The sequence below is a fragment of the Achromobacter spanius genome (assembly GCF_003994415.1).
In the GTDB taxonomy this organism is placed as follows: domain Bacteria; phylum Pseudomonadota; class Gammaproteobacteria; order Burkholderiales; family Burkholderiaceae_B; genus Achromobacter; species Achromobacter spanius_C.
Map to the genome: position 1 here is coordinate 3,353,586 of NZ_CP034689.1, position 55,396 is coordinate 3,408,981.

The window sequence follows — 55,396 nt, forward strand, 5'->3', positions numbered from 1 at the left end:
CCAGCACGCTCTCGGACTCCCCGCGGCGCAAGCGAGCCGTGCGTACGTTGGCGCCAAGGCGAATCAGTGCTTCGGCGGCGTCAAAACTGGGCGCAAGCTTCTTTTTCATGACGCAATAATAGATCCATCGTGACGGACGTGCACGATTAATGAATCATGTCGCTTTTTTGTATTGACTCATTAATAAGTCAATCATTGCGCCGATGAACTATAAATAGGCCAAATAGCGTGTATGTGGATGATGCATTAGATCACCACGGCCTGATCCAGCCGCAAGCCGCCCCGCCTGGTGTCCAAAGTGACTTGCGCACCCAGCGGCAGCGTCAAATTCGGGTCGCCATGGCCGCTGGGCCAGCCTGCCAATATCGGGACGCCGCGCACCCGAAACTGGTCGAGTATCAGCGGATACAGCAGGCCTTGGGCTTCCGCGTCGTCCATCTGACCACGCAGCCGCGTAAAGTTGCCCACCAGCACCCCCCTTACCCCGTCGAACTTGCCCGCGGCCGCCAGTTGGCCCAGCAAGCGGTCGACTCGGGGAACGGCTTCGTTCACGTCTTCCAGGAACAGGATGGCGTCGCGCGTGTCGATCTCGTTGGGCGTGCCGACCAATGCGGCGACCAGCGCCAGGTTGCCGCCCACCAGCCGCCCGCTGGCCACGCCAGGCACCAATTCGGTGGCCAGGGCATCCAGCGGAGGCGCAATCCAGGCGCCCGGGCCCAACTGCCCGCTGATCATCGCCAGCACGCTGGATTCCGTGGGTTCGCGCTTGCCGGCTAGCAGATCCTGGGCAAGCATCGGGCCGTGGAACGTCACAAACCCCACATGCCGCTGCATGGCCAGGTGCAGGGCCGTAATGTCGCTATAGCCGATGAAAGGCTTGGGGTGTCGGCGCAGCAAGGCGTAGTCAAGCTGATCCAACAAACGCCAAGAGCCAAAACCGCCTTGCAGGCACCACACTGCCCCGACGTCGGGGTCGGCAAACGCGGCGTGCAAGTCCGCCAGGCGGTCGGCATCGCTGCCGGCCAGATAGTCGTAGGGGGGGGTCAGGCGGGTGCGGCTGGCGGGCATGACCTGGGCGACGTAGCCCCGCGCTTCCAGCCATTGCGCCGCGTCGTCGCTGGCGTTGAGCGCGGCCGAAGCCGGTGCCACGATCGCGATCCTGGCGCCCGGACGCAAGGCAGGCACTGGCGCGGCGCCTTTGCCATTTGGGGGCGGCGGCGGCGTGGGTTGATGAGTCTGGCCTGTCGTCGGCCGGGCCGCCGCGCCAGGGCCGCTACCCGGCGCGCGGCTGGCGCACCCGCCCAGCGCCAGCGCAGACAGGCACAACGCCCCGCCCTGCTTCAGGAAGCCTCTGCGGCCAGTCTGAAGAGCCAGGGCGTGTTGGGAAGGCGGGATCATGGGGCGTGGGGTTGCGTGATTGCGGGTCGATTTGCGTTCTCAGAGCCGGGCTTAGAAGCGCTCGTAGTCCAGCCGGTACCGCCATTGGCCCACGGCCAGCCCCGCCATGGGCAGCCGCCCGATGCGAATGCGGCGCAGGGCCTGAAGCTGCAGGCCGGCGGTGTCGCACACATATTCAATGAAGCCCGGCAGTGGGGTTTTCAGGGCAAAGCGCAGATGGGTTTCGTTCTGCCAACTGACCTTCATGGGGGTCGCTGCGCGCCCTTCAAACGCCATGCCGCGTTGCAGGCGCGCCAGATCGCCTTCGCTGAGCTTGCCGGTGACCTGGGCCACGTACTCTTGCTCAACCAACTTCCCTTCTTCCATCAGCTTGCGCGATATGGCGAATTCTTGCGTGTACACCACCAGTCCGCTGGCCGCGCGCTCCAGCGGGGTAACCAGCTTCAAGCCATGGAACATACGCTTCAGATAGCGCCGGCCCGAGCGGTCGCCAGGCATCAGGTTCTTGGGAATGATCAGGTCCAGGGCGGAACCCGGCTCGTTGTCGGCGTAGGTGCCCGCGGGTTTGTGCACCAGCACCGTTACAGGCTTGATGTCTTCCAGCTTGGCGCCGGGCAGCAACGCCACGGTTTGCCGGGGGGCAACCCGGGCGCCGGGCTCTTCCACGGTCTTGCCGTCCACGGCGACCCAGCCGCCTTCTATATAGCGTTCGGCATCGCCGCGCGAGCAAGAAAGGTCTTCGGCCAGTCGTTTGGCCAGGCGTACGCTGTCGTTCATTGGGCCTCCGCCTGTGCGACGGGCGTAGCCGGGGCAAATTGAAATTCGGGCGCGCTGTTTGCCAGCGCAATCGGGTGCATCGTCATGGGGAGTTGCCGGGGTGTTGCAAAAAAGCGGGCTGTGCGCCCGCGGTCTCAGGCAGATGTTACGCCTTTTCAACGGGGGAGCCCGGCGGCGTGTCAAGGGTGGATGCGATCGGCGCGTCGTTGGCCGCGTCGGCAATCCGTGGCGTCGTCGCGGGCGGCGGCACCTCGTCGATCCAGGCTTTCAGCAAGGTGGAGGTCACGGCCAGGATCACCGGGCCGATGAACAGGCCAACGATGCCGAAGGCAAACATGCCGCCCAGCACGCCCGACAAAATCAGCAGCAGCGACAGGTTGACGCCACGCTTGATCAGCATGGGGCGCAGCAGGTTGTCCAGCGTGGCCACCACCAGTGCCCAGACCAGCAGCACAATGGCCGCCAGTTTCATGTCGTTCTGAAACAGCCAGATCACCCCGCCCAGCATGGGCAGGAACGGACCCAGTTGCGCCAGGCACAGCATCACCATCAGGGCCGTCAAAATGCCCGCGGCCGGCACTCCGGCAATCCACAGGCCGACACCGCCCAGCACGGACTGCACCACCGCCGTCACCACAATGCCCAGGGCCACGGCGCGCACGGCGGCCCCCGCCAGCCGAACAGCCGCCACGCCGCGTTCGCCCGCCAGCCGGTTTGAGAAGCGCTTCACGAAATCCGCCGCCGCGTCGCCCTGGCTATACAGGATGCCGGCGATGATGATGGTGATCAGCATGTGCATGACGAACACGCCCACGATGGCGGCGTGGCTCAGCAACCAACGGGCAGCCATGGTCAGGTAGGGTTCCAGACGGGCCAGCAGCCCGCCCGCGCCCGCGTCCGACAGCGTCTGCCATTCCTGCGCAACACGGGGCCCCGCCACGGGAATGCTGCTGATCCAGCTGGGCGGCGCCAGCAAGGTGTAGTCGGGCAAACTCTTGACCGCCGCCATGATGGCGCCGCTATGCAGCGCCAGGGTCGAAATCACCTGGTAAAGCGGCAAGACAATCACGAACAGCAGAATCAGCAGCATGACGATGGTGGCCGCCCAGCGGCGTTCACCGCAGCGCCGCTGCACCGCCAGCAGCACCGGCCAGGTCGCCACCACGATGGTGGTCGCCCAGATCAGCCCGGGCAGAAATGGACGCAGCACGTAAAGGCTGCCGACCATCAGCGCGGCAAGAATGACGATCAGAAGCAGAATGCGGGCCAGATCAACCGTGGTACGTGGATTCACCCGCAGCTCCCGGCAAGGGCAAAGCGCCCTGCATGATGGCGCATCGCGGCCAAGGGGCGGTTGCCCGTATAGGCATCGAGGATGCGATCAATTCGAAATTTATACGAAATTTGCTGGCGCTTATAGAGAAAACGATACCGGGAAGACCGGCGTGTGCAGGCCTACGGGGCAGCGGGCGGCGGGCTTTGCGTGGCGGCCTGCGCCGCCGCCATCAGGTGTCGCGTCAGCGCGGCCAATTGTTCGTCTTTCTGCTGCAATTGGGCCAACAGTGCGGAAGACTGCGTGTCGGTCGCGGCCAGGCGGGCCAGTAACGCCTGCTCGTTGCCACGCGCCGCCGCCAGCGCATTCTGGGCTGACGCCACCGCCTCTTGCGCGGCGTTCAGCGCAGCGTCGTGCCGTGCTTGAGCCGCCACGTTGTCAGCGCGTGCGGCCTGCGCGGCAATATCGGCTTCGCGTTTGGCGTCCTGAGCCTGGGCCAGGGCGGTCTGTAGTTGGCTTATCTGCTGTTGGCTGGCCGTGTGCGCCTGGTCCAGCCGCGTTTGCAATTTTTTGACCGAGCCGCGTTCGGCGTCCAGTTCGTTCAGCCAACGCCTTTCGTGCGCCCCGTGGCGGACTTCCAGTGCCCCCAGCGCTTGTGCGTGCAGGCCGCGCATTTTTTCTGCCTCGGTCAGCAGGGTCTGCACGGCGGCCTGGGCGTCTTCCAACTGGCCTTGGCTTTGCTTGAGTTGTTCGTCGCGCTGGCGCAGTTGCCGTTCCGCCGCTTGCAGCCGTTCTTCCGTGGCCGCCAGTTGCGCCGTGGCAACCCGCAGACTCTCCTGCAGGTCCTGTTCCCGCTTCGCCAACTGTATTTCCCGCTGCTGAAGCTGCTCGGCCTGCTCGGCCAACTGTTCACCCTCTTCCGCCAGTTCTTCCCAGCGCTGCCGATAGCCCTCTGCCTGTTCGGCGCGCGCTTCGGTCAGCGCGGCTTCCCAAAAGTGCGTGGCAGCTTGGGTAATTGGGTCGGGAATGGCGGGTGGCGCGGCGAACGCGCCCGGATCCTTGATGCGTCCGCCCAGCGCCCGAAACCACGTTTCCAGGTGCGGGCTGACCGTGTTGGGCGACCCTCGCCCTATCTTCTGGCGGACCCGCTCGATGGTGGGGCGCGCGCCTTCCAGCAGCAAGGCGTCGGCGGCGGTCCAAACGTCGTTTTCGGTAATTCCCGTGGCCATCACCCGCTTCCTTTTTTTTGACTGGATAAAATGCTGAATTAGTCACGATAATGGAACCTTATCGTGACTTAACAGAAATATATGTTAGATATCATACAGCATACGTATGTTTATTTATTAAACACACAGGATCCGCCTTCGACTGCCGCTGTTCGGTCGAACCCGCGGAATTTGCACCGTTCTCAGTCACTCCCTGCCCAATGCCATTGAAATTGCTGGATGCCCTGCCCCTGCTGGACCCGAATGCCCTGGATACGCAGGCGGATGCCGCCGTGCGCGGCTTGATGCGCGAAGGCAGTTCGGCCAATACCGCGGCCAGCTACCGCGCCGCCATCCGCTACTGGACGGCCTGGTTTGAATTGCGCTACGGCCAGCGTTTCGCCCTGCCCTTGCCCGAAGCCGCCGTCATTCAGTTCGTGGTCGACCATGCGCAGCGCGCGACCGATCAGGGCCTGAAATGGGAGCTTCCGCTGGCCCTGGACCAGGAACTGGTCCGCCTGAAGGCCAAGGGCCGGCTGGGGCCGCCCAGCCTGAACACGCTGCTGCAACGCTTATCCGTGCTGTCCAAGGCGCACGAGCTGCACGGCTATCCCAACCCTTGCCGCGCGGCGCCGGTACGAGAACTGCTGGCCAAGACGCGCCGCGCCTACGCCCGGCGCGGCATGGCGCCGGCCAAGAAGGAAGCGCTGACCCGTGAACCCCTGCAAGCCCTGCTGGCCACCTGCGACGATACGCTGCGCGGCGTCCGCGACCGCGCGCTGCTGCTGTTTGCCTGGGCCAGCGGTGGCCGCCGCCGCTCCGAGGTGGTGCGTGCCACGCTTGAAAACACCCGCCGCACGGCCGACGGCTTTCTCTATGCGCTGACCCAGTCCAAGACGAACCAGGCGGGCGCCCAACGCCCAGGCGACCAGAAGCCCATCGTGGGCTTGGCGGCCCAGGCGCTTGCGGCCTGGCTTGCGGCGAGCGGTATCCGCCAAGGCCCGATCTTTCGCCGGGTGCGGCGCGGCGATGTCGTCGGCGAGCCGCTGGCCCCCGCCGCCGTGCGCGCCATCGTGCTCGAGCGCTGCAAACTGGCGGGCCTGGAAGGCGAGTTTTCGGCGCACAGCCTGCGTTCCGGGTTCGTCACGGAAGCCGGCCGTCAAAACGTGCCCTTGGGCGACACCATGGCCATGACCGGGCACGCAAGCGTGGCCACGGTCATGGGCTACTTCCGCGCCGGCGCGGCCGTGCAGTCGCCAGCCGCCCACCTGCTGGACGACCCTGACACCAAACCCCTATAGATACGCGCCGCATTTGCCGTTAACCTCGCGTCGCTTTGTCGTCCTTTCCAGATAGCCCGCCGTCCATACCCCATGCGAATCAACTTACGCGGGCTTGTGCTTGCGCTTACCGTCCTTAGCGCCATTGCCGCCACGGCCAACGCGCTCTACGCCAGCTACCTGGTGCAACGCGACCAGCTCATTGCCAATACGCTGGAATCCAACCGGGTCTACGCGGCCAAGTTGGCGGAAAGCACCGGCCATTTCCTGAAGTCCGCGCAGCAGCAACTGGCCTACAGCGCTCGCCATCTTGCCAGCCAGGTCAACGCGCCCGCCGTGCTGGCCGCCGAGGTCGCGCGCTTGCGGGAACAGGCAAATGACTTCAATTCGGTGGGCGTCATCAGCGCCGACGGAGTCATCCTGGCCACCACACAAACCTTCGCCAGTTTCGTGGGCACGCGGGTGGATAGCCCGGGCAGCCGCGCAGCGTTGCAGGCGCGTCAACCGCTGATCAGCAAACCCTATGTGTCGATCGCGGGCAACATGCTCGTCAATTTGTCGCACCCGATCCACTCAAACGACGGCCGCTACCTGGGTTATATCGCCGGCACCATCTATTTGCGCCACGAAAGCGCGCTGCAGGAACTGTTGGGCAAGCACCATTATCAGGACGGTTCTTCCCTGTACGTGGTCGACCGCGATGGCCAATTGATCTATCACGTGGAAACCGCCCGCATTGGCGAAAATGTCATGCACAACCCAGTCGTGGCAGCCGTGACGCGCGGTCAGTCCGGCGCGCAGCGCGTGGCCAACACGCGGGGCGTGGACATGTTGGCGGGCTACGCGGCCGAACCGCTAAGCGGGTGGGGCATCATCGCGCAACGTCCGGCGCACATCACCCTGGAACCGATCTATGAATTGACCTGGGCGTTGATCCGCTACGCGGCGCCGTTGGCGCTGGCGTTTCTGTTGGCCATCTGGTGGTGCGCGCGCCTGATTTCATTGCCACTATCGCAATTGGCCACCAATGTTGAACACCATGACGTGGCCGTCGCCATGCAGCGGGTGCAGTCGGTCAAGGCCTGGTACTTCGAGGCTGAACGCTTGAAGCGCGCGGTGATGAGCAGCTTTTCCACCCTGCAGGACAAGATCGGCAAACTGAACCAGGCCAACATGACCGACCCGCTCACGGGCTTGCGCAATCGGCGTGGCACGCAGGAGGCCGTGGAGCAATGGCAAACCGGTGGCACGCCGTTTGCCGTCGTGGCGCTGGACATTGACCACTTCAAGCGCGTGAATGACACGCACGGTCATCCCAAGGGCGATGACGTGATCCGGGGCATGGCGGAGCTGATGCAGGAATGCTCGCGCCCGTCCGACGTGCTGTGCCGCAGTGGCGGCGAAGAGTTTCTGATGCTTCTGCCCAACGTTGGCATGAAGGAAGCCGCCCAGGTTGCCGAACGCTTGCGCCTGCACACCGCTGACCGGCCCCTGCATGGAGTGGCCGGCATCACCGTGTCGGCGGGCGTTGCGCAGTGGCCATCTTGCGGCGCCGAGATCGATGGGGTCTTCCAGGCGGCCGACGCGGCCCTGTATGCCGCCAAGGAGCAAGGGCGCAATCGGGTTGTGATGCACATCGCATAGCCCTTTCGGGGCTGGCGCCGCGCCGCTATCTTGCCGGCTACGCCGCTCCCACGGGGTTAATCCGTCCTATAGCGGCGGATTAGCGCCGGACTGGTGTTTACCACCACTCATATTCGTAGTCGTCTCATTTGATTAGGCGGCAACACTCACCATAATGCGCCCATGTTGATTGCGATGTTAATTACTAATCGCCAACAGGCCCGGCCGGCCGTCGCTCTTTAGAGGTGGTTCCTTAGACGTCGCTCCTTGGCGGTCCGCTTAAATCGGCTTGCCTCGAGCGGTCCGCTTTGGCTGTCCCACTTTGGGTGCCCCACTTCGGACGCCTCGTTCGCTCGCCGTTCTTTCCACCGCTTCAATCGCGGTCCTTTTCGCCGTTATCCATCCTCCTTTTCCACCCTCCTTTGCGACCCGCCTTCTGGCTGGCCGCCGGGGACCCTTTTGTCCAACGCAACACAACCATCACATGGGGTAATCATGAAAGCAGCTAGCATCAAGCGCGGCGCGCTGGTCATCGCCTTGGCGGCCTTGTCCGGCGGCGCCGTTCATGCGGCCACCAACAGCGTCACGCTGTATGGCGTCCTCGACACGGGGCTGGCCTTCGAGCGGCGGCACAACAACGCAGACGACTCGTCCCATTCGCAGGTTGGCATGCGCGATGGCACGCAGTCCGGCTCACGTTGGGGCCTGCGCGGCGTCGAAGATCTGGGCAACGGCTACAGCGCGGTGTTCCGCCTGGAAAGCGGCTTTCATCCGTCGAACGGCACGCAGGGCCAGGGCCGTCTGTTCGGGCGCTGGGCCTATCTTGGGCTGGTTGGCGGTTTTGGTGAACTGCGCGCCGGACGCCAACAGCTGTTGAGCGATAGCTGGGGCGACATTTCATCCCCCTTCGGCGCCTCTTGGGGCGGCGCCGCGTCTTCAGTCACATCCGGCTATAACGATGGTGACTTCGGCAAAGGCGGTCGCGTCAACAATGCCTTTATCTATCGCACGCCGGTCTGGAACGGATGGCAGGCGGGGCTGGGCTACAGCTTCGAGGCCCACGACAACGATCAATTCGCCACCGCCGACCACGACCGTGTGTGGACGGCCGGTTTGCGTTACCGCGCCGGACCGCTATCCACCGCCCTGACTTATGAACGCCTGAACCCGGACGCCAGCGTGCCGGGCAAGTTGAACTCCCGCAACCTTCAACTGGGCGCGGCCTATGACTTTGAATGGATCAAAGTGCATGGGGGTTACGGCAATTTGCGCAATCCCAACGAAGGGCCGTCGGCCGGCGTCAGGCGTGTGAACTCGTTCGTGGGTGGCGTCAGCGTGCCGCTCAATGGCAGCAGCAAAGTGTTGGCCGCCTATCAACGCGCCACCAGTTCGCACATCAAGGGATGGGGCCTGGGCTATGAATACGACCTGTCCAAGCGCACCAACTTTTACGCCCTGCTCGACCGCGTAGACGAGCGCCAGGCGCACACGCTGCAATCCGTGGTGGGCGTGCGCCACCGCTTCTAACGCTTCTAGCGCTTTTAACGTCATGCCCCGGCTGCGATGGCGGCTGGGGCATGGCGCCGTGTATTGCTCTACACCAGCATGGGCCAATAGGTGGGCGCCAGGCACAACCACATCTCGGCGCTCATGGCGTCGGGCTTGCGCTTGGGCAGGCGGGTGCGGCGCTTGAGCGTTTCGCCCCGGCAAGCAAACACAATGCTGTGCGCGCAAGACGTGTCGCTGACTTCAATGACCGAACCGCAAAACTGCTTTTTGATACGGCCCAGGTAGGTGCTGAACTGAAAGTTGGACGCGTGAAAGTTGCACACCATCATGCCGCCTGGCGCCAGGGCATTGAAGCAACTGTCGTAGAACCCCTCGCTGGCCAATTGTTCGGGCAGCCCGTTGATGTCGTAACCATCTACCAGAACCGCGTCATAGTGGTCTTGATATTGCTTGATCAGCACCGCGCCGTCGCCTTCCAATACACGGAAACGGTGATCGTCCCTGGGCACATGAAAGGAATCGCGCAGGGCAATAACGTGTGGGTTGATTTCATACACATCGATGCATGTGGATGGCAGATGCTGGTAGCAGAATTTGGCCAGCGACCCCCCGCCCAAGCCCACCATGGCGATGCGCCGCGGCGTCGGATTGAACATCAGAAACGCCATCATGATGCGGGTGTATTCCAGATTCAGCGCCGACGGGTCTTTCGTCCACATGCGGCTCTGGATTTCTGCGTGCGAGAACATCAACGACCTAGACGTTGTCGTGGCGTAGACGAAAGGCCTAACTTGGTGATTGCTTGCTGTGTTTTCAGGCATTCCAAAAGCTCACTGGCTAAAGCATGGCGATGCGCGCAAAAATGGCGCGCAAAAAAAACGGCGCGCACAAGGCGCGCCATTCGAGCAGCTAAGAAGCAGATCCGGGGTGACGCCCGGATCTGCCAGCAGCGTGATTCATGCCCGCGAAGGCGGGGCCGCTGCCAGGGTTATTTGGATGACCGCGATTTGTCGCTGTCTTTAGAAGCGTCGGAATCTGCGGCGACGGCGTCGATGTCAGAGTCCTGATTCGCGTCAGGGGCTTTCCAGTCAAGGGGCGGAACTTCGAAGCGCCACTTTTTACCGACCAGTTGATGCGACATGAGCGTTCTCCTATGCGTGGTGCTTGGCTACCCCCGCCAAAGCGATGCACCGCCGGTTCAAGCGTGCCAGAAATGCCCGATGCATTGCGGGGGGCGGGCATTCCAAGAAGTCAGGCGGCAGATCAAATAGTTGTTTTAATTTTGCCGTCAATTAAAAGATCTTAACATATTTATGACTGAAATAGCAAGCAGATGCCTCTGACCCAAGCAGATTCTTGACGCGGGAGAATGATCGTTCTATCATTCGGCCATCTCATGAAGAACGATCGTTCTCCCGCTATGAACACTGCAACGCCAGATGCCCTGACCCCCACGCAGGAACGCCTGCTTCGGGCCACCGAAAACCTGATCTATCAGGGCGGCATCCATGCCACCGGCATGGACCTGATTGTGAAGACCTCGGGCGTGGCGCGCAAAAGCCTGTACAAGCACTATCCGAACAAAGACGCACTGGTGGCGGCCGCCTTGCAAGCGCGCGACGAACGGTGGATGCAATGGTTCATCGCCGCCACCACGCGGGCCGCCACGCCCCGCGAGCGCTTGCTGTCCGTCTTTGACGCCTTGCAGGAATGGTTTGAGTCCGACGGTTTTCGCGGGTGCGCGTTCATCAACGCGGCAGGCGAAATCAGCGACCCGGCGCACCCCATCCGCGCGGTGTCCCGCCTGCACAAGGCCCGCTTGCTGGAACACATACTGCATTTGGCGCAAGAGGCCAGGCTGCCCGATCCTGACGAGGCCGCGCGCCAGTTGCTGGTGCTGATCGACGGCGCGATCGCGGTGGCGCTGGTCTCGGGCGATGTGTCCATCACCGCCAGCGCGCAACGCGCCGCCGCCGCGCTCTTTCCAGCCAACCCCTGACTTCCCTCCCCTCGACAAGGCCCTGACGATGACACAGCAACCCGAAACCCGCCCCCCGCTGCCGCCCTTCACCCTCCAGAGCGCCGTGCAGAAAGTCCGCCTGGCCGAAGACGGCTGGAACAGCCGCGATCCCGACAAGGTGGCGTTGGCCTACAGTCTGGATACGCAGTGGCGCAACCGCGCCGAATTCGTCAAGAATCGCGAAGAAGCGCGTGCTTTTCTGGCGCGCAAATGGGCCAAGGAGCTGGACTACCGGCTGATCAAGGAACTGTGGGCATACACCGACAACCGCATCGCCGTGCGTTATGCCTATGAATGGCGTGACGATTCCGGCAATTGGTTCCGTTCCTACGGCAACGAAAACTGGGAGTTCAGCGAAGATGGTCTGATGGTCAATCGCTACGCCTGCATCAACGACCTGCCCATCAAGGAAGCCGACCGAAAATTCCGCTGGCCGCTGGGCCGTCGCCCCGATGAGCACCCGGGCTTGTCGGAATTGGGCTTGTGAAGGCCGGCCTGACAATGCGTCAGGCCTCGTTATCCATGAGCCTCGTTATCCATGAGCCTCGTTATCCATGAGCCTCGTTATTCATAGGCCTTCAACAATTTTCCAAGCAGGCGGCTCAATTGTTCTTGCTCGGCCGCGGTCAACGGCGACAGCACTTCTGCTTGATTGCGCAGGTGCGCCACCACAGCCTCGTCGATCAGCCGGATGCCCGCCTTGGTTAGCATCACCAGCGTGGCCCGGCCGTCGTCGGGGCTGGGCGTTCGCACGACCCACCCCGCTTTTTCCAGGCGGTCGATCCGGTTGGTCATGCTGCCCGACGAAATCATGGCGTCTTCGTACAGCGCCGTGGGCGTCAACGCATAAGGTTTGCCGCTGCGGCGCAAGGTAGCCAGCACGTCGAATTCACCAGGCTGCAAGCCGAATTCCGCAAAAAGCGGATTGATGCGGTCGCGGGTAATGACCAAGGCACATTCGCCCAAACGCCCCAACACACGCATCGTTGATACGTCCAGCTCGGGGCGTTCGCGGTTCCATTGCGCTACGGCGCGACTTGCTCTGTCCACGGGGCTTTCTCCTTTTATCTTGACGTCAAGATAAATTCAAAATATCTTGACGCCAAGATAGTCTACCGGAACGCTTCGCATGGCGAGACGCGTCCGGCTTTGGAGCCACCGTGTCACCTTCTTGTTTGAACGCCTGGCGCATTGCCGCCATCATCCTGGTGGGGCTGAACCTGCGCCCCGTCCTGGCGTCCGTGCCCCCCTTGCTGGACGCGCTGCAAGCCGCCACCCGCATGTCAGACACTGCAGCGGGGTTGTTGACCGCCCTGCCCGTTTTCGTGATGGGCCTGGGCGCCCTGAGCGTGGCGCCCCTGCGCCGCATGGCCGCTGAGCACCATGGCATTGCGGCCGGCGTTGCCTTGATCGTGGCTGCCACCGCGTGCCGCTTGTGGGCCGACAACACCATCTTGATGCTGCTGACGGGCGTGATTGCCGGACTGGGTATCGCCGTCACGCAGGCACTGCTTCCGCTGTATATCAAAACCCGGTTTTCATCGGGCATCAGCCCCATCATGGGCATCTATTCGACCGCCATCATGGGCGGTGCGGCCGTCGCCAGCGTGGCCTCGCCCGTGCTGGCGCAACGCTTCGGTGGCTTCGAAGCGTTGGCGATCTGGGCCTTGCCCGCGGCCCTGGCGCTGCTTTGCTGGGGGTTGGTCAACCGGGGCGACGCGGCGCGCGGCGCCGGAGCGACGATAGCGCACAGCCTGTCCACCGCACGCGCGCGACGCTGGTTGCTGGCCGGATTCTTTGGTCTGGGCACGGGCGCCTACACCTTGGTACTGGCATGGCTTCCCCCCTACTACACGGCGCTGGGCTGGACCCCGGTGGCATCAGGGCAATTGCTGGGCGCAGTGACGGTGGCCGAGATTGCGGCGGGGCTGTTGGTGTCCTTGGTGATTGGCCGGATGCCAGATCGCCGGCCCGCGTTGCTAGCCGCGATCGGCGCGCTCTTGCTGGGCTTGGTGGGCCTGATTGCGTCGCCCGTCGCGCTGGCTTGGCCTGCCGCCGTGCTGGCCGGCCTGGGCATCGGCGCCTTGTTCCCGCTGTCCTTGATCGTAACGATGGACCACGCAACAACGCCGGTCGAGGCCGGCCGCCTGGCGTCGTTCGTGCAGGGCGTGGGTTACCTGATCGCCGCGCTCTTCCCTTTTGCGGCCGGGCTGATCCGCCAGCATCTGGCCGACCTGAAGCCCGCCTGGATGATGATGGCGGCGCTTTGCGTACTGTTATTTGCCATGGCGGCCCGGTTTCGTCCCACACCCATGCGCGGCGCGGCTTGACCGCATGGGGCACGGCGCAAGCCGTGCCAGGTTCGGGCCTACGCGTTCAGATGTCGGGCGCGGCCAGCGGACCAGCCACGTGGCCATCGATATGGCCCAGCGACCGGCTAGGGTCCAAGCGGTCGCGCACGCGCTGTTTCAGGACTTTGGCTTCCGGAAAACCGCCGTCGCTCTTGCGGTCCCAGATCAGGTCGCCGTTGTAGGTGATCTGGAATATGCCGCCCGTGCCAGGTTGCAACACCACTTCACCCAGGTCGGTGGAAAACGTGGACAGCAGCTCTTGCGCCATCCAGCCGGCGCGCAGCAACCACTGGCACTGCGTGCAGTAGAGGATGACGATGCGGGGACGAAAGGTTGGTGTATTCATGGGGAAAGATTCTACTGTGCGTGTCGATTCTGTCACGACGCCTGTCACGACGCTCATGCTGGCGCGTTGCTGCGTTCGTGGATAATGTCGGGTTTTCCCGGATGCGAATCGCACCCAAAGCCTGCCATGACGTCTGCCGCTTCTCCCTCTTACCAACGTTGGCTGATCGGTCTCTTGATGGGGCTGGTCACGCTGACGCCGATGGGTATCGATATCTACCTGCCGTCGTTGCCCGCCATGGCGGCGGGGTTTGGCGAACCCGTCACCGCGCTGCAGGCCAGCATCACGCTGTTTATCTTCGCGGTGGGTTTGGGACAGATGTTGATCGGCCCCTTGGCAGACCGTTACGGACGTCGGCCGGTGGCCCTGGGCGGGGCCATGGCGTATCTGGCGGGTTCGGCGCTGGGCGCCGCCGCGTCCACGCTTGAGGTGTTTTATGTCGCGCGTGTCATACAGGGCTTGGGCGCGTGTTCGGCGTCGCTGGTGGCGTTTGCCGCCGTGCGCGACAAGTTCAGCCCCGCCGTGGGTGCGCGGGTCTACAGCTATTTGAATGGCGCCTTGTGCTCCGTGCCCGCGTTGGCGCCCATGCTCGGTGGCGCGCTGGCCGTACATGCCGGCTGGCGCGCCACCTTTGTCTTCATGGTGGTGTTCGCCTTAGCCTTGATAGTGTTGTTGGCGCGGCGTTTTGAAGAAACCCGCGCGGCGCCAACCGCGCCAACCGCGCCTCGAACCCCGCTCTACAGCCTGCCTCGGTATCTGCCCATCGTGGCCAGCGGGCGTTTTTTGTACTTCGCCCTGTTTGGCATGGCAGGCATGGCGATGATTCTGGTGTTCGTGTCGGCGGCGCCTGTGGTGCTGGTGCAGCAACTCGGCTACAACGAGCTGGGCTTTTCGGCTTGGTTCGGCGGCAACGCCGCCATCAACATTGCGGCTTTCTTTCTGGCGCCCGCGTTCATTGCCCGGTTCGGGCGCCACACGATGGTACGGGTCGGCATGGCCGCATTGCTGCTGGCGTCGGCCATGCATGCTGCCGCGTGGTGGTGGATGCCGCTGTCGGCCTGGATATTCATGCTGCCCGTTGCCGTGCTGACAGTAGGGTTTTCGCTGGCCTTGGGTTCCGGCCTGAGCCTGGCGCTGGAGCCCTTCGCCGATCGCGCCGGCACGGCCGCCGCGGTGTACGGCTTGTTCCAGATGAGCGGTTCGGCCGTGGTGGCAACGGTGTTGCTCGACAGTGGCATGGCGCCCCAAGCCGCGATGGCGCTGATCGGCCTGGTGATCGTGGCGCCGCTCTTGTGCCTGTCGCCTGGCATGGCGCGGCGGCTCCGCGGCTGAACTGCGCGGATCCGCTTGCGCTAGTATCCAGGAAACCCTTTTCTGGAGACAACATGGCCCCGGATTCCGATTCCTTGAATAACAAAGCGCCGCTGGAGCCGTTGCTGCTGCGCACCTCGGCAGGCGGCGTCGTGACGCTGCGCTTGAACCGGCCCTCGCAGTTCAACGCACTGTCCGAAGGTCTGTTGGCCGCCTTGCAACAAGAAATTGATGCCTTGGCCCGTGACCCCGATGTGCGTTGCGTGGTGCTGGAGTCCACGGGCCGGGCATTTTGCGCGGGCCATGACCTGCGCGAAATGCGCAGCCAGCCTTCCCTGGACTACTACCGCGCCCTGTTCCGCCAATGCGGCAGGGTCATGCAAGGTTTGCAAGCCCTGCCCGTGCCCGTCATCGCCAAGGTCCACGGTATTGCGACGGCGGCGGGCTGCCAACTGGTGGCCAGTTGCGATCTGGCCGTTGCCGCGGACACGGCGCGCTTTGCCGTGTCGGGGATCAACGTGGGCTTGTTTTGCTCGACGCCCGCCGTGGCGCTCAGCCGCAACGTGTCTGCCAAGCGTGCCTTCGAAATGCTGGTCACCGCGCGCTTTATCGACGCGGCGCAGGCGCGGGACTGGGGCCTGATCAACGATGCCGTGCCCGAGGCCGAACTGGATGCGCGGGTCAACGCGTTGGCGGCGGACATCCTGGCCAAGAGCCCTGCCGCCATCCGCTACGGCAAACGCATGTTCTACCAGCAGCGCCAGATGGCGTTGGCGGATGCCTACGACTATGCCGGCGACGTGATGGCCCGCAACATGATGGAAGCCGACGCCTGCGAAGGCATCGACGCCTTCCTGCAAAAGCGCGCGCCGCGCTGGCAGTCCTAGGCGAAGAAGGCCAGCGCCCATCCGCCGGCGGCCGCCAGCAGCACCACCCACACGGCCGACCAGCGGGCATAGACCAGCAAGGCGAACAGCAGCAAGGCAAGGCCGAAATCGGTCTTGTTCAAGATGGCGCTGGTCCAGACCGGGTCGTACAGTGCCGCCAACAAGATGCCGACCACGCTGGCGTTCACGCCCGCGATCATGTTGCGCACGGCAGGACGCCGCCGCAGGCTTTCCCAGAACGGCAAGGCGCCCGCCACCAGCAAGGCGCCGGGCAAGAAAATCACGCCCAACAGCGCCAGCCCGCCCATCCAGCCCGACAGCGGGCCGGACGACAAGGCGCCCAGGAAAGCCGCAAAGGCGAACAGCGGCCCCGGCATCGCTTGCGCCGCGCCGTAACCGGCCAGGAAGTCGGCGCTGGAAACCATGCCGCCCGATACCGCCGTGGCGTCCAGCAAGGGCAGCACCACATGGCCGCCGCCAAACACCAGGGCGCCCGCCCGATAGAAGCCGGCAATCTGGCCGGCCGCCGCCGTGTTCGACACGGCCGCCCAGATGGGCAGGCCCACCAGCAACACCACGAAAAGCACCAGCGCGACATAGGCCGCACCACGCGATACTCCCTGAGTATGGCTGGCCATGATGGGCCGGGGTGGCAGTTGCAGTGCCACGGCCCCCACCACGGTGCCCAGCAAGATGGCGCTTATCTGGCCCCAGGCCGTGGGCAGAACAAGGGTGATCAGGGCGGCCGCCACGGCCAGGCCGGCCCGCGGGTGGTCGGGGCACAGCGTGCGACCCATGCCCCACACGGCCTGGGCCACGATCGCCACGGCGGCGATTTTCAGGCCATGGATAACGGCCGACCCGGATAGCCAGCCGAAGTGGGCCAGGCCCATCGCAAAACCCATCAGCGCCAGGGCCGTGGGCAGCGTGAATGCCAGCCAGGCAGCCAGCATGCCGGCCCATCCGGCGCGGCGCAGACCGATCGCCATGCCGACCTGGCTACTGGCAGGGCCTGGCAAAAACTGGCACAAGGCAACCAGATCTGAATAAGCATAGTCATCCAACCACTGGCGTCGGTCGACGAATTCGGTGCGGAAGTACGCCAGGTGCGCCACCGGACCGCCGAATGAGGTCAGGCCCAGGCGCAGGAATACCAGGAAGACTTCAAGACAGGATCCGCGCGCCGGCTGCGCCTGTTCGTGGGTGGCGGGCTTGCTGGCGACGTGTTCGTCGTGGGAGGGGGGGTGCGGCATGGGGCGTGAGCTTCGTGGTCGGTCGGAGCGCTGGAACTTCGCCCCTGCTCCAAGCTTATAGCCGGGGCGCGCGCCGCTTTCAAGCACCGCTTTGAAGCGCCGTTGCCCGGAGTCATGGCCTAGAACTAAACCATATTCATGGCACTTCTGAACTGGGCCAATCTGCCGCATCCTACGGCTTGCTGATTACTTCGCCCTTTCAACAACAGCGTTTCCAAAAAAGGTAGACCCATGACCCAGCGGTTGGATTACTTCCAGGTGTCGGCGCCCTTGTCCAAGCACTACATGGACTTCAGCGCGGCCATGAAAAACGTACCCGTCATCAAGGAATTCGGCGACCTGGTCGACATCCGCGCCTCGCAGATCAACGGTTGCGGCTTTTGCCTGGACATGCACGTCAAGCAGGCCAGGATGCGTGGCGAACGCGAATTGCGTTTGCATCATGTGGCCATCTGGCGCGAATCGACATTGTTTTCGGCCCGCGAACGCGCCGCATTGGCCTGGACCGAGGCGCTGACCACCCTGCCCGCCCATGGCGTGCCCGACGACGTATATGAAGCCGTGCGCGCGCAATTGTCCGAAGCGGAAATCTCGGACCTGACGTTCCGCGTGGTCGCCATCAACGGCTGGAACCGCTTGAACGTGGCGTTTCGCACGGTGCCCGGTTCCGCCGACGCCGCCTTCGGCCTGGACAAGGCCGGTTTGAACTAAGCGCCAGCCGCTACATCAACGCCCGGATCCGCAAACCGAAATCGTAAGCCTGCTCTTGCGACGCAATGTTGGTGAACCCCAGCAGCAGGCCTGAGGGCGGATCGGGCAACGTCGACCATCGGGACAAGGGATGCGCGTAAAGACCTTGTTCCAGCATGCGCGCCGCCAATGCTTGGTCGCCCGGCTTGCCGTCCATACGCGCCACCAGATGCATGCCGCCTGGTTGCGGGTCGATCCGCAGTTGCGTGCCCAGCGCGGCCTTCAAGCCCGCCGCGGTGGCTTCGCGACGTTCGCTATACAACCGCCGCATCCGTTGGATGTGCCGTCCAAAATGCCCTTCGCTGATGAAGGCGGAGAGGATCGCCTGCGTAATGGCCGGCGCGCCACCCGACAGCAGTCGGCTGATGCGGTCAAAGCGCGCCACTTGCGCGTCGGGCACCACCAGATACGCCAGCCGCATGCCGGGAAACAGCACCTTGCTGAACGAACCCGCATACAGCACGCGCCCCTGCGTATCCAGGCTCTTCAACGCGGGCAGCGGGCGGCTCACATAGCGGTATTCTCCGTCATAGTCGTCTTCCACAATCCAGGCCTGCTTGCGCTCGGCCCAATCCAGCAAGGCCTGCCTGCGCGGTAGCGACAAGGACATCGACAGCGGGCTTTGGTGGGCCGGGGTCACCACCGCTGCCCTGGCCTGCCCCGCGCGCGCCTCGCCTTGCGCCACCATCAAGCCATCCGCATCCACCGGCACCGGCACGGCATCCAGCCGGGCTTGCGCCAGCAGCGCGCGCGTGGGCGGATAGCCGGGGTCTTCCACCCAGACGCGGTCGCCGGGCGCAAGCAAGGCCTGGATGATCAACTGCATCGTGTAGTTGTAGCCAGACGTGATGTAGACCTGCGCGGGCTGGCAATGTATGCCGCGCGCCACCCGCAGATAAGCCGCCACCGCGGTACGCAGGTCTGGCAACCCATCCGACGGCGGATACGACAGGTCGGGCGCCTGCACGCTGCGTAATTGGCGCGCACCCAGGCGGGCCCAAAGCTTGCGCGGAAAAGCGTCCAGGGCCGGTATGCCCATCTGGAACGGCAGAATGCGGGGCGGACGAGGCCAGCCGTGCTCGTCGTCAGCCGCTTCGACAGGCGTGACGACAGCGGGTGCGGCGGCCTGCGGTTGCAGGTCCGGCGCGACGATAGTGCCGGCTTGCCCGCGCGCCTGGATATAGCCTTCGGCGGCCAGCAGGGAATACGCCACTTCGATCGTGCCGCGCGCCACCCCCATGTCCTTGGCCAGCGCGCGGGCTGACGGAATGCGGTCGCCGGGTTTCAGCGTGCCTTCCGCGATGGCGCCGCGAAACCGCTCATAGACCTGGCGGTAAAGCGGGTCGGTGCTGTCCGGGGCAAGCGGTCGCTGGGCCTCGGGGCGGCGGCTGATCATGGCATAGTCCAAAGTTCAATTTATGGCTCTTTAAATTATGGCATGCCAAACCTACGATGACGGCTGAATCAACCCTTATGACATCAGCCCCTATGCAAACCGCCATGGCCGACCCTGCCCTGCGCCACATCGAAACCGAAGACGAATTACGCGCCTGCCTGCCGCTGATGCGTGAGCTTCGGCCCCACCTTGTGGACACCGACGACTTCACCGCCCGCATCCGCCGCATGCGCGATCAACGCTACCACCTGCTGGCGGGCATTGACGGCGATACGCCCGTGGCCCTGGCCGGCTACCGCTACCAGGAAAACCTGCTCTACGGCCGCTTCATGTATGTGGACGACCTGGTGGTGGACGCCTCGCGGCGCGGCGGCCGCTGGGGCGCACGCCTGTTGCAAGCGCTGGACGGCCTTGCACGCCATGCGGGCTGCGCAAAATTGGTGTTGGACACCGGTCTGGCCAATTCGCTGGCCCAACGCTTCTACTTCCGGCAAGGACTCTTGAGCAAGGGCCTGCACTTCAGCAAAAACCTGGACACGACGACCGCATGAACATTCTTCACCTCACCTGCAGCCCGCGCGGCCGCGCCTCCGAAAGCCGGCGCCTGTCGCAACGCATCATTCAAGGCCTGGTCGACGCCGCTGACGGCGCCACGCCCGCCATCGTGGAAATCGACGCCACCCGCCTGCCCCCTGTGGACCACGAGTATGCCCTGGCGTTAAGCGCGCCGGCAGACCCGGCGGACGAGGTCCTGGCCCGGGGCGCGCTGCAACGATCCAGCGAACTGATCCAGGCCCTGCAAGACGCCACGCACATCGTCATCGCCACGCCCATGCATAACTTCACGGTGCCGTCGGCGTTGAAAGTCTGGATTGATCATGTGGTGCGGGTGCGCAGCACGTTTCGCATCACCGCCGAAGGCAAGGTCGGTAATCTGCGGGATCGCCCGGTGTACGTGGCCGTGTCGTCGGGCGGTGAATTCCTGGGCGACGCGGCACGCCAGCCTGATTTCCTGACGCCGTATTTGAAGCATGTGCTGGGCACGATCGGCCTGCACAACGTGACCTTTTTTTCGGTGCAAGGTACGGCTCGCGGCGACGCGGCATTGCAGGCGGCGCGCGCCGTGGCGGAAGCCGATATTGCCGCGCATCCGCTCGCGCTGGCATCCGTCATCTGATCGCGGCCAGGCCTGGTAATTCTTCATAAGTGCTTGTTTACCAGGCCTTTCAGCCACGTCCGCTTATTAAATCGGGTCGCATTGACACCGCGGAAACGCGCACACTACGCTAGGCCGCAAGCAAGAGGCGCCAGACCCTGATCATGGCTTCTTAACGAAGCACCATCACGCATACGGCGTACTTCGCCCGACCGATTCGTTTTATTGGAGACGTGCGATGACCCGGTGCCAGCCACTCCTGTTCATGACCGTCCTGTTTGCGTTAAGCGCTGGGTTTTCGGCGCCGTCGCAGGCCGCTTGCAGCGATCAGAAAATTATGACGATGGCCGACGATGGCAAATCGGTAAAGGCCATCGCCAAAGCCTGCAACATGACGGTGGCCAAGGTGCGCGCCGCCATGCAAAGCAAGGACGACGATGGCGACGGCCTTGCCGCCGCCGCGCCAGCCGCCCCGGTGCCCAAGAAATTGCCGTCCGGCGCCGGTCTGGCCAGTTGCGACTGCCAGGGCACCGTGCCCTATGGCGACAAAGCGCCCGAACAGCGCTGCGAAAGCGGTATGTCGATGGCGACGCCGTGCGCCGGCTATTGCCCGCCGCGCGGCATTGCGCCGTGGCGCCGCGTGTGCAGCTAGGCGGCGGGCCTCTTCCCAGGCCTTGTCCAGCTTGCTTCTTACATCGCAGGCGCCATTTCCGGGCGGGCATGCACTTGATGAATACGCAGGCCATCGCGGCGCGTCACCTCGAAATTCCATTCGTGCAGGCGAATCGTGTCGCCGGCGTCGGGTAGCCGGCCTACCGCGCGCAGCAGGCAGCCCGCCAGCGTGGCGTCCGGGTAATCGTCGACCAGGCCAGGAATGTCCAGCAAGCGTGCGGTCTCGCCCACCGACAAACCGCCTTCCAGCAACCAGGAACCGTCAGACAACGGCAACGCTTCGGGCTGGTCTTCGCTGTGTTCAGGCAATTCGCCCCCCACGGCGGTCAGCACATCCATCGGCGTGACCAGACCTTCGCAGACGCCGTGCTCGTCCACCACAATCAACATGTGGTCGCGCGTGGCGCGCAGTTCTTCCAGCACCTTCAGCACCGGCATCGTCTCCATGACGTAGCGCGGTTCGCGCGCCAGGTCCACCAGGTCGATGGGCCCGGGGTTGCGCAGCAGCGGCAGCACGTCCTTGAAGTGCAGCACTCCCAAGACGTTGGACGCATCGCCCGCGCAAAGCGGCAAGCGCGAATGGCCGCTTGCGAACTTGCGCACAATGGTTTCCGATGAGTCGGCCACATCCAGCCAGACCATGTCGCCGCGCGGCACCATGATGGAACGCACATCGTGCGCACCCACGGAAAGCACGCGCTCGATCATGGAACTTTCTTCGGGCGCGAAAGCGGGTTCATCGCCCGCGCTGTCCACCAGCGCCACCATCTCGTCGGCCTGTTGGCCCGGCTGGCCGGCGCGGCCAGTATGCAGCAGCCGCAACACGGCCTGCGCCGTGCGTTGGCGGCGGCCAAGCGCATGCGTACCCTTGGCGCGGTTACGCCGGGCCAATTGGTTGCACAGCTCGATCAGGATGGAAAAACCAATGGCGGCGTACAGGTAACCCTTGGGCACATGGAAGCCCAGACCTTCGGCCACCAGGCTGAAGCCGATCATCAGCAACAGGCCCAGGCACAGGATCACCACGGTGGGATGGCGGCCCACGAACGCCATCAACGGACGGCTGGCCACCATCATGACGGCCATCGCCAGCACCACGGCAATCATCATGATGCTGAGTTCCTGCACCATGCCGACGGCGGTAATGACCGAATCCAGCGAGAACACGGCGTCCAGCACCACGATCTGCAGGATGACCTGCCAGAAGATCGCGTGCTGCGGCTTCTGCCCGGCCTCGTGGCCGGCGCTGCCTTCCACGCGCTCGTGCAATTCCATCGTTCCCTTGAAGAGCAGGAACAGGCCGCCCAGGATCAGGATCAGGTCGCGTCCGGAAATCTCGCTGCCCCATACGGTGAAGAGCGGCGCCGTCAACGTCACTACCCACGCAATGCTGGCCAGCAGGCCCAGGCGCATCAGCAAGGCCAGGCTCAGGCCGATCAGCCGCGCGCGGTTGCGCTGCTCGGGCGGCAGCTTGTCCGCAAGAATGGCGATGAACACCAGGTTGTCGATGCCCAGAACAATTTCAAGAATCACCAGCGTCGCCAGGCCAAGCCAGGCGGTGGGGTCGTTCATCCAGTCAAAAATCATTGTTGGTCCGCGGGTATCGGGCGTGCGCGCGCAATGGCGCCGCCTTGCTGTAGATGGAAAGCGTGGGTAAGCAGAGAGGAGTTTGGCAGGCCGCGAAGGCGACTGGGGTTTGCACCCGGTGGTGCGCGGCACGCGACGGGCGGCGCGGCGGCAACACGGATTGGTGCGGGGCGCCGTGTCGATACGGCAGCCTGTCGGCGTAGAGAAAGCAAAGGCGGGCGCCGGGGCGCCCTGCCAGGAGGAGGTTCTTGAGTCATTGAAGGCGGTGTTCACGGGGTTGCTTTTGCAAGCAATGGGCGTAACACCGCTGGGCTCTCGTTCTTACTGGAAGCTGAATAATACCTGAAAGGCGTTTCGACTTCTGTTGGTGCAAGCCCGGGCCTCAGCGCCTATCCGCCGAGCCTCGCGATCCGGACGATACGCCAGAACCCGACATGCCCTTGCTATCCGGCGCGCCCGCCTAGCTGCCGCCGCTGGACTGGCGCCCGCCTTGACCGCTGTGTTGGTCACCGCGCTTGCCGCCATCCGGGGCATCCTCGCCGCGCCTGGGCGCCGCGTTTGAATCGTTGGATTTCGGCTGGGGCGTTCCGGTCGTTTCTTCAGGAGTGGGCATTTTCTTCTTGCCCTGGCTTTCCACTCCCGGAACCGGCTCGCGGATGGCGTTGGCGGGCGCCATCTTTTCGTCGGCCGTAGGCATCGGCATGGAGGGCGGCGGCGCGGCCTGTGCCACCAACGTGGTCTGGCTCGTCTGCGCCGTGCCGGCCTGCCAGGGCAATAGCGCCAGCAGGGCGGACACGAATAGCAGTTTGTGGCTTTTCATCGTTGTCTCCCAATTAATGACAGTGACAAACGCAATGCCAACGGATAAGGAGTGGGTGAGGAATTGTTTTCGAGTACGCCGCAAGTCGCGTGCCTGCGCCAACACGGCAGCGTGTCAGGGGCTGAGCATGTCGGACAAGGCGTCGCCCAGTTCCTTGACCGCGCCGGTCACGCCTTGGGCGGCGCCCTCCGCGCCCACGCCGATGGCTCGGCCGAAGCCCTGCGCCACTTGCGCGGCAAAACCGCGCGTGACGGAAAACTTGGGGTTGTCCAGGCTGCCACGCAAGGCGAACTGGAATCGCAAGGCGCCGGTGTTGTCTTTCATGGCGGCCAGAACGGCTTTGCGCGGCAGCGAAAAAATCGATCCGTCGCCGCTGAATTTCATGTCGCGCAGCGCCACGGCGCCCGATGCCCGCAAATTCTGTTTGACGATGGCCGTGGTCATGTCCAGGTCCAGCGCCCCGCCAGTCAAGGTGCCGGCGCCGTTTTCCGCCAGGTACGGCGCGGCGTGGCGGATATCCATATTGCGCACCGCGATTTTCATCTCTGAATCGGTGCCGCCAATGGCCACCCAGCCTTGCGCGCGCACGGTCGATTCGCCATTGCGGTTGTCTTCCACGTCGCCGGCGAATTCGATGTTGCTGTGCGCGCCCTCTCCCGGAATCACCACGGGACTCAGCCGCGCCTGCACATTCTTGAACGCAATACGATGGGCGGGCTTGGCCATGGCGGCGTCCAGGAACTCCAGCCGCCCGTCGCGCAGCACCAGTTGCGTGATTTCGATGGGCATGCGGGCGCGCGTGCGGCCCTCGCCCCCTTGCATTGCCGTCTTCAAGGCAGGCGCAATCTGCATATCGCCATCGGCGGTACGCACGACGGCAAAATCGAAGCCCTCGATGATGACGGCGTCGAACACCGCTTCGTGCCGCAAGAACCCGGACCAACGGGGCTCAAGCACCACCCGCTTGGCGCGCGCCTCAGCCTGCCCTGACGCGCCTGGCACCAAGACGTCGGTCAATACCACCTGCCGGAAACGGACCTGAACATCGCCCACCTGGCTGCGCGGTCCCAGCAAGCTTGAAACGCGCTGTTCGACGATACGTACAGCGGCAAAGGCCAGAATGGCCGCCAGCGCAATCAGCATCAGCAGCACCGCCAGGGTGGTACCCAAGGCGGAGCGCTGGCGCGATGCGGGGGCAAGCGGGTTCATGAGCAATCCTGGATAAAGCCAACGAGAGGATGGTCGAACGAAAGCAGGGTCAGAAAGGCTGGGTCAAAGAGGCTGAGTCAGAAAGACAGGGGCAAACAGGCATGGTCAAAGATAAGGCAACATATTTCAATGGCCGAAAAGGATGATGGCGGCAAACCGTCCCCCCAAGCAAATGGCCCCGGCCACGCCTGTCAGAGGGCGTGGACGAGGCCGTCGGGATACGCGCTGCCGGTATGCGGTCTCAAGGCGCGATCAAAACGCTAGCGTTGCGTCTTGTTTTGCTGACCCGGGTTCTGGCCCTGCTGGCCTTGCCCCTTGTCGATCTGCTGGCCAGGCTGTTGCCCTGACTGCTGACCGGGTTGCTGGCCCGATTGCTGGTTGCGGTCCTTGGGATTTTCCTGGGCCTGTTGTTTTTGCGGCTGCTTTTGCTGGTCGGGCTGGTTCTGATTGGACATTGCAAGTCTCCTAGAGGGCGGAACAGTTCCGCCGGACTTGCTATAGCAACTGGCGTGCCCAAACGCCATGCGCGCCGAGGGATGCGGGAAGCCACGCGCGCAGACACCGATTCCTCGGTAAGAATTACCGCCGTCGCCGACTATTGCGTCGTCACGCGCACGGGGGGGCCGGGCTCGGCATCCGCGCCGTCAAACGCTTCAATCCAGGACGACGCATAACTGGCCGACGCAGACAGCGGCGCCACCCCGTCGCGTTGCGTGCGCAGGCGCAGCATCAGCTCGTCCAGCGTCATGGGCCGGCCCAACGCGAAACCTTGGCCATATCGGCAACCCGCCGCACGCAAGGCAGGAATGTCGGCGACGTTCTCGACCCCTTCGGCCACCACGCGCCAACCCATGCGGGTAGCAAGCTCAGCGGCGCTGCGCAGCACTTCGAACGCTACGGCGCTGCGCCGCATGCGCGTCACGAAATACTGGTCGATCTTGACTTCGGAAAGCGGAATGGCCGACAGCAGCTTCAACGAGGCATACCCGGTACCGAAGTCGTCCAGGCTGACCTCGCAGCCCGCGTCCTCAAGCTTCATGAGCGACGCGCGCAAGACATCAAGGTCCTTGATGGGCTGGTCTTCGGTCAGTTCGACACGCACCAGCGAGGCCGGAAGCTCCGCCGCGCGGATGCGTTCAAGCAGAAAGGCAACCGAGCGATCATCGGCAAGCGTGGTGGCAGGCGCGTTGATCGCGACCGGCACCGCCACGCCCATCCGGCGCATGGTCAGCAGCACATCAATCACGCGCAGGCAAACGCGCTCGAACAACTGCTTGTCCATGCCCATGCGGTTGACGGCAGGAATGAACTCGGCCGGCATGACCAGCCCAAGGCGCGGATGCTGCCATCGCGCCAGCGCCTCGGCCGACACGATCCTGCCTGTCAACAAATCCATCTGGGGCTGCAACAGCACGCGCAGCCCGTCTTTTCCTGTAATCATGGCGGCGATTTCATCATCGCTGACCACCGAGCTCGTGGAAGCCTCGTGATTCGGCGTCATGTCTACGCTCCTGGCGCATCCCTGGATGAAGCCTGCGCTGTCCAGGCGCAGACAGGGACACATTGGGACATGAGTTCACTGTGGGCTTACCGCGATCGCGTGTCACCAAAATTATCGATAACGCGACCGCACTTGTTTTTTTATGCCATTTTGCGCAATTGTTCCAGGCAAATTTGCGTGCTTCAGATGCTGGATTCACATTAATGTAACGGTCCGTATACGCAGACATCCTTGTCGACATGCTAGGGTTTGCGTCCTACGCCTTTCCCCCTGCCTGAAGCTGCCCTGTTCTAGCGTGACAAAACTGCTCTCCCTCTGGCGCGCCTCGCTGCGCAATGTGCTGTGGCTGGACGCCCTGCAAGCCGCCGCGATCAGCGCGGCCCCCGTCATTCTGGCCGTGCTGGCGCACGAACCCCGCCTGGGCTGGACCGCCATCGCCGCCTTCTGGGCCTGCTTCGGCGACCCCGGCGGGCCGTTACGCCAGCGCGCGGGTTCCATGCTGGCGCTGGGGCTGATCGGCGCCTTGTTCTGCTTCCTGGCCAGTGCCAGCGCCGGACATCTGTGGCTGCTGCTGCCGCTGACCTTCGTCTGCTGCACCTTTGGCGGGCTGCTGCGGGTGCTGGGGCCTGCCGCCGCCATCGTCGGCACGCTGCTGTCGGCCGGGTTCGTGGTGGCGGCCGAACTGCCCGCGCCGACCATGGCCGAAAGCCTGTCCTACACGCTGTTCTTTCTGGCCGGCGCGGTCTGGGCCATGTTGATGACCGCGCTGGTGTGGCGCAGGCGGCCCTGGAAAGACGCGACCCACGCGGTCGCCCACTGCTATCGCGGCCTGGCCGACTTTGCCGATGCCCTGGCGCGCATGTATTCCGGCCTGACCCCAACGGGCGGTCCCCAGGCGTGGACGGCCGTCACCAAGCCGCAACGCAGTGCGCAGCGGGCGGCATTGGAAGCGGCCCGGGTGCGTATCCGTGAAGTGCAGGACACCCGCCCCTCGCGGCGCGCCCGCGCGCACCAACTGATGTATCTGCTGGACAGCGCCGAAGACAGCTTCATTGCGCTGGTGGCCGCGGCGGACCTGCTGGAATCCAATGCGCCCCGCTGGCTGGGCCGCAGCGCGGGCGCGCACCTGTCCCATGCGCTGCACCGCTACGCCAGCGTGTGCAACGCCATCGCCAGCACGTCCGACGTTGGTGACGCCAAACAGGCGCAATGCCTGCGCGAGCGGCTGGCGCACTTCAGCGCCGGCCTGCATGATCTGCGTGGCGGTGCAATGGCGTATGCGCCCGATCTGGCCTCGATCGTGCCAGTGCTGGACCGCATGCTACACACCGCCCAGGCCGTCATGCAGGCGCTGTTCGACCAAGGCGACACGCCCACGGCGCCGGTCGCCGTTCCAGGCCTGGCAAGCCGCGCGCGCCAGGCTGCCCGCACCTTGCGCCAGAACCTGGGGGTGGAGTCCGACGCCTTTCGCCATGCCCTGCGCGGGGGGGTGGGCGCCACCATTGCCGTGGCGTTGTCCAAGACCTTTGCCGTCAATCACGGCTATTGGATGTCGCTGACCTTGGTTTTCATCCTGCAGCCCTATTTCGCCACTACCTGGCAGCGCACGCTAGAGCGGGTGATTGGCAGCGTGGCCGGCGCCATCGGCGCGTCATTGCTGGGCCTGTTGTTGAGCACGCCGCTGTCCGTGGCCTTGGCGGTGCTGCCCATTGCGCTGGGCACCTTCGCCGCCCGCACCATCCATTACGCGCTGTTCACCTTCTTCCTGACCTCTCAGTTCGTGCTGGTCAGCCATATCCAGCAACCCGAGATCTACGAACCCATGCTGGCCGCGCTGCGTGCCTTCAACAGCGTGTTGGGTGGCATTCTGGCCTTGTTGGTGGGCTTTCTGGTGTGGCCCGAAAAAGAACCGCGCCAATTGGCCGACGCGTTGACGCGCGCCCTGGATCGCCACGCCGCCTACGCCCTGGCGCTGATCCGCCTGAAAAGCAATTCCCAGGCGGATGCCGGCGCGGTCGACATTGTCGGCCTGCGCCGGCTGGCCTGCCTGTCGGCCGACAACGCCGAAGCGTCCTTGCAGCGGCTGCAGCAAAACCCCGTGCACCGCGACCGCAAGGTCGACACCGCCGTCAACCTGTTGAACGCCATGCGGCGCATTACCGCCGCCGGCACCGTGCTGGAAATCCAGCCGCCCTTGCCGCCCGACGCTCCGGCCGCCGCGCAGGCGCTGCAGGATTACGGCCTGGTCCTGGCGCACGCGCTGCATCCCCAGGACAATGCACCCGCTTTGGCCCCGCGCCAGTTCACGGTCCCGGCCGCCGTGCAGTCCGCCGACCCCGCGCTGGCCGGCCCCTTGGACCGCATCGCCCAACAGGCGCGCCAGGTGCGGCAACTGCGCGACCGCGTGGAAAAGGAAGCGCCGCGCTAGCCGTGGTTGACGCCGTCGGCAAAAAGTAGCGCCAAGTTGACGCGCGTCAATGGCGGGCCAGCCGGATCGCGCAACCATGGATTCATGGGAACGCTTATCAAGGAGGCCCGCCATGTACCGACGCATTTCCGTCCACCTGGACCACGGATTCGACTGCAAACGCCGCACCGCCTTGGCGCTGGCGCTAGCCAAACAGCATCAGGCGGACGTGGTCGGCATTTATGCCAACGCCGCGCCGCCCCAGTATTACTACGGTGAGTCCGTGCTGATGTCGCGCACGCTGGACGTCATGAAGGAACTGCAGGCGCAAAATCGGGGCGCGGTACAGAACGCCTTTCTGGAAGCCGCCGCGGCCGCCGACGTGCCCGCCGTGGTGCGCGCGGGCGATGCCGCGCCCAGCGCCACCGTTGCGCTGCACGCACGCAGCAGCGACCTTGTCATCATCAGCCAGTTCAACCGCGACGATGTCGACGCCGCGCACGAGACAGAATTCGTGGAACAGATGCTGCTGACCACCGGCCGGCCCGTGCTGGTATTGCCATCAAGCGGTGATTTTTCAGGCATAGGCAAACGCGTGCTCTATTGCTGGGACGGCAGCCGGGAAGCGGCCCGCGCCCTGGCCGACGCCGCCCCAGCCCTGCGCCTGGCGTCGCACCTGGTGGTGCTGACCATGGACGAAGGCGAAAATGCCGCCGGGCACGAAGTCGTGCCCTTCAACGACCTGGCCACGTACTGCGTCGCGCACGGCATGCCGGCGCCGGAACACGTGCGCCGCGCCATCAAGGGGGTGGGCGTGGGCAGCACCATCCTGAACGCGGTCGCCGACCACAGCGCCGACCTGATCGTGATGGGCGCTTATGGCCACAGCAAGTTCCGCGAATGGGCCATGGGCGGCGCCACCGCGTTCATCCTGCAAAGCATGACCGTGCCGATCATGTTCTCGCACTAAGCCCGCGACGAGCACGGGCCGCGACTCAGACCCGGGCCTGGCTCAGGCGGCTTGCGCGTGCGCGTCCCGCACCGGAGTCAGCACGGGCTTGCCGTTGACATGCGCCGTGGCGTTCTCCAGAAACAGTGCCACGGTGGCCGCCACCGCCTCCGGTGAGCGTCCCGCGCTGTGCGGGGTCAGCACCACGTTGTCCAACTGCTTGAGCGCGTCAGGAAGGTGGGGTTCGCCATCCACCACATCGAGCCCCGCCCCGGCGATGCCGCCGCTGGCCAGCGCCGCGATCAGCGCGTCGGTATCCACTACGCTGCCGCGCGCAATGTTCACCAGATAGCCCTCGGGGCCCAGGGCACGCAGCACCTCGGCATCCACCAGATGCCGCGTGCTGGCGCCGCCGGGTGTGGCGATGACCAGAAAGTCGGATTCAGCGGCCAGCGCGCGCGGGTTATCGAAATACGTGTAGCCCGTTTCGGGGCGCGCCCGCCGGTTGTAATAGCCGACCCGCATGCCGAACCCGTTCGCCCCACGGCGCGCGATTTCAAGGCCGATGGTGCCCAGCCCCAGAATGCCCAGGCGCTTGCCCGTCACCTGCGGCCCCATGAACCCGCTCCATTTTCCTTGCCGCACCCAGGCATCAGCCTGTGGCAGACGGCGGGCCGCGCCCAGCAACAGCGCCATGGCGTGGTCGGCCACCGACACGGCATTGGCGCCCGGCCCATTGGTGACCACGATGCCGCGCGCGGCCGCCGCAGCCAGGTCAATGTTTTCGTAGCCCACGCCCAGCGAACAGACCAGTTCCAGCTTGGGCATGGCGGCCATTTCATCGGCGCGCAGGCCGGTGGCGCCGCGCGTCAGGACGATGCGGATCTTGTCGGCGTGGTCCTGAATGGCTTGTTCTCGGGCTTGGTCGTCAGGCGCGTACACGGGCTGAAACCCGCGCGCCTGGATCTCGGGCAGATAGTCCTGCACGCTGTCGATCAGAATCAGTAAGGGAATGGGCATGTTGCTGCTGCGGATAGGCGGGTCGATGTAGGCGCCGAAATCTTACGCCTGGGGACCCTCATGCGCTACCCGCCGTCCAGGCAGCGGCCATTCCTCCTGGCAAAACTCGGGTGGCCCAGCCCGCGCGCGGCGCGGCCGGGCCGAGTTAGCAGCCATCAGAACGCTATATGCGCCCCATCAGCAGCATCACGATCAGCACGATCACGACAATGCCAAGCAGGCCGCTGGGGTAATAGCCCCAGCTTTTACTGTGCGGCCACGCCGGCACAGCGCCGATAAGCAGCAGGATCAGAATGATCAGCAGGATGGTCGACATGATGACTCCTCGTCGTTATTGATTCGAATTCTTGGATGGCAAGCGGGCATCAACGCTTTGGCGGCTCAATTTCCTTGACGGGCGGCGATAGCGGCGGCAGGTCCACCTCGGGTTGGTCGGTGTCCGGATCCACCGGCAGGTCTCCCGGCGGCGAACCCGGCGGGATGGGCTCGGGTTTCGGCGGCACGTGTAGATACTGTGTGGCTTGCATGGCACTCTCCTGTAGGGATCATCGCGAACCCCGCAAAACCACAGGGCCCGAAACAATCGATTCGCGGACATTTGTCGCTGAACCCCCCTCAGCAAGCGCCGTGCCCAAACCTTCAGCTTGCCGCAAGCGGCGTCAGGCACGGCGCTTGCTTGCGCTGCGCGCGCCTGTTTCCGGAGACAGCATGGACACCCGCACCCCGCATGCCGACACGGCGCCGAGCGCCATTGACCCCCCTTTGGTCTATGTGGACGACACTCTGCCGGGGTATCGCCGGGTACGGGTCAACGGCAGCACGTTTCATTACCTCGACGCGGATGGCAAACGCATTACCGACGATGCGGAAATTGAACGCATCAACAAGCTTGCAATACCGCCCGCGTATGAAGCCGTCTGGATCTGCCCCCTGGCCCACGGCCATCTTCAAGCCACCGGCCGCGATGCCCGGGGTCGCAAGCAATACCGCTATCACCCGGCTTGGGCCGCGCTGCGTGATGCGGGCAAATATCAAAACCTGCTTGCCTTCGGGCAGGCGCTGCCGCGCATCCGGCGCCGGGTGGCGCTCGACATGCGGGCGCGCGGGCTGACGCAGGACAAGGTGGTGGCCACGCTGGTACGGCTGCTGGAAACGACCTTGATCCGTATCGGCGCGCGCGAGTATGCGCGGTCCAACAAATCGTATGGCTTGACCACGCTGACGCGTCGCCACGCCACGGTGGCGGGCAGCAGCTTTCGTTTCCGGTTCGTGGGAAAAAGCGGCGTGCCCCATGACGTCACCGTCCGAGACCGCCGGGTGGCGCGCATCATCAAACGCTGCATGGAAATTCCAGGCCAGCAGTTGTTCCAGTACCTGGATGAAGACGGCGCCAAACATCCGGTGGATTCAGGCGCGGTAAATGCCTATTTGCGCGCGGCCGGCGATGGTGACTTTACCGCCAAGCATTACCGCACCTGGGCTGGCTCGGTGATGGCCCATGCCGCCCTGCAAGGCCAACCGATCGAGAGCGCCACGCAAGCGCGCCAACAGGTGGCCGACGTGATCAAGCAAGTGTCCAGGCGGCTGGCCAACACCCCCGCCGTGTGCCGCGCCTGCTATGTGCATCCGGCAGTGCTTGAAGCCTATCTGGAAGGCCGCTTGCCGCCAAAGACGCGCGCGCCAGACGGGCCGCGCGGCCTGCATGCCGACGAACGGCGGCTGCTGGCATTTCTGCAAAACCTGCCGTCACTGGACGTGCCCGCGCCGCCCACGCCCTCAGAGCAGATGTGAGCGCGCGTTCTTCGCGCGGGGCTGCGGCGCATCGCCGTCCGCCCAGTTCGATTCGGTCTGGTTGTCGACCACGATGCGTTTGTCGCGCGCGGCTTCGTTGGGCGTGGAGGCGTCTGGTTTGACTGGTTGTTTCGGCACATCGACGGGGCCGCGTGGCGGCAGTATCTTTGCGGTGTCGTCAGTGTCGGCCGCCGGGCGGGCGGCGTTGCCGGGTTTCGAAGCGGATCGGGATTTCATGATGCTGACTCCTGTCTGGTTTCGAGCATTCATCCTACGGCGGCTGACCCGTGCAAACCAAGGTCAGTATCTTCAAATTGCAAGCGGATGTGCCCGGCGCGGGGCGGGCGCGCCTTTGCCAAGCGCCACGGGCACTCACAAGGAGATGCAATGCGAGACCCAAACTTCGAGCAATGTGTGCAAGCCTGCTATGAATGCGCGGTGGCTTGTGACCAGTGCGCCGCGGGCTGCCTTGAAACCAACGCTACGCGGATGAAGCGCTGCATCAGTCTGGCGACGGATTGCGCCAGCGTGTGCCGCCTTTGCGCCGCCATGCTGGCGCGCAACGGCGAATTTTCCACCGCGCTTTGTACGTTGTGCGCCTTGGTCTGCGATGCTTGCGCCCGCGCTTGCGCGCCTTACCAGGACGTGGAACATTGCCAGATATGCGCGGGCGCCTGCCTGGCCTGCACGCTGGCTTGCCAAGATATGCTTGAAGCTTGACGCTTCGACACGCCACGCGGCCGCACGGGCAGGCCAGCGCTGGCGCCTACCCAGCCCGACTGCCAGGAGCTTCTAGATGGCCTCTACGAACACCCCTTTGCCTTCCGACTTTCCCGAGAACGGCCCGGACAATCGTGGGTCGCGCAGCCGCGCGCGCCATCCGGAAAGTTGGATCGATGAAATCGAAGCCACCTTGCGCGACGCCGACCCGGGCGATCTGGATGCGCTCAAGGCACGCCTGGCGGATCAGTTGGCGGCCACGCGGCGCAGCCTGCGCGACGCCTCTGACAACGCGGGCGACCTGATGCGCGAAACGATAGATTGCACCGAGGAATACATCCACGCTCGCCCGTGGCAAGCCATCGGGCTGGTGGCCGGCGCGGCGTTCTTGTTCGGCGTGGTGGTCGGACGCCAGTAAGCCACGGCAAGCGCCACCCCACAAGGTCCGGATCACGTCCGGACCTTGTTGCATTCAGCCTGGGTATTCAGCCTGGGGTTCAGGCCTTGCCCTGAGCCTTGTCCTCGGCCCTTTCCTTCGCATCGCCATAGGCCGCCTGCGTCTTGCCGGCCACTTTCTGGGCCGTGCCCTTGGCTTCGGTCGATGCGCTGCCTGTCGCCTTGCCTGCCACCTCCTTCACCTTGCCGGCGGCTTCGTCAATCTTGCCCTTCACCTGGTCCTTGTTCATGGCTGTCTCACTTTCATCGCGTTGACGGAATGCCGGCGCCAGAGTCGGCGCCGGTAGGGGCACTCTCGCAAGTGACGTGCCCAAACCGCGACAGCATGGCGGCCTGGGAACAGGGTTTGCTCCCCGCCTGCCTTGCCACGGCGCGGTCTTTTGCGCCATGCCACGACAACAGGAGCCCAACCATGAGCAAACCCAAGAGCACCACCGGCACCACCGACACCGGCGCCCGTCCGCACCCCACCCCACCCATGCCCGGCCAGCATCTGGAAAAGCCCGGTAATGAATCCGACATGGTGCTGAAACCGCAATATCAAGCGCCGGGTTACGCCGGCAGCGGCAAGCTGCAAGGCATGGCCGCCATCGTGACGGGCGGCGACTCCGGTATCGGCCGCGCGGTCAGCGTGCTGTACGCCCGCGAAGGGGCCGACGTCGCGGTCGTCTACCTGGACGAGCATGAAGATGCCGAGGAAACCCGCCGCGTCGTCGAAGCCGAAGGCCGGCGTTGCGTGCTCGTCCCGGGTGACGTGCAAGACCCGGCCTTTTGCAAGGATGCCGTGGCGAAGGCTGTCAACGCGTTCGGCAAGCTGGACATTCTGGTGAACAACGCCGCCTATCAGCAGCACTCCGAGTCGCTTGTCGAGATCAGTGACGACAAGTGGGACAAGACCCTGCGTACCAACATCACCGCCTATTTCTACATGGCGCGCGCGGCGCTGCCTCACCTGAAGGCCGGCGCCTCCATCATCAATACGGGTTCGGTGACCGGCCTGCGCGGCAGCGCCAAGCTGTTGGATTACTCGTCGACCAAGGGCGCCATCCATGCGTTCACGCGCTCGTTGGCCGCCAATCTTGCCGCTGACGGCATCCGGGTGAACGCGGTTGCGCCCGGCCCTGTCTGGACACCCTTGAACCCGGCCGACCAAAGCGCCCAGGCCATCAAGGAATTTGGCAAGAAGACGGACCTGGGCCGCCCGGCGCAACCCGAAGAAATTGCGCCGGCCTATGTGTTCCTGGCCGCGCCAGTCTGCGCCAGCTACATCACGGGCATCGTGCTGCCCATCACCGGCAGCGCGGGCGACTGACACACGATCGCGTCGGGGCGAGACCGGGGTTCAGGGCGTGGGCGAAGGCGCTTCAACGGTCTGGGGCGGCGTCAGCGGATCAAAGTCCTGCCATTTTCCGTCGCGCCAACGCCCCTGGGCGCGCTCGATGTCCTGCCCGCCAGACTCGCGCAGTACACGTCGCGCCCGCGCCTCTTGATCCGCCGTCACATGCAGCGCAAGCATGACGCCGGCCATGCGTATGGCCGGATGGGTTTCCTGTACGACGGGCGACACCGAGGTCTTGCGCCGGCCCCGCCCCACCACCCACATGGCGCCAACCAGCGCGCCCAGGTACGCGCCCACGCCCGCGGCCACGATCACGATGAACACGGAGGCCGCCATCTGGGCGGCGATGGCCCCGCCCACCAAGGCAAACAACAGACCCAGCGCGGACGCGCCGGCCACCGCACCCATGTGTCCGCCCTTTGCATCGGGGTCCGCCACGCGGTCGCCCCCGATGGGATAACGGGAATGGCTGCCCGCCGAATTGATATAGAACGTGTGGACGTCGTCTTCCGTAAAGCCTTCCTTGAACAGGTTTTGGGTGGCGACGGAGGCCTGGTCAAACGTCTGGAACCTGGCGGCAACGATCAAAGACATAGCGCTCTCCCGTAGGCGGACACGTGGTTGCGAATAGGCTGGAACCAGCAACTTGCATACCCGCGGCCCCGCCCGCAACGGCATGGCGCTTGCTAGGGCGCCTACAACGCGCGGCGCTACCCCACGCGCCGCTGCCTTGCCCTTCATCACCCGCAGCCGGCCCCTCTTGGAGAACGCCCATCATGGACATGTCTGGAGAAAGTGCAGATATTGCAGAACAGCAAGAAGATTTTTCCCCGCGCGCCGCGGCGCGTGCGCACGACCTGTCTTTGCTCGACTGGACCGCGCTGATCCTGGTGGTGGCAGGCGGCTTGAACTGCGGCCTGATGGCCGCCGTCAACCTGGATGTGTTTGCCCGCGTTTTTCCCCACGCGGTGGCGCGTGGCATACAAGGCCTGATCGGGCTGGCCGCGCTGCATTGCGTGGTCATGCTGTTCCGATGGGGAGGCGAGCCGGCTTGAGCACCCGGCTGCGCTTCGCCTCCCCCGGGTCGGTTTGGCCGCCGCCCCTTGGTATTCCGCCTCTTAGTTGCCCGGCTTGCGAATGCCCGGATACTGGCCGCCCTCTTCGAATTCCGCGCCCTTGGTATTGGGCTTCTTGTCGGCAGGCCGTTTGGCGGGTTCACGCGCCTCTCCATAGCCCGGCTTGTCGGCGCCGAACTGGCCGCTGTCGCGTGCGGCTTCGGTATCGTCCTTGGGCTCATTCGCTTTGGATTTTCCCGGATCTTGCTCGGTCTGCTGTGTCATTGCGTTCTCCGTATCGCTTAGGGCGACTTGCATCATGCGTGTCGCGTCACGTTACCCTGCGCAAGTGCCGTGCCTGGGAGGGTGGGAACGCCACTTGCGTCTGTAGAAGGAGTGCGAAGCCAAGGATGCCTGCATGGCGGACCTGAAGACCCGCCACGACAAGTAATCCGGAAAGCAATTCGGCAAGTGATTTGCGCAGTCAGCAAGCCAGGCAGGAATGCCGACGCGAACCTCAGGCGGCACTCCTGGAATCGCGCGGCCTGCTTTCTTCGCGAGGCAACACGACACCGGCGGCCGCGTATTCCTCAAGGCGGTTGTAGAGCGTCTTGGGGCTGATGCCGAGCATCAGCGCGGCCTGCTTCTTGACGCCGTTGCAGCGTTCCAGCGTGGCGAGTATCAGCCGCCGATCCGCTTCCGCCAACGTTTCGCCTACCGGCACACTGACTTCATCACCCGCTGAATCGCCGGCCGGCGACACCTGCGGCACCAGCATGTCGACCCCCAACACGTCGCCGTCGGCCATGATGAAGGCGCGCCGCACAAAGTTCTTGAGCTCGCGCACGTTGCCGGGCCATTCGTATTGCTTGAGCAGTTCAGCGGCCTCGGGTGAAAAGTCCTTGTTCTTGCCGGACTCCTGGTTTTGCGCCTGCAGAAAACGGCGCGCCAACAGCAGGATGTCGTCACCGCGCTCGCGCAAGGGCGGTAGCTCGATCGGAAAGACGCTCAGGCGGTAATAGAGGTCTTCGCGTAGCTTGCCTTCCTGCACGGCCTGTTCCGGGTTGCGGTTGGTGGCCGCCACGATGCGGATGTTGCAGCTGATCTCGCGGTTGGTGCCCACGCGCATGAACTGTCCGGTTTCCAGCACCCGCAACAGCTTGACCTGCAAGTCCAGCGGCATCTCGGTCACTTCATCCAGGAACAGCGTGCCGCCGTCCGCGCGCTCGAAGTAGCCCTTGTGTTGGCGATCAGCGCCGGTAAAGCTGCCGCGCTCATGGCCGAACATTTCGCTTTCGATCAGGTTCGGCGATATCGCGCCGCAATTTACGGCAATGAATGGCCGCTGCCGGCGTGTGCTGAGTTCATGGATCGCATGCGCGGCCAGTTCCTTGCCCGTGCCGCTTTCGCCGATCAACAGCGTCGTGACGTTCGTGGGCGCCACGCGCCCGATCTGGTGGTAGAGCTCGACCATGCGGGGTGACTCGCCGTACAGCTTGCCGAAGCGTCCGGGTTCCTCGAATGGCATGCCCGGCAATTCGCCACCGGCATTCGTCACAACGCGCGTCAGAATTTCATTCAGCCGTTCCATGCAGATCGGCTTGACCAGAAAATCGCTCGCGCCCAGGCGCAAGGCCTGCACCGCGTAATCCACCGTGCCATGGCCGGTCATCACAACGACTTCAGCACTGGCCACGGCCGCATTCTTGAAAATGTCCAGACCATTGCCGCCAGGCAGGCGGACGTCGGTCAGCACCAGATCCGGCGCTTGCCGTTCCAGCTGTATCAGGGCATCTTTGATACTGCCTGCCACCGCCACCGAAAAACCGCTGTCGCGGCCCATTTCGGCCAGTGTTTCCCGTATCGCGTCGTCGTCATCGACGACAAGCAGATGAGGCATAGCTTCTCCGTGTAGACGTGCGAGGGTTTAGGTGAATGTCGCCGTGCGTTTACCAGTGTGAGAATAGACAGTCTGGCGGCAGAATGCGTAAAGAATCGATACTGTCCAATAAAGTTTTCGAATGCTTGCAACTCGTCGCAAACGAGCGGCAACCTCGCCACTACGATTGTGCTGTCGCGTAAGGCCCCGGCGGCCCGAGGTAAACGTATGGCAAATCGCACCACCGCGCGGCGTGACAGTGCGCCCGTGTCCCCGGTTACTCCCATGGATGTGACCGGCATGTCTGCCGTCATGCAAAAGTTGGCAACTCAATTGCAATTGGCGGCGGCCACCGACGCCAGTGTATTCATCGTGGGAGAAAGCGGCGCGGGCAAGGAGATCATTGCCCGCGCCATTCATGACGCCAGCGAGCGGCGCGGTGCGCCGTTCGTGGCCGTGAACTGCGGCGCGATCAGCGGCACCCTGGCCCACGCCGAACTGTTCGGCCACGAAAAAGGCAGTTTCACCGGCGCCGTGGCCCAGAATGCCGGCTACTTCGAATACGCCAGCGGCGGCACCTTGTTCCTGGACGAAGTCACCGAAATGCCGCCCGACATGCAGGTGCATTTCCTGCGCGTACTGGAAGCGGGAACGTATCAGCGCGTGGGCGGCACCGACCTGCTGCGCGCCAACGTGCGGATCATCTGCGCCAGCAACCGCGACCCGGCCGTGTCCGTTGCGGACGGCCGTCTGCGCCAGGATTTCCTGCACCGCCTGCTGGTCATTCCCTTGCGCGTGCCGCCGCTGCGCGAGCGCGGCGACGACGCCGTGATCCTGGCGCAGCAGTTCCTGGATGCCCTCAATGCAAGGCACGACACGCACAAGACATTCTCCAAGCGCATGCTGGAGGCCATCGCGCAGCATGACTGGCCAGGCAACGTACGCGAGCTGCGCAACGTCGTGCAGCGCGCCTACATCCTGGCGGATACGCAACTGGACGCCAACCTGCTGACCCGTGCTCCGGCCAGCCAGCAGGCCGAACTGCGCGAAGGCGCCATGAGCATTCCGGTGGGCATGCCGCTGGACCGGGCGCAACGCGCCTTCATCCTGGCCACGCTGGCCCATCATGGCGGCGACAAGCGGCGCACGGCGGACACATTGGGCGTGAGCTTGAAGACCTTGTACAACCGCCTGGACGTCTACGAAAAAGAAGGCTTGGCCAGCGGCTGAGCAGTTCTTACCTTCCACTTGTAATACGGTCGTTGTCGCAGGCGGCGCCCTGCACCCGCCCGCCCGCAAAATGGGCTGGCATGGATCTTGCATGAGTCTTGGGATGGTCCGCCTTTCGGCGGCTTTCATCCAGGAGACTCGATTGGGCCACCCCTCGCAAGAATTGCGCCTGCGCCAACAAATGACGCTTGCGCCTCGCTTGCAGCAGTCTGTCAAGCTGCTGCAGATGTCGGCACTTGAATTCACGACCGCGGTGGAACATGCGCTTGCCACGAACCCGTTTCTAGAGGACGGCGATGAGCAGGACGATGCCCCCACGCTGAACGGCGACGCCATCAAGCCCGGCAACTACGCCGATGCGGGCGAAGCCGCTGCCGAACCTGCCGCCACCCCGCCCACCGCGGATGCAGACGACCCCATCCCCGACGCGCCGGCCTATTCCGGTGACTACCCGACCCAGCCGTCCAGCGGCGGCGACGGCAAGGACATGGGGCAATGGGTCTGCGCCACCGTATCCATGCGGGAAAGGCTGTCGGCGGATCTGGGCAATTACCATCTTGAGCCGCGCGACCGCCTGCTGGCCGAATTCATCATCGATGCCCTGGATGACGACGGCTACCTGCGGACGCCCTTGACCAGCCTTTGCGACCCCGCCCAGTCGGCGTTCACCCCCCCGCCCGATGAAGGCGAATGGATCGCCGCCCTGCGACTGGTACAGCAGTTGGACGCACCCGGACTGGCGGCCCGCGACCTTACCGAGTGTCTGTCGCTGCAATTGGCGGCCGCGCAGGCGGCGGACCCCGCAGTCCGTGATCTGGCGCTGCGCATTGTGCGCGACCATCTGGATCGCCTGGGGAAGAACGATTCCGTCGGGCTGCGGCGGCTGTTGGGGTGCTCGGATGATGCGGTACGGGAAGCTTGCGCCCTGATCCGCAGCCTGAATCCCAAGCCCGGCTCACGCTACAGCGCCGAGGCGCCGGTGTATGTTGTGCCGGACGTGTTCGTGGACAAGTGGCATTCGCGTTGGCGCGTCCTGCCCAACCGCAACGCCATGCCGCAAGCGCGGCTGCATCGCACTTACGCGGACCTGTTCCGGCGCGCTCGCCTGGATGACCGCAGCCCCATGGCGCAAGAGCTTCAGGAAGCGCGGTGGCTGGTGCGCAATGTCGAGCAGCGCTATACGACGATCCAGCGCGTGGCCGAGGCCATCGTCAAGCGTCAGCAGACATTCTTTGAGTACGGTGAAGTCGCCTTGCGTCCATTGATGCTGCGCGAAGTGGCCGATGACCTGGACATGCACGAGTCCACCGTGTCGCGCGCCACCGTCGGAAAATACATGGTGACGCCACGCGGCGTGTTCGAGTTTCGACACTTCTTTTCGCGGGAACTTGCCACGGAGTCGGGGGGCTCGTGTTCAGCCGCCGCAGTGCGGGCGCTGATCAAGGAAATGGTCGACGCCGAAGATCCGGCAATGCCGCTGTCCGACGTAGCCTTGACGCAGCAACTGGCGGCCAGCGGCATCTTGCTGGCGCGGCGCACGGTCTCCAAATACCGTGGGCAGTTGCGCGTACCGCCCGCTGAACTGCGCAGGCAGCACTAAGGCCAAGCCAGGCGCATAAAAAAGGCTTCCCTGGGGGAAGCCTTTTGCTTGGCGCTTACTTCGAGCCGCCCGTGTTCGGATAGCCCGGAGGAGGCGTGGCGCCGGAGGCCGGCGTGCGCGGCACGTTGTCATTCGCCTCGCGCTTTTTGTTGGGCATCTGGTCGGAATGCTTGCCCGTGGACATGGAGCCGCTCTTGTCCACATTGGGCGGCACGGTTCCGGTTGAGGGGGTCTGGTTGGGCGCGGGCGCCATCTGGCCCGGAGGCAAGGGGCGATTGGGCTGCGCGGCGGTCGTGTCGTTCGGCGTGTTGGACGGCGAGGTCGGGGTGGCCGTTTGAGCCAACACCGCGCCAGCGGACGTCAAGCCGGCAGCCAATGCGAGAGCGCAAGTCAGAGAACGAAATTTCATAGGTCAGACTCCTTTGTGGGAATGCACAGACCTTTAAGCAATTGCCGTTCCCAGCCTGCGGACTCGTTCCTCTTGCGAGATAGTGCCTTCCGGAGTGCACGGCAGGGTATTTTTTACCTGCCTTTGCAACACCGGCATCGCCGCCGGCCACATCTCGCTTTCACTTGGCCTCGGCAGGGCCTCTCTACCCCGCGCGGCCTCCGTTCCTCTCAAGCTCCGACTCATCCAGCATGCGCTGCACGCGCTCGCCCAGGATGTCGAGCGAGAACGGCTTGACGATCAATTCGATCCCGTACTCCAGGAAACCGCCGCCGCGCGCCGCGCTCTCGGCGTAGCCCGTCATCAACAGCACTTTCAGACCAGGATGCGCCGCGCGCGCGGCATCGGCCAATTGCCGCCCGTTCAGGGCGGGCAGCCCCACGTCGGTCACCAAGAGATCGATATCGGTCGTACGCAGCACCAATTCCAAGCCGGCCTCGCCGTCAGCGGCAGTCAAGACCTGCATCCCCAGCTCGGCCAGGCATTCATGCACCATGTCGCGCACATTGGCGTCATCTTCCACCACGATGACCACCGACGGCTTCGTCGTGTCTTGCGTGCGATGCGCGGCGGGTTCGGCCCGCAGGCCGGCATCCGGGGCGCCGTCATAACGCGGCAGGTGCAGCCTGACCGTGGTGCCCTGCCCGACGGTGCTTTCCAACACGGCCATGCCGCCCGCCTGCTTGGCGAACCCGTAGATCATCGACAGGCCCAGCCCCGTGCCTTCGCCCAACGGTTTGGTGGTGAAGAAGGGATCAAAGGCATGGGCCAGCACGTCTGGCGACATACCGCAGCCCTCGTCCGTGACGGAAACTTCCACGAATTCGCCGGGGCTCACACCGGGATAAGGACGCAGCGTGACCTCGTCCAGGCGCGTGTTCAGCGCCGCGACGGTCAGTTCGCCGCCATTGGGCATGGCGTCGCAAGCGTTGATGACCAGGTTCAGCAGCGCATTCTCAAACTGGTTGCGGTCACAACGCACCGTCCATAGATCGGGCTCCAGCTTGAACCGCAGGCGCACGCCCTCGCCCGTGTAGCGATGAAAGAGGTCGGCCATGGATTGCAGCGTGGGCGCCACGCTGAACGGCTTCGGGTCGATGGGCTGGCGCCGTGAAAACGTCAGCAGGCGTTGAGTCAGGTGCGCGGCGCGATTCGCCGAATCCATGGCGACGTTGATGAAGCGTTGCGCCTGTTCCGGCGTGCCGGCCGCCAGCTTGCGCTGAATCAGATACAAGGCGCCGGTAATGCCCTGGAGCATGTTGTTGAAGTCGTGCGCGATGCCGCCCGTCAGGCGGCCCACGGCTTCCATTTTTTGCGATTGCCGCAACGCCTGTTCGGTATCGCGCAAGGTCTCGGCCTGGACCTTCAGGTCGGTGTCGTCGCGTCCGGTCATGTACAGGTTGTCTTGCGACCAGGACATGCTCCAGGTGATCCAGCGGTAGGTGCCATCGCGTGTCAGCAGCCTGTTTTCCATGTGCCGGACGGTTTGCGCCGGATTGCCCTGCGCGGCCAGCGCAATCGTCGCGCGCGTGGCGGCCTGGTCGTCGGGATGGATAAGTTCGCTCAGTCCCATCGACAGGAATTGTTCGGGGCTCCAGCCCAGAATCGGCCGCACGGCTGGGTTGACGCTGACAAAGCGGTCTTGGCTATCCACCACGGCCAGCAATTCCGGGGACAGGCGCCAGATACGGTCGCGCTCCGCGATGGCGTCTTCCACCCGCTGTTCGAGCGTTCGCGCGTATTGCGAGCGTTCGACCGCATCGCACAAGCGTTCGCAAACCTCTTCCAGAAATGCCACGTCGCCGGCCTTTAGCCGGCTGGTGGCCAGCGGACGCACCAGTAGCGCGCCGTCCTGCCTGCCCCATCGCCGCATCGGCACCACGATCGCGGACGGACGGACCTCGCCGCCCTGCTCCGCCACCAACGGTTGCAAATACGCCGTGCGGCCCTTGCGCATCGCTTCGTGGAATTCCTCGCCTAGCTGTTCGGGCGCCAGCGCCTGCTGCGCCGCCACGTCGGCCTCGGACCGCCAACACGCCGACATTGTGGGCGGTGCGTTCTCGTCGGGCCAATCCAGCACCGCGGCCAGGCCCAGTGCAAGATGCTGCCCCAGGCCCGCGCACGCGGCGTGTTCGATCTCGCTTTGGTGATGCAAGGCGCGCATGCGGTCAACCAGCGACAAGAGGAAATTCTTGCGATGCTGCCCTTCCCACAACTCCGTTTCGGCCACCTTGCGAGCGGTGACGTCCAGGAACAAAGCCATCATGCGGTCATCGCCGTCCTTGCGGGCGCGGGCCTCATACCAGGCTTCTTTCGGTCCCGGCACTGCGAATTCGAACTGGGTGGACTCGCCGGTTTCGACCACTTGGGCGAATGCATCCATGATCTGTCCCGGAACCCCGGGAATCATTTCACGCAGCGTATGGCCCAGCGTGTCGCCTTCCTTCATGCCGCTTTGCCGCTCGAAAGCCGGATTCACCTCTAGAAACCGGAAGTCCACGATACGGCCATCGGCGTCGCGCAAGGCCTCGCTGAGAAAGAATGCCTCTTGCATGCCGTCGAACATGGCGCGCCAGCGCTCGCCGCTCGCGTGCAGCGCGGCATCCATCAAATGGCGTTCAATCGCCAAGGCGGCACTGCGTGTCACCACCGCTATCGCTTCAATATCGTTGGCCGATGGCGAGCGCACCGCGTTGTAGTAGTTCGAGAACACGCCCAGCAAGCGGCCGTCGGGCGCCGTGATCGGGGTGGACCAGCAGGCTCGCAAGCCATGTGCAAGCGCCAGCTCGCGCCAGTCCTTCCAATCGGGGTGCGACGCAATGTCCTCCACATATACCGGCTTGCCGGTGTATGCGGCAGTGCCCCATGACGCCACGTTGGGACCGATGGCCGTGCGTTGCACCGCCGCGTTGAACGCCAAGGGCAGGCTGGGCGCGGCGTTGTGCACCAGATAGGTTCCTGTCTCGTCAACCAGCGCGATCGCCGCACGCAGCTCGGTGCTGGACTGGGCCTCGATGGCGTGCAAGACGTGTTCAAACACATGCGCCAGCGGCACGCCCGCCGCTATGCGCTGCAACATGATCCGTTCTTCCTCCAGACGGGCGAGCGTATCTGTCCACGAGTGGGATACGCGGTCCTGCTTTTTCAACATGTCTGCCCCTTTTGCTGCGTGTACTGTATTGCGGGGCTTCGCCGTGATGCCGAAACGCAAGGTAACGCGACGCTACCGTTCCTGCCCCGTCTCCAATCGCCAGGCGCTGAGCGCCTCGGGCTTATCCACCAGCACGCACTGTTTACCGGTGCGTGTGCAGTGGTCTTTGACACGCCAGAATGCGCCGTGGCTGACGCAACCGGTCTGGCAGATGACCAAATCCGCGGCCACCAGACTGGCTTCCAGCGTGTCGTCGCTACGGTCATCACCACTGTGTCCCAGATAACGCCCGCCGGCCATTTCCACGACCTTGCGTGTCAGCATCAAGGCCACGGCGTCTTCACTCACGCACAGCACCGATTTTTCTCGCATGGCGGCCGCGGTCAAGCATGGCGTTGCCGGCTTATCCCGAGAATGCTGTTCAGGCGGTCGTTCAGGCACTTGCTTCCCCGGTGGCTCAGCCTGACGTGCGCTGGGCTGGCTCAGGCGATCCTGCCACGCCAGGCGTTCCCGCATCAGGGTCTGCACCCGTTCCATCAGTTGGCTCACGCGGCGCGCCAAGGCCACTCGCCTGGGCAGGCCGGGAATCAATCCTTCCAGCGCCTGGCGATCTTCCCGCGCCCAAGCCAGCGCCGAATCGCGCATGATCAAGGCCGCGCGCAGCCGCATGGCCTCCGCTTCAAGGTGCAGGATACGCGCGGCCTGCGTGGCGAGCAATCGACTGCAATGCGACTGCGCTTGCCCATAGGCGGCAAGCAAGGCCGCATGCTCGCGCTGTAGCGCTTGACGGTCTTGAGTGGAAATCATCGCGGGTTCCGGTTGACTGAAGGTGCGCGTCCGCCATGAAGATCATGCCGAGCGTGCGATGGCACGAGGGCGATTATAAATGAGAATGCGTCGCTTTCCGATAACGATGAGTCAGCGTTAGCCGGTGGGCTGTTCATCCGGGCCATGGCAACAAACGCAAATCTTGTTGCCCTCGGCGTCGCGGAAGTAGGCGCCGTAATAATTCGCGTGGTAGTCGGGCCGCAACCCTGGCGGGCCTTCGCACCTGCCGCCCAGCGACAAGGCCAGCGCGTGGCAGCGGTCCACCGTCGCCCGGTCTGCCGCCAAGAATGCCGTCATCTGCCCGTTGCCTGGCTCAGCGACTTTACCGTCGTAGGGCGCGGTGATCACAAACAACGGCCGGCCCCCGCCAGCGGGCTGCCACCCTGCCCAGGGAATATCGCGCTCTAGGAATCGAAGCTCAAGCCCAAGCGCCTCGGCCTGCGCCGAATAGAAGGAAAGCGCGCGGTCGAAGTCGCGAATGCCGATGCAAACATGGGAAAACATAGGAGCCCCGCTGGAATAAATAGAAGGTGAATTATGTCTGGCAGCGACGACGGCTGCACAAGAACGCTGTGTGCCGCGCGTGTACCGGGCCAGATTTGACTCGATCAGGCCATATTTGACCCGCTGCAACCCGTTGATTCATAAGGCCTTATTTTTAATCGAGTCAGAACTGGCCCATTTCACCTTGAAAATCAGCGAAATCCAGGAAATCAGCCCAGCCCGGCCCTATCGGAATCTTCTTATTTTTCCTTCAAGCTGTTGATTTATATACGCTTATTTCCTTCCTTCAAGACCTGGCACGGATGTTGCATTAGTCCTCGTAGCGCTTCCCTCGGGAAGTATCCGGCCGCAACGGCCATGTACTACGACGACTAAGGAAACATCATGCCTACTCCCGCCTATATCAGCATTTCAGGCAAAACCCAGGGCAACATCACTGAAGGTGCCTTCACCGCTGATTCGGTCGGCAACGTGTATGTTGAAGGGCACGAAGACCAGATCCTGGTCCAGGAAATCGAGCACCGCGTCAACACCCCGACCGACCCGCAAAGCGGTCAGCCGTCGGGCCAGCGCGTGCACAAGCCCTTCATCTTCACCAGCGCGCTGAACAAGGCCACGCCCTTGCTGTATCACGCGCTGGCCTCCGGTGAAATGCTGCCCGAAGTGGAAGTGAAGTGGTACCGCACGTCCATCGACGGCAAGCAGGAACACTTCTTCACCACCGCGTTGGAAGACGCCACCATTGTTGACATCACCAGCGTGCTGCCGCACGCGCAAGACCCCAGCAAGTCGGACTTCACGCAGTTGATCAAGGTGGCCATGGCCTACCGCAAGATCACGTGGACGCACGAGATTGCGGGCACGGAAGCCTCGGACGACTGGCGCAAACCGCTGGAAAGCTAAGGCACGCCGCCGCGCTTGCGCAGGTTCGCGCCTGTGCAAGCGCGGTTTTTCCTCGCCCGTCTGCCTAGTGCCTACACCATGCCCCCCTCATCCGATCTGCGCTTTACCTTCGTGCCGTCCGCTCGCGGTGTGGAATTCGACGTTATTGAATTCACGCTGGACGAAGCCCTGTCCGAGACCTATCGGCTGGAGCTGGACTTGTCCAGCTTCAACCCCGCCATCGACTTCGGCGCCATGCTGGATCAGACGGCGCTCTTCACGCTGTGGCGCGGCGACACGCCCGTGCGCCATGTGCACGGCATCGTCACCGCCTTCGAGCAAGGCGACACCGGCTTTCGGCGCACACGCTACCGTGCCGTGGTGGAACCGTCGCTGGCGCGCCTGGCGCTGAGTTCGGACTGGCGCATCTATCAGCAACTGTCCGTGCCGGAGATCCTGGCCAATGTCTTCAAGCGCCACCACATCACCGACTACGAACAGGTCACCACGAACAATCATCTGCCACGCGAATACTGCGTGCAGGCCGGTGAAACCGATCTGGACTTCGCGGCTCGGCTGGCCGCCGAAGAAGGCTATTTTCATCGCTACGAACATACCGAACAAAGCCACCGCCTGATCCACGGCGACCGCATCTACATCCATGGTGAAATCGCTGGCGGCCCCGTCGTCTATCAAGCGCTGGCGGGCGGCGACCCGGCCCAGCCCGCGCTGCGCCGCTTCACCTACACCGAACAGCTGCGCACCGCGCGCCAAACCCAGCGCGACTACACCTACACCCACCCGCAGTACGACCAGGAACACACGCACGTCGCCAGCGACTTGCAACACCAAGACCGCCGCTACGAACGCTACGACTATCCCGGTCGCTACAAGCGCGACGAGGCCGGGAAGCCCTTCACACAAAGCCGCTTGCTGGGCCTGCGCCGCGACGCGCGCATGGCGCAGGTACAGGGAGACGACGCCCGCCTGACTCCCGGCGTGGCCTTCGACCTGACCGGCCACCCACGCGAAGACTGGAACCAGGGCTGGCGACCGGTGCGCATGCGCCATCATGGCGTGCAGCACACCAGCCAGGAAGAAGACGGCGCGGGCGCGGAACAGGGCACACGCTACGGCTACACCGCCGACATCGTGCCCGACAAGGTCGACTGGAAGCCCGCGCCCAGCCGCAAGCCGGTGGTCGACGGCCCGCAGATCGCCAGCGTGGTGGGCCCGCCCAACGAAGAGATCTACTGCGACGAATACGGCCGCATCAAGGTGCAGTTTCCGTGGGACAGGCTGGGCAGGAACAACGAACACAGCTCGTGCTGGATCCGCGTGTCGCAGAACTGGGCGGGCGCGGGCTGGGGCCATATGGCCATCCCGCGCATCGGGCAGGAAGTCATCGTCAGCTTTCTGGACGGCGATAGTTCGCAGCCGATCGTCACGGGCCGAACCCACCGGTCGATCAACCCGCCGCCCTACGAACTGCCGCGCCACAAAACGCGCATGACCATCAAGAGCCAGACGCACAAGGGCGAGGGCTATAACGAGCTGCGCTTCGAGGATGAACGCGATCAGGAAGAAATCTACATCCACGCGCAGAAAGACCAGAACATCCACGTCAACCACAACGAAACCACCTTCGTTGGCAACGACCGTAGCGAACAGGTTGAGCACGATGAAACCATCACCATCGGCCACGACCGCAGCGAAACGGTGGGCAACGACGAACAGGTCAACATCGGGCAAGACCGGCGTCACGCCATCGCGCAAGACGACTTCCTGACCATCGACCGCAACCACACCATAGCCACCGGGCGCGACCGCACGGAAGACGTGGGCAACAACCGCCGCGACAAGACGGCCGCGAACCACTGGATAGAAACCGGCGGCCATGTTGAACACAAGGTGCAAGGCCACTTCCAGGTGCATGCCGGCGAGCGGATCGAAGGCAAGACGGTCACGCTGGAATTGCAGGCGGCGCAACGCGTGGTGATCCAAGGGCCGGGGGGCACGATCACGATTGATGACGCCGGTATCACCCTGGACGCCTCCGCAATCGTTTTCAAAGGCCCGCTCAGCCAGCAAGCGGGCGCGGCCAGCGCCCCATCGATGGCGGGTTCCGCTGCCCCCGGGCTTGCCATGGACCTGCTTTGTGCACTGCGCGCGGACGGCACCTGCCCGCGTGTGCCCTGCCCTTGCGGCATGCGCGGCGCCTGATGATGTCCCCCTTGAACGTACCGGCTGGCCCCGCCAGGCCGTGCGCGTCGTGCAAGCGCCCAGCATGAAGAGCCCGACCGGGCTTGATAACGGCACGGGTACTGGCTCCGGCACGGCGTGGCTTTGGCTTGACGGCGCACGGTCCGCCACCTTGGAGCACGAGGTGTCCGCGCTGAAACCCGGATTCGATCATCACTGGTTATGGCGCGGCACCAACTGGGAGTACCAGCCGCCAGGCTTTCGCCATGGCCCGCTGTTGACACCGGTCACTGCGCCCTTGTTGCAAGCCTTCGTTGACGATTGGGCGCCCCGGCAAATGGGCGTGCTGTTGTTTACCGGCGATGACGCGCCGGCCAGCGCGCATCTGAAGCAACTGCATCTGATGCAAGCGCCCGACGGCTTGGCGATGCGCTTCAACCTGACGGCCACCCGCCAGTTGGAAGAGCTTTGCGAAGGCCTGTCAACGCATCGGCTGGCGGATTTGATGGGGCCCATCCGGGGGCTGATCTGGCGCAGCGCCGACGAGGCTGGCGCGCAATGGTTGCAAGCGGAGGTCCCTGCGTCCAATGACGCGGCGTCCCACCATGAAGGCTTCGCGCTGTCGTCGGATGATGAAGAGGCGGTCAATCGCGCCAGCTTCGATTACTTCATGCGAGAGACCGCGCGCCGCCACGTGCCCGCCGATCTGGCGGCAAACAACCCAACAGCCCACGCCAGGCTACTGCATCAGATCGCGCTGTTTGCCGATGAGGCCGGCCAGATCAATCTGCAACTTGAGCGCGACGTCCGCCACTACATCACGCTGCGCCTGCACTTTCCCCAAGCGCCCTTTGAAAAGGATGCCGAATTGCGCGCGAACCTCGCACGCCGCGAGGTCTCTGGGCAACTGCGCCTGAATCAAGCCGAGCTCCGGCTGAACAGGATCGCCGCCCTGGCATCAGGAAGCCGACCATGATTCACCTGCAATGTCCCAAGGCGCTGCAACCGCCCCACCCCAGCGCCAAGCTGCTGGGCAAGGCGATATCCCCGCCACCTTGCCAGCGCGGCATTCCCTTGTATCCCCTGCGCTATGGCATCACGGATGAACCCTTCGATGCGAAGGTGTTCCCCACGCTGAGTACCGCCGCCTATCCGGCGTTGAGCAACGGCAAAGCCTACGGCTTGCGGGTACTGCGACCGCGTAGCTATGTCTATCTGCTGTCGCGCGAAGAAGGTCGGATGTGGACACGCCATTACCAGGTGACCGACAACATCCGCTTCGCGCCGATCTGGTGGACGGAAGCGGACTACGCCGGTGACGTGCCCGGACGCAAAGCCGTGCCCGACGAAGCGGGCGCGGCGCACTTTCTGCTGGCGCCGCCCGATCTTAAAGACGACACCCTGCACGTGCTGGTCAGCGACACCCTGCTCAGCCACGCCGTGCTGTGGGACATCGAGAACGACAAATCAAGTTGGAAAACCCTGCTGGCCACCCCGGTCAAACCCATCGGCGGCAAACAACAGCACGCCTTCCCGGCGGCATTGCTTGCGCATGTGCGCGAACTGGCCCCAAGCGCGCTGCGCAACTATGACTGGAGCGAAAGCCAACCCCATACGGACAGCATCCCATCCATCCTGAACGCCATGACCGCCGCCACGCGGCCCCGCACCGACGTCGAGCCGCAAGCCGTGGTCGTGCGCGATCTGGCGGGGCTGTTGAGCGAACTGAACGTGCTGGTCGGCAGCCGGCTGGCGGACCTGCAAACGTACAGCGCGGACGCGGCGCGCAAGTTGCGGGTGTCGAAAATGATTGACCAATTGGGCGATCTGGCGGGCCAGGCGGCGGGCAATCAGGTGGCGCGTAACGATCCCATCGGAAGCGCCATGCCGCCGGGCGCCACGGGGCCGGCCGTATTGGCCGCTCGCGAACGTGCCAACCGCGCGCGCTTGGCCGCGCACCGCAAACGTATCGCCCACGCGCGCAACACTGAACGCGTGGAGTTCATCAAGCAACATCCACGACGGCTGCAAGACTACACAGACAAGATAGTACTGGCCGCCGCCGACCTTTGGACCCTGTTCAACACCCATCAAAAGGTCTACGACGTACTCGTCGATTCGCACGCGCCGGATGCCACGGGCTACCTGGACCTGCGTTGCCTGGTCGGCCACACGTTGCCGGGGCTCATCCACTGCAAAGCCGGCCACGATTTCCTGATCAAGCAAGTGCAACCGAGCGGCCCCATCGGCTTGCTCAAGCAAGCGGTATTGGGCGCACCGGAAGTGCTTGGCTATACCAAAGCGGCCGCGCAAACCATACTCGACCACACCGAGCTGGGCACGGTCATCGTCGCCAAGGCAGCGGTCGATGCACCATTGGCCGCGCTGCAAAAAGTACTGACGACGATACCGGCCGACGGAGCATCCAACCAACTGAGTGTGATGCTGGGCGCACTGGTCGCGCACGGGCAATTGAAATCGCCCGGCGCATACTGGACCAGCGTCTACCGGCCCATCATGGAGGTGCTGGACGGCAATCTGGCCCGCGCCCACGAAGTGCCGCTGCGCGAGGTAGGCAATTGGATGCGCACAAGCCTGGGCCTCACAGGCGTCAACGGTTTTCGCCCCCAGACGGTGGACCGCGCCGCGCAAACCCTGGTCACGTTGTATGACACCGAAGAAGTGCAAGAGCGGCTGGCGCAATGCCAGAGACTACCCGAGCGCTTGCGCTTCTGGCACAACGCCCGACTAGCGCTAGGCGGCGTCGCGGCGTTCGCCACGGTATACAGCGCGGGGGAAGCGTTCAAGGCCTTGGGCCGGGAAGATGGCATGAATTTGGGGAACGCGCTGAACGCCACCGGCAAGGTTCTGGGAGTTGGCGCGGCGGGGGCCACGATGACGAGGTTTGGGTTTGAGAAACAGCGGGATCTGGCGAAGTTACGGGGGGAGACGGAGCTGGCTGGGGCGTTTGATGGGGCGGCGAAGCGGTGGGAGTTGATAGCGATTGGGGTAGCCGCTGTGGCCGCAATAGCGATTGGCACAAAGGACTGGTGGCACGCCGCATTGGAAGAGAGCGGCCAAGTCGCGACAATCAGCTTCGTCAGCGGCTCAGTGCAATTTGCCGCCGGCGGGGTTGGCTTCTTGCACCTGTTGGGAAGGTTACGTCCTCGGACTGTCATTAGCTTGGCAGAATCAAGCTCATTGCTGCTGAAAGGCACGGCTGGAGTGTCTCGACTAAGCGCCGGCACGATAGGGTGGATCCTTCTCGGAGTTGAGGCGCTTTATCTTGGCCTTCGCCATGTTCACCAAACCGCAGTCGACGAGGCAAGGACCGATGCATGGATCCGACGCAGTGTGTGGGGGATACCGGGCGGCATGGCGCCCTTCGCCAGCGATGAAGAAGAGTTGCAGGAATTCCATCGCTTGTTTCAGGCTCCCAGCATTCAAAGCGATATCGCGATATCCAAGGTCTTGGCTCCTTCCCTGAAAGCGAGGCTTGCAGCTGCAGTGGGACTGCCCGACAACGTCCGTATGGTCTCGGTTTTCTTACCGGGGTGGCGATCGCAAATTAGCCAATACTCGATCAGTCAGCAGCGAGCGCCGGGCTTGGGTGAGATTTCCGGCCGCTCGGTACGCTACGCCGACCCTGACCAGGTTCACGTCATAGACGGGTTTGGCGTCGTCAAAATCGCCACGAACGCCTTGTTCGGCACGACGACGGTGAACTATCGCCCCAATGGTTTCACGGACGCCGACTACGTGATGGAGGCAAGCTCGTCATGGTGAAAAAGCTTCGCGCCATTGACCCCGCCACCATCCCGGATGCCGCAGTCGAGTTCAAGCGTCAATGCGAACGCCTCGACGAAAGCAGGGATTACGCCGCCTTGCCGGACATACGCTACGCCATGGATCCCGAGCAGCTCTGGCTTACCGAAGACGTCTCCGATCCAGCGCAGTTCAACGATCAATATATTGAGCCGCGTACGGAAGGACAGATCACGTTTTTGCTGCAACTGTCGACGTCTGGCGTGTCCGTTTCCGTGAGCACCGTATTTATCCTGGCCCCCCTGTTCGGGGAGTACCAGCACAAGGGCGCCCTCATCTGTATTCCATTTTTCCTGATGGCAGCGGCGTTCTTGTGGTTGGGAACCAATGCGGCCACGTCGCGTATCCGATTTAACCGACAAGCACAATTAGTGCACGTCTGTTATGGCGATACGGTGTTGCACCTGCCGTGGCGCGATGTGCGGCCCTACACCGAATTCGGGCACGGCTACACGCTACGCTTGTGTTTTCCACGGCCCTACCTGGAAATGATGCAACTGCCGTCCCAGGATCCCGACAGCATCAGAAAGAGCAAAAGGCCGTTTATCGTTGAAGGCGACTTTGATGCGCATGACCAGTTGTTCTTCGACAAGAACCTTCACCGGCTGGAATTCATCCGCCGCTACATGGAGCATGGGCTGAAGGCCATTGAAGCCGATCCTAAATTTGTTGCAAAGGGCCTTGTTCGCAAACCCACCGGCGACAACAACGTAACCAAAACCGGCAGATGGACCGATATCTTCAATATCTACGACATCCTCTTCAACCTCTTCACCCTCAAACCCCTCCTTGACCGCTGGATCAAGCACAAAGCCAATTCCTTTCGCTGGCCGGAAGAAGTCGAGCGCCTATGCGCCCCGGGCGCGGACCTATCCGCCTACGACACCCGCCCCGTCAAATCCAGCACGCGCTACTTCTACCGCTATGCCGGCATGGACAAAGGCATCATCTTTGTCGATCACAAAGGCAAACAGGTTCATCTGCGCAGCAAGCCCGGGTGATTGACATCCGACCCACGCACCCCACTCGTCCGCCACGCCAACCCCGCGCTGATCGCCAGCGCGATCGCCAACAGGCCGCCTGCCATCGCGGCCACGCCCGGCCATTGGTTGATGGCCCAGAAGTGTCCGCCCCAGGCGCCCAGGACGCTGGATCCGACGTAATACACCAGCAAGTACAGCGATGCGCCCAGCGCCTTGTAGCCGCGCGCCATCTGGCCGACCCAGCCGCTGGCCACCGCGTGGGCGGCGAAGAAGCCGAAGGTGAACACCACGATACCGGCGATCAGGATGCCTAGCGTGTCCGACAACGTCAGCAGCAGTCCGGCCAATGCCAGGCCGGTGGCGGCGGAGAGCATGGCGCCTCGGCCGTGGCGGTCGGCCAGGCGGCCGAAGAAGGTGGACGCGAAGATGCCCACCAAGTACACGACGAAGATGAAGCCGATGAAGGTCTGGCTTAGCGAAAACGGCGGCAGCAGCAGGCGAAAGCCCACGTAGTTATAGACGGTGACGAAGGCGCCCATCAGCAGCCCACCCATGGCGAACAACGCGCACAGCGGGCCGTTTTTCATGTGTGCGCCCACGCCTGTCCGCACATCGCCCCACACGCCGGCCCAGCCGCGCCCGCGTTGCGGGGTGAAGCGGCGCGACGCCGGTAGCAGCCACATGAACAACGCGGCCGCCACGATGCCCACGACGCCCAGGGTGCCCAGCGCGGCGCGCCAGCCAAAATGGTCGGACACCAGGCCGGTGATGACGCGGCCCGACAGCCCGCCGAATGCGCTGCCGCTGATGTACAGGCCCATCGCAAAGCCCAACGTGTCGGGTTCCACTTCTTCAGCCAGATAGGCCATGGCGACCGCGGGCACGCCGCCCATCGCCACGCCTTGCAGCGCGCGCAATACCAGCAGGCTGTGCCAGTCCGGCGCCACGGCGGCGACGGTGCCCAGCACGGCGGACGCCAGCAACGACCACGCCATGATGCGCTTGCGAGGCAGCGCCTGCGAGAACAGGCCGACAAAGAAAATCGCGATGGCCAGCAAACCCGTGCACAGTGACAGCACCAGGCTGCTTTGCGCGGGCGACACGCCGAACGCGCCAGTGAACAAGGGCATCAGCGGCTGCACGCAATACAAGAGCGAAAACGTGGAGAAACCGGCAGCGAACAAGGCCCATTGGGCGCGGCGCAGTTCAGGGGTGCCACGCGCCAGATAGTCGGCGGGAGTGGGCGTAGAAGAACTGGCGGAGGGGGTAGACATCTGGAATCTCGAAGGGCAAACAGGCTCGTGGCCCGTAGAAGAAAAGTAGACTTTTCACCTTCATATGTCCAATATATGAAACTTGCACCCACCATATTTTTAAAAGATGGAATTACGACACCTGCGCTATTTCACGGCTGTGGCCGAAGAGCTCCATTTCACGCGGGCGGCGGCCCGGTTGGGCATCGGCCAGCCGCCGTTAAGCCAGCAGATTCAACAACTTGAGCGCGAAATCGGCACACCGCTATTCCTGCGATTGCCGCGCGGGGTCGACCTGACCGAGGCGGGCGCGCAGTTTCTTGAAGATGCACGCGCCATTCTGGCCAGCGCCGACCGCGCCATCGATACGGCCCGTCGGCTGGGGCGTGGCGAGCGCGGCGCGATTACCGTCGGTTTCACGGCGTCGGCCGTCTTTCACCCTTACCTGCCGCGCGCCATACGCGCCTACCGCGACCGCTACCCCGACGTGCGCGTCACGCTCACCGAAAGCAACACCATTTCCTTGCTGCGCGGCCTGCGGCTGGGC

At 64.0% G+C, this 55,396-nt stretch carries 56 protein-coding genes (2 of these 56 only partly in view); 27 read left to right on the forward strand and 29 right to left on the reverse strand.

The genetic code is table 11. The features are described from left to right. The 5 genes from ELS24_RS15210 to ELS24_RS15230 all read right to left on the reverse strand — a co-directional run. Nucleotides 1–109: the beginning of a helix-turn-helix transcriptional regulator gene (locus tag ELS24_RS15210; protein ID WP_050444754.1), read on the reverse strand. Its footprint begins 236 nt before the window's first position; only the first 109 of its 345 coding nucleotides appear in the window; its start codon is at nt 107–109; its stop codon lies beyond the left edge, outside the window. A 137-nt stretch (nt 110–246) separates the two neighbouring features. After that, nucleotides 247–1,185, reverse strand: a complete 939-nt coding sequence (locus tag ELS24_RS15215) for a S66 peptidase family protein (protein WP_127186355.1) — start codon at nt 1,183–1,185, stop codon at nt 247–249. 264 nt (nt 1,186–1,449) lie between these two features. Beyond that, complete coding sequence (locus ELS24_RS15220; RefSeq protein ID WP_050444752.1) at nt 1,450–2,175, reverse strand: RNA pseudouridine synthase; 726 nt, start codon at nt 2,173–2,175, stop codon at nt 1,450–1,452. A gap of 145 nt (nt 2,176–2,320) precedes the next feature. Next, on the reverse strand, nt 2,321–3,475 hold the full coding sequence (gene ydiK, locus ELS24_RS15225) for an AI-2E family transporter YdiK (protein ID WP_127184619.1): 1,155 nt from the start codon (nt 3,473–3,475) through the stop codon (nt 2,321–2,323). 155 nt (nt 3,476–3,630) lie between these two features. Next, nucleotides 3,631–4,677, reverse strand: a complete 1,047-nt coding sequence (locus ELS24_RS15230; RefSeq protein WP_127184620.1) for a DNA-binding protein — start codon at nt 4,675–4,677, stop codon at nt 3,631–3,633. Nucleotides 4,678–4,877: 200 nt separating this feature from the next. Between ELS24_RS15230 and ELS24_RS15235 the strand changes: the two genes are divergently transcribed. From ELS24_RS15235 to ELS24_RS15245, 3 genes are all read left to right on the forward strand, one after another. Further along, nucleotides 4,878–5,957, forward strand: a complete 1,080-nt coding sequence (locus ELS24_RS15235; protein WP_127184621.1) for a site-specific integrase — start codon at nt 4,878–4,880, stop codon at nt 5,955–5,957. Between the two features lie 72 nt (nt 5,958–6,029). After that, the gene (locus ELS24_RS15240) at nt 6,030–7,580 is read left to right on the forward strand and encodes a sensor domain-containing diguanylate cyclase (protein WP_127184622.1); all 1,551 of its coding nucleotides are present in this window, start codon (nt 6,030–6,032) and stop codon (nt 7,578–7,580) included. A 474-nt stretch (nt 7,581–8,054) separates the two neighbouring features. After that, nucleotides 8,055–9,086, forward strand: a complete 1,032-nt coding sequence (locus ELS24_RS15245; RefSeq protein WP_127184623.1) for a porin — start codon at nt 8,055–8,057, stop codon at nt 9,084–9,086. A 68-nt stretch (nt 9,087–9,154) separates the two neighbouring features. On the opposite strand, the gene ELS24_RS15250 is transcribed toward ELS24_RS15245, so the two are convergent. Both ELS24_RS15250 and ELS24_RS30945 read right to left on the reverse strand, forming a co-directional pair. Beyond that, nucleotides 9,155–9,787, reverse strand: a complete 633-nt coding sequence (locus ELS24_RS15250; RefSeq protein WP_232311906.1) for a transferase — start codon at nt 9,785–9,787, stop codon at nt 9,155–9,157. 269 nt (nt 9,788–10,056) lie between these two features. Continuing rightward, nucleotides 10,057–10,209, reverse strand: coding sequence for a hypothetical protein (locus ELS24_RS30945; protein ID WP_164741256.1), 153 nt, complete (start codon nt 10,207–10,209; stop codon nt 10,057–10,059). A gap of 279 nt (nt 10,210–10,488) precedes the next feature. On the opposite strand from ELS24_RS30945, the gene ELS24_RS15255 reads away from it, so the two are divergent. Both ELS24_RS15255 and ELS24_RS15260 read left to right on the forward strand, forming a co-directional pair. Then, nucleotides 10,489–11,067 carry a TetR/AcrR family transcriptional regulator gene (locus ELS24_RS15255; RefSeq protein ID WP_127184624.1) on the forward strand — a complete coding sequence of 193 codons (579 nt, stop codon included), beginning with the start codon at nt 10,489–10,491 and terminating at the stop codon, nt 11,065–11,067. Between the two features lie 28 nt (nt 11,068–11,095). Further along, entirely contained in the window at nt 11,096–11,575 is a 480-nt protein-coding gene (locus tag ELS24_RS15260; protein ID WP_127184625.1) for a DUF1348 family protein, read from the forward strand. Between the two features lie 77 nt (nt 11,576–11,652). On the opposite strand, the gene ELS24_RS15265 is transcribed toward ELS24_RS15260, so the two are convergent. Beyond that, a complete protein-coding gene (locus tag ELS24_RS15265; RefSeq protein WP_050444744.1) occupies nt 11,653–12,138 on the reverse strand; it encodes a MarR family winged helix-turn-helix transcriptional regulator in 486 nt (161 codons plus the stop codon). 110 nt (nt 12,139–12,248) lie between these two features. Here ELS24_RS15265 and ELS24_RS15270 point away from each other — a divergent pair, with 110 nt between their 5' ends. Continuing rightward, a complete protein-coding gene (locus tag ELS24_RS15270; protein ID WP_127184626.1) occupies nt 12,249–13,418 on the forward strand; it encodes an MFS transporter in 1,170 nt (389 codons plus the stop codon). Between the two features lie 46 nt (nt 13,419–13,464). Here the strand turns inward: ELS24_RS15270 and ELS24_RS15275 are convergent, their stop codons facing one another. Further along, entirely contained in the window at nt 13,465–13,785 is a 321-nt protein-coding gene (locus tag ELS24_RS15275; protein ID WP_127184627.1) for a SelT/SelW/SelH family protein, read from the reverse strand. Between the two features lie 126 nt (nt 13,786–13,911). Between ELS24_RS15275 and ELS24_RS15280 the strand changes: the two genes are divergently transcribed. Beyond that, entirely contained in the window at nt 13,912–15,117 is a 1,206-nt protein-coding gene (locus tag ELS24_RS15280) for a multidrug effflux MFS transporter (RefSeq protein WP_127184628.1), read from the forward strand. 53 nt (nt 15,118–15,170) lie between these two features. Continuing rightward, complete coding sequence (locus tag ELS24_RS15285; protein WP_127184629.1) at nt 15,171–15,983, forward strand: enoyl-CoA hydratase; 813 nt, start codon at nt 15,171–15,173, stop codon at nt 15,981–15,983. On the opposite strand, the gene chrA is transcribed toward ELS24_RS15285, so the two are convergent. Next, complete coding sequence (gene chrA, locus ELS24_RS15290; protein WP_127184630.1) at nt 15,980–17,236, reverse strand: chromate efflux transporter; 1,257 nt, start codon at nt 17,234–17,236, stop codon at nt 15,980–15,982. The two genes, ELS24_RS15285 and chrA, sit on opposite strands and share 4 nt — an antisense overlap. A 231-nt stretch (nt 17,237–17,467) precedes the next feature. Here chrA and ELS24_RS15295 point away from each other — a divergent pair, with 231 nt between their 5' ends. Then, nucleotides 17,468–17,947, forward strand: coding sequence for a carboxymuconolactone decarboxylase family protein (locus ELS24_RS15295; protein ID WP_050444738.1), 480 nt, complete (start codon nt 17,468–17,470; stop codon nt 17,945–17,947). Nucleotides 17,948–17,957: 10 nt separating this feature from the next. Here ELS24_RS15295 and ELS24_RS15300 read toward each other — a convergent pair whose 3' ends face one another. After that, entirely contained in the window at nt 17,958–19,382 is a 1,425-nt protein-coding gene (locus ELS24_RS15300; protein WP_050444737.1) for a PLP-dependent aminotransferase family protein, read from the reverse strand. 104 nt (nt 19,383–19,486) lie between these two features. Here ELS24_RS15300 and ELS24_RS15305 point away from each other — a divergent pair, with 104 nt between their 5' ends. From ELS24_RS15305 to ELS24_RS15315, 3 genes are all read left to right on the forward strand, one after another. After that, complete coding sequence (locus tag ELS24_RS15305; RefSeq protein ID WP_127184631.1) at nt 19,487–19,933, forward strand: GNAT family N-acetyltransferase; 447 nt, start codon at nt 19,487–19,489, stop codon at nt 19,931–19,933. Then, the gene (locus ELS24_RS15310) at nt 19,930–20,559 is read left to right on the forward strand and encodes an FMN-dependent NADH-azoreductase (RefSeq protein WP_127184632.1); all 630 of its coding nucleotides are present in this window, start codon (nt 19,930–19,932) and stop codon (nt 20,557–20,559) included. Before ELS24_RS15305 ends, ELS24_RS15310 begins: the two co-directional genes overlap by 4 nt. A gap of 316 nt (nt 20,560–20,875) precedes the next feature. After that, nucleotides 20,876–21,190, forward strand: coding sequence for a hypothetical protein (locus ELS24_RS15315; protein WP_232311905.1), 315 nt, complete (start codon nt 20,876–20,878; stop codon nt 21,188–21,190). Nucleotides 21,191–21,228: 38 nt separating this feature from the next. Here ELS24_RS15315 and ELS24_RS15320 read toward each other — a convergent pair whose 3' ends face one another. From ELS24_RS15320 to ELS24_RS15340, 5 genes are all read right to left on the reverse strand, one after another. Next, nucleotides 21,229–22,797 carry a TerC family protein gene (locus ELS24_RS15320; protein WP_127184633.1) on the reverse strand — a complete coding sequence of 523 codons (1,569 nt, stop codon included), beginning with the start codon at nt 22,795–22,797 and terminating at the stop codon, nt 21,229–21,231. Between the two features lie 460 nt (nt 22,798–23,257). Then, a complete protein-coding gene (locus ELS24_RS15325; protein WP_240669315.1) occupies nt 23,258–23,617 on the reverse strand; it encodes a hypothetical protein in 360 nt (119 codons plus the stop codon). 114 nt (nt 23,618–23,731) lie between these two features. After that, the gene (locus ELS24_RS15330) at nt 23,732–24,826 is read right to left on the reverse strand and encodes a DUF748 domain-containing protein (protein WP_127184634.1); all 1,095 of its coding nucleotides are present in this window, start codon (nt 24,824–24,826) and stop codon (nt 23,732–23,734) included. A gap of 260 nt (nt 24,827–25,086) precedes the next feature. After that, nucleotides 25,087–25,281, reverse strand: a complete 195-nt coding sequence (locus ELS24_RS15335; RefSeq protein ID WP_050444732.1) for a hypothetical protein — start codon at nt 25,279–25,281, stop codon at nt 25,087–25,089. A gap of 140 nt (nt 25,282–25,421) precedes the next feature. After that, nucleotides 25,422–26,327, reverse strand: coding sequence for an EAL domain-containing protein (locus ELS24_RS15340; RefSeq protein WP_050444731.1), 906 nt, complete (start codon nt 26,325–26,327; stop codon nt 25,422–25,424). 295 nt (nt 26,328–26,622) lie between these two features. Here ELS24_RS15340 and ELS24_RS15345 point away from each other — a divergent pair, with 295 nt between their 5' ends. Beyond that, nucleotides 26,623–28,755 carry an FUSC family protein gene (locus ELS24_RS15345; RefSeq protein WP_127184635.1) on the forward strand — a complete coding sequence of 711 codons (2,133 nt, stop codon included), beginning with the start codon at nt 26,623–26,625 and terminating at the stop codon, nt 28,753–28,755. 112 nt (nt 28,756–28,867) lie between these two features. Next, nucleotides 28,868–29,704, forward strand: a complete 837-nt coding sequence (locus ELS24_RS15350) for a universal stress protein (protein ID WP_050444729.1) — start codon at nt 28,868–28,870, stop codon at nt 29,702–29,704. Between the two features lie 42 nt (nt 29,705–29,746). On the opposite strand, the gene ELS24_RS15355 is transcribed toward ELS24_RS15350, so the two are convergent. The 3 genes from ELS24_RS15355 to ELS24_RS30950 all read right to left on the reverse strand — a co-directional run bounded on the left by ELS24_RS15355 (nt 29,747) and on the right by ELS24_RS30950 (nt 31,230). Continuing rightward, nucleotides 29,747–30,703, reverse strand: coding sequence for a 2-hydroxyacid dehydrogenase (locus ELS24_RS15355; protein WP_127184636.1), 957 nt, complete (start codon nt 30,701–30,703; stop codon nt 29,747–29,749). A gap of 163 nt (nt 30,704–30,866) precedes the next feature. Further along, entirely contained in the window at nt 30,867–31,019 is a 153-nt protein-coding gene (locus ELS24_RS15360; RefSeq protein ID WP_083447189.1) for a DUF3309 domain-containing protein, read from the reverse strand. 49 nt (nt 31,020–31,068) lie between these two features. After that, nucleotides 31,069–31,230, reverse strand: a complete 162-nt coding sequence (locus ELS24_RS30950) for a hypothetical protein (RefSeq protein ID WP_164741258.1) — start codon at nt 31,228–31,230, stop codon at nt 31,069–31,071. 181 nt (nt 31,231–31,411) lie between these two features. Here ELS24_RS30950 and ELS24_RS15365 point away from each other — a divergent pair, with 181 nt between their 5' ends. Next, nucleotides 31,412–32,494, forward strand: coding sequence for a DNA topoisomerase IB (locus tag ELS24_RS15365; protein WP_127184637.1), 1,083 nt, complete (start codon nt 31,412–31,414; stop codon nt 32,492–32,494). Here the strand turns inward: ELS24_RS15365 and ELS24_RS15370 are convergent. Next, nucleotides 32,480–32,731, reverse strand: coding sequence for a hypothetical protein (locus ELS24_RS15370; protein WP_050444726.1), 252 nt, complete (start codon nt 32,729–32,731; stop codon nt 32,480–32,482). The genes ELS24_RS15365 and ELS24_RS15370 overlap by 15 nt on opposite strands. 150 nt (nt 32,732–32,881) lie before the next feature. Here ELS24_RS15370 and ELS24_RS15375 point away from each other — a divergent pair, with 150 nt between their 5' ends. Both ELS24_RS15375 and ELS24_RS15380 read left to right on the forward strand, forming a co-directional pair. Beyond that, nucleotides 32,882–33,214, forward strand: coding sequence for a four-helix bundle copper-binding protein (locus ELS24_RS15375; RefSeq protein WP_050444725.1), 333 nt, complete (start codon nt 32,882–32,884; stop codon nt 33,212–33,214). Between the two features lie 76 nt (nt 33,215–33,290). Then, entirely contained in the window at nt 33,291–33,632 is a 342-nt protein-coding gene (locus ELS24_RS15380; RefSeq protein WP_050444724.1) for a DUF883 family protein, read from the forward strand. A 79-nt stretch (nt 33,633–33,711) separates the two neighbouring features. On the opposite strand, the gene ELS24_RS15385 is transcribed toward ELS24_RS15380, so the two are convergent. Continuing rightward, on the reverse strand, nt 33,712–33,900 hold the full coding sequence (locus tag ELS24_RS15385; protein ID WP_050444723.1) for a CsbD family protein: 189 nt from the start codon (nt 33,898–33,900) through the stop codon (nt 33,712–33,714). A 182-nt stretch (nt 33,901–34,082) separates the two neighbouring features. Here ELS24_RS15385 and ELS24_RS15390 point away from each other — a divergent pair, with 182 nt between their 5' ends. Beyond that, nucleotides 34,083–34,982: an SDR family oxidoreductase gene (locus ELS24_RS15390; protein ID WP_127184638.1), complete on the forward strand. Its 900-nt coding sequence runs from the start codon at nt 34,083–34,085 to the stop codon at nt 34,980–34,982. A gap of 30 nt (nt 34,983–35,012) precedes the next feature. Here the strand turns inward: ELS24_RS15390 and ELS24_RS15395 are convergent, their stop codons facing one another. After that, nucleotides 35,013–35,603 (reverse strand): hypothetical protein, encoded by a 591-nt coding sequence (locus tag ELS24_RS15395; protein WP_127184639.1) that lies wholly within the window; start codon nt 35,601–35,603, stop codon nt 35,013–35,015. A gap of 182 nt (nt 35,604–35,785) precedes the next feature. On the opposite strand from ELS24_RS15395, the gene ELS24_RS15400 reads away from it, so the two are divergent. Further along, complete coding sequence (locus ELS24_RS15400) at nt 35,786–36,064, forward strand: DUF378 domain-containing protein (protein WP_127184640.1); 279 nt, start codon at nt 35,786–35,788, stop codon at nt 36,062–36,064. A 63-nt stretch (nt 36,065–36,127) separates the two neighbouring features. Here ELS24_RS15400 and ELS24_RS15405 read toward each other — a convergent pair whose 3' ends face one another. After that, nucleotides 36,128–36,349 (reverse strand): hypothetical protein, encoded by a 222-nt coding sequence (locus ELS24_RS15405; protein ID WP_050444719.1) that lies wholly within the window; start codon nt 36,347–36,349, stop codon nt 36,128–36,130. A gap of 232 nt (nt 36,350–36,581) precedes the next feature. After that, nucleotides 36,582–37,964: a sigma-54-dependent transcriptional regulator gene (locus ELS24_RS15410; protein ID WP_127184641.1), complete on the reverse strand. Its 1,383-nt coding sequence runs from the start codon at nt 37,962–37,964 to the stop codon at nt 36,582–36,584. Nucleotides 37,965–38,255: 291 nt separating this feature from the next. On the opposite strand from ELS24_RS15410, the gene ELS24_RS15415 reads away from it, so the two are divergent. Both ELS24_RS15415 and ELS24_RS15420 read left to right on the forward strand, forming a co-directional pair. After that, the gene (locus ELS24_RS15415) at nt 38,256–39,173 is read left to right on the forward strand and encodes a sigma-54 interaction domain-containing protein (RefSeq protein WP_240669556.1); all 918 of its coding nucleotides are present in this window, start codon (nt 38,256–38,258) and stop codon (nt 39,171–39,173) included. A gap of 103 nt (nt 39,174–39,276) precedes the next feature. Continuing rightward, on the forward strand, nt 39,277–40,773 hold the full coding sequence (locus tag ELS24_RS15420) for an RNA polymerase factor sigma-54 (protein WP_240669316.1): 1,497 nt from the start codon (nt 39,277–39,279) through the stop codon (nt 40,771–40,773). Between the two features lie 55 nt (nt 40,774–40,828). Here ELS24_RS15420 and ELS24_RS15425 read toward each other — a convergent pair whose 3' ends face one another. The 4 genes from ELS24_RS15425 to ELS24_RS15440 form a co-directional block, all read right to left on the reverse strand. After that, nucleotides 40,829–41,182, reverse strand: a complete 354-nt coding sequence (locus ELS24_RS15425; protein WP_050444716.1) for a hypothetical protein — start codon at nt 41,180–41,182, stop codon at nt 40,829–40,831. 184 nt (nt 41,183–41,366) lie between these two features. Beyond that, on the reverse strand, nt 41,367–44,372 hold the full coding sequence (locus ELS24_RS15430; RefSeq protein ID WP_050444715.1) for a PAS domain S-box protein: 3,006 nt from the start codon (nt 44,370–44,372) through the stop codon (nt 41,367–41,369). Between the two features lie 72 nt (nt 44,373–44,444). Beyond that, a complete protein-coding gene (locus ELS24_RS15435; protein ID WP_127184643.1) occupies nt 44,445–45,179 on the reverse strand; it encodes a DUF2325 domain-containing protein in 735 nt (244 codons plus the stop codon). Nucleotides 45,180–45,296: 117 nt separating this feature from the next. Beyond that, a complete protein-coding gene (locus ELS24_RS15440) occupies nt 45,297–45,704 on the reverse strand; it encodes a VOC family protein (protein ID WP_050444713.1) in 408 nt (135 codons plus the stop codon). 384 nt (nt 45,705–46,088) lie between these two features. Here ELS24_RS15440 and ELS24_RS15445 point away from each other — a divergent pair, with 384 nt between their 5' ends. From ELS24_RS15445 to ELS24_RS15465, 5 genes are all read left to right on the forward strand, one after another. Further along, nucleotides 46,089–46,607, forward strand: a complete 519-nt coding sequence (locus tag ELS24_RS15445; protein WP_046803329.1) for an Hcp family type VI secretion system effector — start codon at nt 46,089–46,091, stop codon at nt 46,605–46,607. A 78-nt stretch (nt 46,608–46,685) separates the two neighbouring features. Further along, entirely contained in the window at nt 46,686–48,809 is a 2,124-nt protein-coding gene (locus tag ELS24_RS15450) for a type VI secretion system Vgr family protein (RefSeq protein ID WP_050444712.1), read from the forward strand. A 64-nt stretch (nt 48,810–48,873) separates the two neighbouring features. After that, nucleotides 48,874–49,764, forward strand: a complete 891-nt coding sequence (locus ELS24_RS15455) for a hypothetical protein (protein ID WP_127184644.1) — start codon at nt 48,874–48,876, stop codon at nt 49,762–49,764. Nucleotides 49,765–49,862: 98 nt separating this feature from the next. Next, entirely contained in the window at nt 49,863–52,574 is a 2,712-nt protein-coding gene (locus ELS24_RS15460; protein WP_127184645.1) for a toxin VasX, read from the forward strand. Beyond that, nucleotides 52,568–53,614, forward strand: coding sequence for a hypothetical protein (locus ELS24_RS15465; RefSeq protein WP_127184646.1), 1,047 nt, complete (start codon nt 52,568–52,570; stop codon nt 53,612–53,614). The genes ELS24_RS15460 and ELS24_RS15465 overlap by 7 nt, the downstream gene beginning before the upstream one ends. Here ELS24_RS15465 and ELS24_RS15470 read toward each other — a convergent pair. Further along, nucleotides 53,590–54,870, reverse strand: coding sequence for an MFS transporter (locus ELS24_RS15470; protein ID WP_050444708.1), 1,281 nt, complete (start codon nt 54,868–54,870; stop codon nt 53,590–53,592). The genes ELS24_RS15465 and ELS24_RS15470 overlap by 25 nt on opposite strands. A gap of 106 nt (nt 54,871–54,976) precedes the next feature. Here ELS24_RS15470 and ELS24_RS15475 point away from each other — a divergent pair, with 106 nt between their 5' ends. Beyond that, nucleotides 54,977–55,396: the 5' end (the start) of a LysR family transcriptional regulator gene (locus ELS24_RS15475; RefSeq protein ID WP_050444707.1), read on the forward strand. The gene runs 492 nt beyond the window's last position; only the first 420 of its 912 coding nucleotides appear in the window; it begins with the start codon at nt 54,977–54,979; its stop codon lies off the right edge, out of view.

Coding starts and splice junctions, on each gene's coding strand:
- ELS24_RS15445 (WP_046803329.1), top strand. CDS start 46,089: ATGCCTACTCCCGCCTATATCAGCATTTCAGGCAAAACCCAGGGCAAC.
- ELS24_RS15400 (WP_127184640.1), top strand. CDS start 35,786: ATGGACATGTCTGGAGAAAGTGCAGATATTGCAGAACAGCAAGAAGAT.
- ELS24_RS15260 (WP_127184625.1), top strand. CDS start 11,096: ATGACACAGCAACCCGAAACCCGCCCCCCGCTGCCGCCCTTCACCCTC.
- ELS24_RS15405 (WP_050444719.1), bottom strand. CDS start 36,349: ATGACACAGCAGACCGAGCAAGATCCGGGAAAATCCAAAGCGAATGAG.
- ELS24_RS15455 (WP_127184644.1), top strand. CDS start 48,874: ATGAAGAGCCCGACCGGGCTTGATAACGGCACGGGTACTGGCTCCGGC.
- ELS24_RS15465 (WP_127184646.1), top strand. CDS start 52,568: ATGGTGAAAAAGCTTCGCGCCATTGACCCCGCCACCATCCCGGATGCC.
- ELS24_RS30945 (WP_164741256.1), bottom strand. CDS start 10,209: ATGTCGCATCAACTGGTCGGTAAAAAGTGGCGCTTCGAAGTTCCGCCC.
- ELS24_RS15370 (WP_050444726.1), bottom strand. CDS start 32,731: ATGAAATCCCGATCCGCTTCGAAACCCGGCAACGCCGCCCGCCCGGCG.
- ELS24_RS15365 (WP_127184637.1), top strand. CDS start 31,412: ATGGACACCCGCACCCCGCATGCCGACACGGCGCCGAGCGCCATTGAC.
- ELS24_RS15230 (WP_127184620.1), bottom strand. CDS start 4,677: ATGGCCACGGGAATTACCGAAAACGACGTTTGGACCGCCGCCGACGCC.
- ELS24_RS15380 (WP_050444724.1), top strand. CDS start 33,291: ATGGCCTCTACGAACACCCCTTTGCCTTCCGACTTTCCCGAGAACGGC.
- ELS24_RS15280 (WP_127184628.1), top strand. CDS start 13,912: ATGACGTCTGCCGCTTCTCCCTCTTACCAACGTTGGCTGATCGGTCTC.
- ELS24_RS15310 (WP_127184632.1), top strand. CDS start 19,930: ATGAACATTCTTCACCTCACCTGCAGCCCGCGCGGCCGCGCCTCCGAA.
- ELS24_RS15450 (WP_050444712.1), top strand. CDS start 46,686: ATGCCCCCCTCATCCGATCTGCGCTTTACCTTCGTGCCGTCCGCTCGC.
- ELS24_RS15295 (WP_050444738.1), top strand. CDS start 17,468: ATGACCCAGCGGTTGGATTACTTCCAGGTGTCGGCGCCCTTGTCCAAG.
- ELS24_RS15335 (WP_050444732.1), bottom strand. CDS start 25,281: ATGTCCAATCAGAACCAGCCCGACCAGCAAAAGCAGCCGCAAAAACAA.
- ELS24_RS15375 (WP_050444725.1), top strand. CDS start 32,882: ATGCGAGACCCAAACTTCGAGCAATGTGTGCAAGCCTGCTATGAATGC.
- ELS24_RS15255 (WP_127184624.1), top strand. CDS start 10,489: ATGAACACTGCAACGCCAGATGCCCTGACCCCCACGCAGGAACGCCTG.
- ELS24_RS15305 (WP_127184631.1), top strand. CDS start 19,487: ATGGCCGACCCTGCCCTGCGCCACATCGAAACCGAAGACGAATTACGC.
- ELS24_RS15250 (WP_232311906.1), bottom strand. CDS start 9,787: ATGTGGACGAAAGACCCGTCGGCGCTGAATCTGGAATACACCCGCATC.
- ELS24_RS15425 (WP_050444716.1), bottom strand. CDS start 41,182: ATGAAATTTCGTTCTCTGACTTGCGCTCTCGCATTGGCTGCCGGCTTG.
- ELS24_RS15220 (WP_050444752.1), bottom strand. CDS start 2,175: ATGAACGACAGCGTACGCCTGGCCAAACGACTGGCCGAAGACCTTTCT.
- ELS24_RS15415 (WP_240669556.1), top strand. CDS start 38,256: ATGCAAAAGTTGGCAACTCAATTGCAATTGGCGGCGGCCACCGACGCC.
- ELS24_RS15360 (WP_083447189.1), bottom strand. CDS start 31,019: ATGTCGACCATCCTGCTGATCATTCTGATCCTGCTGCTTATCGGCGCT.
- ELS24_RS15245 (WP_127184623.1), top strand. CDS start 8,055: ATGAAAGCAGCTAGCATCAAGCGCGGCGCGCTGGTCATCGCCTTGGCG.
- ELS24_RS15430 (WP_050444715.1), bottom strand. CDS start 44,372: ATGTTGAAAAAGCAGGACCGCGTATCCCACTCGTGGACAGATACGCTC.
- ELS24_RS15240 (WP_127184622.1), top strand. CDS start 6,030: ATGCGAATCAACTTACGCGGGCTTGTGCTTGCGCTTACCGTCCTTAGC.
- ELS24_RS15235 (WP_127184621.1), top strand. CDS start 4,878: ATGCCATTGAAATTGCTGGATGCCCTGCCCCTGCTGGACCCGAATGCC.
- chrA (WP_127184630.1), bottom strand. CDS start 17,236: ATGCCGCACCCCCCCTCCCACGACGAACACGTCGCCAGCAAGCCCGCC.
- ELS24_RS15300 (WP_050444737.1), bottom strand. CDS start 19,382: ATGATCAGCCGCCGCCCCGAGGCCCAGCGACCGCTTGCCCCGGACAGC.
- ELS24_RS15320 (WP_127184633.1), bottom strand. CDS start 22,797: ATGATTTTTGACTGGATGAACGACCCCACCGCCTGGCTTGGCCTGGCG.
- ELS24_RS15395 (WP_127184639.1), bottom strand. CDS start 35,603: ATGTCTTTGATCGTTGCCGCCAGGTTCCAGACGTTTGACCAGGCCTCC.
- ELS24_RS15440 (WP_050444713.1), bottom strand. CDS start 45,704: ATGTTTTCCCATGTTTGCATCGGCATTCGCGACTTCGACCGCGCGCTT.
- ELS24_RS15330 (WP_127184634.1), bottom strand. CDS start 24,826: ATGAACCCGCTTGCCCCCGCATCGCGCCAGCGCTCCGCCTTGGGTACC.
- ELS24_RS15435 (WP_127184643.1), bottom strand. CDS start 45,179: ATGATTTCCACTCAAGACCGTCAAGCGCTACAGCGCGAGCATGCGGCC.
- ELS24_RS15315 (WP_232311905.1), top strand. CDS start 20,876: ATGACGATGGCCGACGATGGCAAATCGGTAAAGGCCATCGCCAAAGCC.
- ELS24_RS15470 (WP_050444708.1), bottom strand. CDS start 54,870: ATGTCTACCCCCTCCGCCAGTTCTTCTACGCCCACTCCCGCCGACTAT.
- ELS24_RS15275 (WP_127184627.1), bottom strand. CDS start 13,785: ATGAATACACCAACCTTTCGTCCCCGCATCGTCATCCTCTACTGCACG.
- ELS24_RS15420 (WP_240669316.1), top strand. CDS start 39,277: ATGGTCCGCCTTTCGGCGGCTTTCATCCAGGAGACTCGATTGGGCCAC.
- ELS24_RS30950 (WP_164741258.1), bottom strand. CDS start 31,230: ATGCAAGCCACACAGTATCTACACGTGCCGCCGAAACCCGAGCCCATC.
- ELS24_RS15285 (WP_127184629.1), top strand. CDS start 15,171: ATGGCCCCGGATTCCGATTCCTTGAATAACAAAGCGCCGCTGGAGCCG.
- ELS24_RS15385 (WP_050444723.1), bottom strand. CDS start 33,900: ATGAACAAGGACCAGGTGAAGGGCAAGATTGACGAAGCCGCCGGCAAG.
- ELS24_RS15410 (WP_127184641.1), bottom strand. CDS start 37,964: ATGCCTCATCTGCTTGTCGTCGATGACGACGACGCGATACGGGAAACA.
- ELS24_RS15340 (WP_050444731.1), bottom strand. CDS start 26,327: ATGACGCCGAATCACGAGGCTTCCACGAGCTCGGTGGTCAGCGATGAT.
- ELS24_RS15325 (WP_240669315.1), bottom strand. CDS start 23,617: ATGAAAAGCCACAAACTGCTATTCGTGTCCGCCCTGCTGGCGCTATTG.
- ELS24_RS15355 (WP_127184636.1), bottom strand. CDS start 30,703: ATGCCCATTCCCTTACTGATTCTGATCGACAGCGTGCAGGACTATCTG.
- ELS24_RS15390 (WP_127184638.1), top strand. CDS start 34,083: ATGAGCAAACCCAAGAGCACCACCGGCACCACCGACACCGGCGCCCGT.
- ELS24_RS15350 (WP_050444729.1), top strand. CDS start 28,868: ATGTACCGACGCATTTCCGTCCACCTGGACCACGGATTCGACTGCAAA.